Raw genomic sequence first — 57671 nt, 5'->3', positions numbered from 1 at the left:
GAGGAGGTCGTCCGATCCGCGTACGTCGCGTCAAAGGGGTCGCCGCGCTCACGCTGGCGGCCGGACTGGGGACGCTCGTATTGACCGCCGCGCCGGGGGAGGCGCATGCGGACAATACGTATTCGGCCAAAGTGCATACCGATTCGCTGAAAGTGCGCAGTCAGGCGGGGGAGAATACGAAGGTCATCGGTTCGCTGCGCAGCGGGGACGTCGTGACGGTCAAAGACGAGAAGCTGGGTTGGCTGAAAGTCGAGAACGCGAATCTGTCCGGTTGGGTCGCGGGTTATTACTTGAAAAGAGAAGACGGAAGCGCGGCTTCCGCGACCGTGACGACTTCTTCGTCCGGCATCAGAACCGTGTCCGCCGCCCCTTCTTCTTCGTCCCGAGGTTCTTCCGTATCGGCCGGCGGCAAAGCGCTGGTAACGGCCAACGCCGTGATCATTCGCAGCGGACCCGGCAAAAGTTACGAACTGCTCGGCTCCGCGAACCGTAACGATGCCGTGACCGTGTTGGACCATCAGAGCGGCTGGTCGCGCATTCAGACGTCTTACGGCGCTTACGGCTGGGTCTCGGCCAAATATCTGCAAGGCGGCGCGGCCGCGCAGACCAAAAGCGCGGTTCAGAAGCAAAAAGCGGTGAATGTCAGCACGGCCGCGGCGCAAAGTCCAAAAGCCAAAACCGCGGATATTCAGTCGGGCAGCCTGCAAGGCAAGCTGATCGTGATCGATCCGGGTCACGGCGGCAACGACCCCGGCACCATCGGAACCACTTACGGTCTCGTCGAGCAAGAACTGAATCTCAAGACGGCTATGTACGTACGCGATTACCTCGTTTCCCGGGGAGCAAGAGTCGAGATGACGCGGACTTCCAACAGTCAGCGGCCTTCGCTGGCTTCGCGCGCGCAGCTCTCGTCTTCCGTGGGAGCGGACGCTTTCGTGAGCATCCATTATAATTCGGCGCTCAGCGCGTCCGCGAACGGCACGATGGTCTGCTTCTACTCCGAATCCAAAGACCTCGGACTGGCCCGCGCCATCGAAGCTCCGCTGAAAGGCGGAATCGGGATTCGCAATAACGGACTGGCTTTCGGCAATTTCAAAGTGATCCGAGAGAACAGCGTGCCTTCCGTGCTGTTGGAGATGGGTTTCCTGTCCAACGCTTCGGACGAAGGCAAAATCTCCGGCGACGATTACCACCGCAGCGCGGCCAAAGCGATCGCGGACGGACTTCAATTGTATTTCTCGAAATAGACGCGTATGCGGCGGCTCGATCGAGTACGTACTCGCCGAGCCGCTTCGTTCGCGAATTGCCGAACAGCCCTTTCCGAAAAGGAGAGGGCTGTTTCGCGCGCTTAAGATCCTATCGGGCGAGTCGACCGAATGGCCGGTCAGCGTACTCGTCTTGCGGGAACCGTCGAAAAAATCGGAAAAGATCGAATGAGGCAGCAGGCGGCCCGGATGGAAGAAAAGCGCGGCGGTTCGGGTTTGCGGTCGCCAAACGGCCGAGCTTCGTCCGGCCGGCGACCGGCTTACGATTTGATCGCGGACAACGCGCTGTAGAGCTGAAGCCGACGCAGCGGCTTAAACACGGTGAAGCGAACATCGGACATGTTCGACAGCTGCGGGGCGGTGCCTAACGGAGCCAGAAGCGCGATAGGAGGCGCGCCGGTCGAATCGGAGATGGTTTCGGCCAAATCGAGGAAATGCATGTCGAGCAGAACCAGATCGAAAGTCTCCCGGTCGAGCAGAGACCGAGCTTCTTCGGCCGTACTCGCTCCGGAAGGGCAGGCTTCCCAAGCGGACAGCAGTCGTTCCAACACGGCGAGCGCCGTCGGATTGTCGTCTACCACGAGTACGCGCAGATCGTTGAGTTTGAGCGGAGCCATCGTGGTACTGTCGAACTCGGCATACGGCGCGAAAGGCAGGCTCACCTGAAAGTCCGTTCCGACTCCGGGCGCGCTGAACACCGAGATTCGGCCGCCCATCAGTTCGATCAGGTTGCGGGTAATGGCGAGGCCCAGACCCGTGCCGCCGTAATGCGATCGACCTTCGGAATCGTGTACCTGTTGATAGGTCTGGAACAATCCGGCCAGCTTATCCGCCGCGATCCCGATTCCGGTATCCCGAACCGAGACCTCGAGGCGAATCTCGCCTTCCGACTCGGGCGGAGCTTGATGCACCTTGACCAAGATCTCGCCTTGATGCGTGAACTTCACGGCATTGCCCAATAAATTCAGCAGAATCTGGCGCAGCTTCCCCGCGTCTCCTTGCACGAACATCGGCAGCCGATCTTCGACGTCCAGAATCAGTTCGACCCGCTTCTCGATCGCTCGCGGCGCCATCAACGAAGCCACGTCCTCGATGGTCGAAGCCGGATCGAGCAGCGAAACGTCCAGACTTTGCTTGCCCGCTTCCAGTTTGCTGTAATCGAGAATATTGTTGGCCAACGTCATCAAGAACTGATTGCTGGATCGGATCATCTCCAGATATTCCTGCTGCTGCGGCTCGAGTTCCGTCGAAGCGAGCAGATCGCTCATCGCGATGCTGCCGTTAAGCGAATTGCGAATCTCGTGCGTCATAAAAGCAAGAAAATCCGCTTTCTGCTGCGTCGACTGTCTGGCAGCCTGCGCTTCTCCCCGATAGGCTTCGGCCGCCGCTTCCATGTTCTGCTTGTCCGCGTTCAATCGATCGATCCGCTCCCGGTCTTCTTGCTGCCGCCCTTCCGATTCCGCTGCGTAAGACAGAAACAAGACCATCGAAGCCGCCAATTCCAGATCTCCCTTTTCAAAAAAGCCTTCGGCGCCGAGCATGATCAATCCGCCGAACTTGCGGCCGTCGGAATAAGAAAGCGGGAATCCGATCAGCGAACGTTCTTCCGCTCCTTCAGCCGGGTATTGCGCGCGGGTCAAGGAATGCTTCGACGTCTGCGGGATCACGACCGGCAGATCCCGACGCGCGTCCGCCAGACTTGCGAAGAACTCGGAACCGAACGGAATCTCTTGGCCTTCGCGCGCCAGCGGAAGCTCGCGATTGAAGACTTCGACGACGGTACCGATCGGCCCTTCGCCGGAGACGACCATCACGGTATCGGCTTCCAGACGCCGCCCGAGCAGGTTTACGACATGGGCAGACGCTTCCGCAAAATTTCTAAGAAAAATCCGATTTCCGCCTAACATCCCGCACCTCCCTGACGAATGTTACCAAGCCGTGTGTTTCTCTAACTATAGCTGAAAAGTTTGCAAAAAACATGCTTTTGAAGAGCCGATTTCAATTATTGTTTCACGCCATCCGGAAGGGTCCTCGAACGCTTCCGTCGATTACGTTTTCGACGATCGGAAAACGATTCGCGTCTTCTTCTTCGTTCGAAATTTCGGATTCGGCCGCGATCGCCGACAGATGCCGCCGAACATTTGAACGAAACGGGCCTGTTTAAATTCAAGATTCTATGCTAGACTTGTAAGTTGCATCACTCTGCGTTTTTACAGAGAATTTACTTTGCCCATAGACGAATTCGAACCCGCCAGAGACGGCGGTTATTCATAGATTTCTCTCAACCGATAAAGGAGCTACCATGACATTTAACGACTTGAACTTGATTCCTTCGATCCTCAAAGCCCTGCAAAAAGAAAATTATACGAACCCGACGCCGATTCAACAGCAGGCGATTCCTGTCGCTCTCGAAGGACGCGACGTATTGGGTTGCGCCCAAACGGGTACCGGCAAGACCGCGGCTTTCTCGCTGCCGATCATTCAGCGCCTCGCGGCGCAGCCGGCCGCGGGCGGCAAACGTCCGATCCGCTCGCTCATCTTGACGCCGACGCGCGAATTGGCGATCCAGATCTACGACAATATCCAAGCGTACAGCCGTTATACGGATCTGCGCAGCCAAGTCATCGTAGGCGGCGTCTCGCAGACTCCGCAAGAACGCGAATTGCAGCGCGGCACCGATATTCTGATCGCTACGCCGGGACGGCTGCTCGATCTGATGAATCAGAAGCACGTCAGCCTGAACGCGGTCGAAGTGCTCGTTCTGGACGAAGCCGACCGCATGTTGGACATGGGCTTCATTCGCGACGTGCAGAAGATCATCGCCAAGACGCCTGCCAAGAAGCAGACGCTGTTCTTCTCCGCGACCATGCCGAAAGAAATCACCGAGCTTGTCGATTCGCTGCTGGTGAATCCGGCGAAAGTCGAGATCACGCCGGTGTCTTCCACCGTAGAAGTCATTCAGCAGTCCGTATATCTGGTCGACAAACCGAACAAACAGAAGCTGCTGACCGATCTGCTGCAAGACAAGTCGATCGAATCGGCGCTCGTGTTCACGCGTACCAAACACGGCGCCAACCGCGTCGCGCGCCTGCTCGAACGTTCGGGCATCTCGGCGCAGGCCATTCACGGCGACAAGTCGCAGAACGCGCGTCAGACGGCGCTGAACAACTTCAAGAACGGCGCGACGCGCGTGCTCGTCGCGACCGATATCGCCGCGCGCGGCATCGACATCGACGAACTGTCGCACGTCATCAACTTCAACCTGCCGAACATTCCGGAGACTTACGTGCACCGCATCGGCCGTACGGGCCGCGCCGGTCGCGCGGGCGTCTCCATCTCGTTCTGCGAGACGGAAGAACTGCCGTATCTCAAAGACATCCAGAAGCTGATCGGCAAGACGATCCCGGAAATCAAAGATCATGCGTACCCGATGACCGGCGAGACTCCGGCCGCTTCGACCGATTCGTCCGCGCAAAGCGGGCGCGGACAAGGCGGACGCGCCCGCACGAACGGCGCGCCTAAGAGCGAAGCCCCGGCCGCCGCTTCCAAGCGCGGCGACGCTAAAGCGGGCAAAGCCAAGAGCGACGCGCGTCCGAACGGCGCGCCTAAAAGCGAAGCTCCGGCCGCCGCTTCCAAGCGCGGCGACGCCAAAGCCGGCAAAGCCAAGAGCGACGCGCGTCCGAGCGGCGCGCCTAAAAGCGAAGCTCCGGCCGCCGCTTCCAAGCGCGGCGATGCCAAAGCGGGCAAAGCCAAGAGCGACGCGCGTCCAAGCGGCGCGCCTAAAAGCGAAGCTCCGGCCGGCGGCGCGGCAGCCGGCAAAAGCCGCTCCGCGCAGAAGCCGCAAAGCGGCTCCCGCGCAGGCGCGGACGCCAAACGCGGCCGCGGTCTGGGCGGCCGTCCTCAGCCGGGAACGGCGGCGTCGGCACGCGCCAACGCGAACCGCACCTGGAAAGACGGCCAGTGGGCCGCCGATACGTTGTATCGCTCCAGTCACGGTTTGTCCGGCGACAAAGCTTAACCGAAGCACGGACGCCCGAACGGAAAAAGCCGGACTTTGCGCATAATGACCCTGCGCGCAAAGCCCGGCTCGCCGGCTAATTCTCTTTTTTTAAAAAGCGCGACGAACCGCCGCGCTTTTTGTCATGCCCGGATTTAACGATTCGCAAGCCGAAAGCCTGCTCTGGCGTCACGCTCGCCGCCGTTCGATCTGCCTTCTCTTTTTCGGCTTGTCCCGTCTTGCAGCCGATTTTTCTATCCGCATGGATCGCTGATCCGCTCGCGAAGCTCAGCGGTTCCTCAGGCTTTCGCCCGCCGCTTCATCGCTTCGATCGTACGGCGCACGCCTTCTTCGTAGGGCGTAGCCGGAATCGGTCCGATCAACGCTTCGTATTTCGCTCCGCTTAGCAGCAGCGGTTCCTCGGTCAAATACAGCATTTCCACGATCTCTTTCATCACCGGCGCGAACACGCCCATAAGCGACAAAGCTTTTCGTCCGAGAGGAAATACCGGGCTTTTGCGGCCGGCGGTTTGCTGCGCGAGCTCTACCAGTCTCCGTCCGCTTGCAGGCCCGACCGACGGGATATGCCAGTTCTGCCCGTAAGCTTCTTCGCGCGACGCCAATTCGACGATCATGACCGCGGCGTCCGGCAGATACACGAATTCCCTCGGCACGCTCAGGTTTCCGATAAAGACCGTGGGCCGTCCGGCCGCGATATCTTCGAACGTCTGCCCGAGATAAGACGCTTTGTTCATCGACGGACCGTAATAATCCGGCAAACGCACGATCATCTTCGGCATGCCGTCGTAGCGAGGTTCGAACAACAATTGTTCGAAAGCCAGTTTGGTTCGGCCTTTGCGCGTATGCGGCTGCTTCGGATGATCTTCGCCGATCGGCTCGACCGACGCTCTTCTGCCGTACGGGTAGATGCCGTCGACCGCTACCAGTCTCGCTCCTGCCCGTCCGGCGCCTTCCAGTACCGCGCGCGCCATCGGCAGCAGCTTCTCCTCCATCTCGTGGTACGGAATCGAGGCCGCGTGGAAGATCGTATCGACGCCTTCGGCCGCGGCCGCGACGTCATCCGCTTCGAAGACGTCGCCTTCGCGAACTTGCAACGACGCCGCACCGCCAAGCTCCTGCTTCAGACGTTCCAATTTGTTTTTTGATCGTCCGAACAGCACTACGGGAATCCCTCTGTTCGTCAGTTCCTGCGCGATCGCCTTCCCCGTTCCGCCTGTCGCTCCCAATACCAATGCTTTTCTCATTTTGTTCGTCTCCTTTGTTATTGATTGATCAATTACTAATCTTGTTAAAAAAAGAGTCCGTCTTCAGACGTTCTCTTCTTCCATCAATTCGGGCAGATCGAGCGACATCGAGATATTGCACAACATGCCCCGAGCCAGAAAAACCAACGTCCGCTGTTTGGGATTCGCAAGTCCCGCACGGGCAAACGCGCTTTCGATAAGATCTCTTCCTTCGCGGAAACCGTCCCGCATGATCCGCGCAATCCGTTCTTCCCGAATCGTCTGAGCCTGCATCTGCAGCAGAATCTCGCTTCGGTGGCTCTCCATCACGCCCACGTAGGCGCCGACCAATTCTTCCTCGAGCGTATCCGCGCCGGCCCGCTCGATCACGCTGCCGAACGCTTCGAACATCCGCCGCCAAGATACCTGCAGCGCCTCCGCCAACAATTCTTCTTTGGTGGCAAAAAAGCGAAACACGTACGGCTGCGAGATTCCGGCTTTCGCCGCCACCATCGCCGTCGTCGCGCGATAATAGCCGACCTCCGCGAACACTTCCACCGCCGCCGATACCAGGTCTTCTTTGCGGTTGGCCGAGGCTGCTTTTCTCGCCATGCTCATGCCTCCTTCGTGTTTTGTATGATTATTGATTGATCAATTACAAATTATTATACTCAAGAATTTTTATCGCGCAACCCCCGAAATCCAAAAAGCTCCGTCATGTCGACGAAGCTTGGTCGGTTCCGGCGGAAAATAAGAGGCAGTCCGCTTTCGCGCTTACATATACAGCATCGAAAAATGCAGTTCGTGTCCGAGCTGTTTCAGATAGTTGTACAACTGGGAACGGTGATGGAACAGATGCGTCAGCGTCTCGATCTGCCATTGGATCTGTTTGTGTCCTTCTTCGGCATAGAAAGCCTTGGTGACGCGGTTCAGCAGATCGTCGGCGCTCAACGAAACGATGTACGCTTTGTACAGATCGAAACTCTCGCGCAGCGCGGCGGCCAGCTTCTCCGGATCGCGCTCCGAGGCGAGAGCGCTCTCGATCGCGCCGACTTCTTCGGCGGAAGCTTCCCGCATGATCGCCAGATCGCTGCGAGGCACCATGGCGAAATGATGCACCAGCTCCGGCAGCGAACGCATATTGTCCTGCGGGCGATAATTCCAATCTTCCGGACGGATCAGGCGGATCAGAGCTTCGCCGGTGCGCACCCCCGTCTCCAATTCGTTCAGCAGATGATCTCTGATTTGCAGCGCTTCGCTCATCTTGTCGTCTCCTTCATTATGTATGGAATGGACTTCGTCCTCTTCATCATAAACCGAAAACGAAAAGCGAACAAGTGTTTGTTTTCGGCGCAAAGAAAAAAAGCCGACGACCGCTTCTGCGCATGCCTTGCGCAGCATCGCTATTCTTCGGCTTCAGCCGACTTTGCGAAAGATGCCGTCTATACGATCCGCCGTTCGACCGCTTCCGCCGGACGCAGCATCTCCCGAATGCCGACCGTATCGCCTACAAGCAGCATCGCCGGGTTGCCGATCCGCATAGCGGCGGCCCGTTGAACGATATCGCCCAGCGTGCCGGTGACGACCCGCTCCGCCGACGTCGTCGCGTTCTCGATCAGCGCGGCCGGCGTCGAAGCCGCCCGGCCGTGGCGGATCAGTTCGCCGCAGATCTCGCCCAGCTTGGCGACGCCCATGTAGACCGCCAGCGTATCGACGCTCTGCGCCAGCAGATCCCAGCGGACCGGCGCGTTTTCGCCGCCGCATCGGCTGCCGGTCACGACGGCGAACGAAGCGGCCGTTCCCCGATGCGTCAGCGGGATTCCGGCCGAAGCGGAAGCGCCGGCGGCCGACGTTACGCCGGGAATCACTTCGAACGGAATGCCCGCTCTCGCGGCGGCCAGCGCTTCTTCCCCGCCGCGTCCGAAAACGAACGGGTCGCCGCCTTTGAGACGCACGACATGATGGCCGACCGTCGCGTAATCCACGATCAGGCGTTCGATCTCGCTCTGGGTCAGCGCATGACGACCGGGCGCTTTGCCGCAGTAAATCTTCAGCGTCCCTGTCCGGCAATAATTCAATAACTCGTCGCTCACCAGCCGGTCGTACAAGACAACGTCCGCCTCCTCCAACCGGCGCAGCGCTTTGACCGTAATCAACTCGGGATCGCCCGGGCCTGCGCCGACGATCGAGATCCGCCCCCGGCTCATACGCTTTTCTCCAAAGCGGACGAGCGGGCGGCCGATACGGTTTGGGCGGAAGAAGACGCGTCGGTCGCGGCAAGCACCGCCCCGGATGCCGCATTCTGCGGCGCGGACGATATGCCGCCCTTTTTTTGCCCCCAATAGAGCAGCAATCCCGTGAGCAGCGCGCCGCCGACGAAATTGCCCAGCAGCACCGGAATGCCGCTCCACAGCAGCCAGTCCGCGCCGCTTACGTTCGCGCCGAGCAGCATGCCTGCCGGAATGACGAATAGATTGACGACGGTATGTTCGAATCCCTGCCCGAAGAAGATCAGGATCGGCAGCCACATCGCCAGAATCTTGCCTGCCGTCGATTTCGAAGTCATCGCCATCACCGCGCCCAGCGTCACCATCCAGTTGCAGAGCACCGCTTTGACGAACACGAGCAGCCACCCTTCGCCGCCCAGAGCTTTGTAGGCGATCGTCTTCGCTTCGCTGGTACCGACCAGAGCCGCGATCAACGGATTGGACGCATCGCTGCCGGCTTTGGTGACGATCAGCACGTAAGCCAGCGCGTACAGACCGCAGCCGATCAGATGGCCGACGATCACCCAGAAATAATTGCGGATCATCGCGCCGATCGTCGCTTTTTTCTCCAGCACGGCCAGCGGGATCAGCGCGAAGCTGCCCGTGACCAATTCCAGTCCCAGCAGCACGATGATCACGAAGCCGACGGGAAACAAGATCGCTCCGGCGATCGGCATGCCCGTCTGCCCGGATGCGGTCATGGCGAGCGTGGTCGCGCAGGCGAGGATCGCTCCGGCCAATCCGCCTCGGATCAACAGTTGGCGAGCGTTCAGCTCCGCTTTGCCCTGTCCGGCGTCGATCATATTTTGCAGTACTTCCGCGGGTTTGACGTAATCCATGAGAGTTCCTCGCTTTCGGAATAGGGATGGGCGGGTCGAAAACCGGCGAAACGAATTTCTTTCGGAGCAGGCTCGGTTCCTTCGCCTAGGAGGCGTCGGCTCCGAGCAAGGCTCCGGTCAAAGTCAAATAGATGCTGCCGTCGGCGGAGACTTCGGTCTCGAACGTCTCGATGCAGCCTTTGTCGGGATCGAGGGCTTCGCCGCTGCGCAGGTCGATGCGCCAGTCGTGCAGCGGACAGTGGACCACGGGACCGCAGACCATGCCTTCGGAGAGTACCCCGCCTTTGTGCGGGCAGCGGTTCTCCACGGCCAGGATGTCTCCGTCCGACAAGCGAAACAGCGCGATCTCCAAGCCGTTCACGTTCAAGCGGCGCGAACCCCGAGGGTCGATATCGTCGACGCGTCCTACGCGTACTTTTGCGGTTTCCCGGTTCATGCGGATTCCTCCTCTTGGTCGGCCGAACGGCGTTCTTCCGGCGCGGATACGGCTGCCGCGGCAGGCAGGCGTTCGAAATTTTTGCGCAGTTCCGGCTCGCTTACGATCTGCTTCCACGGATCGACGGTGCGGTCCAGCGTATCGCGCAGTCTGGCGTGCAGCGCTTTGCGTTCTTGTTCGTTATCCAACACAGCTTTGATATGCTCCAGCCCGACGCGTTCGACCCACGGCGCGGTGCGTTCGTTCCACGTCGCATTCTCCCGATAGTACTGCAAAAAGGCGCTTGCCCATTCTTCCACTTCGTCGTCGGTCTTCACCACGCCGAGCAGCTCGGTCGCCCGGACGTGGACGCCGGCATTCCCGCCGACATGCAGCTCCCAACCGCCGTCGATCGCCACGACGCCGAAGTCTTTGACCGTCGCTTCGGCGCAGTTGCGCGGACAGCCGGAGACGGCGAGTTTGACTTTGGCCGGCGCGTTCATCCGCTCGAACGCTTTTTCCAATCGCACGCCCATGCCCATCGCGTCCTGCGTGCCGAAGCGGCAGAAGGTCGAGCCGACGCAGGTTTTGACCGTACGGAGCGCTTTGCCGTAACCGTGGCCGGAAGGCATGTCCAGCGCTTCCCAGACGCCCGGCAGGTCTTCTTTCTTCACGCCGAGCAGATCGAGCCGCTGTCCGCCGGTGAACTTGACCAGCGGAACGTCGAACTTCTCCGCGACCTCGGCGATTTTTTTCAGCTCGCTCGGGGAGGTCACGCCGCCGTAGATGCGCGGAATGACGGAATACGTGCCGTCTTTCTGAATGTTCGCGTGGTAGCGTTCGTTGGCGAAACGGGATTCTTTCTCGTCTTTGTATTCCGCCGGGAACAGCATTCCCAGATAATAGTTGAGCGACGGACGGCATTTGGAGCAGCCTTCCGGGTTGTTCCATTCCAGCACGTTCATGGCTTCTTTGACCGTCTTGAGGCCCATCCGCTTGATCTCGGCGACGATCTCGTCGCGGCTGAGGCTCGTGCACCCGCAGATGCCTTCCTTGACCGTCACGACGTCGTCTCCGGCGTAGATTTGAAGCAGTCCTTCCACCAGCGGTTTGCAGCCGCCGCAGGAAGCGGAAGCTTTGGTGCAGCCTTTGATCTGTCCCAGACTCGTGCAGCCGCCTTCGATCGCCGATACGATATCGCCTTTGGAGACGCCGTTGCAGCCGCAGACGATCTCGCCTTCCGGCATCGCTTCGAGCCGCGCCGACGCGCCGCCTCCTCCGCCTGACGATAAAGCATCCGCGGGCAGACCCAGCAGCAGTTCTTTTTCCCGACCGGCGATGTTCTCTCCGCTCTTGATCATCGCGAACAGCGAAGCGCCTTCGCCCGTCTCGCCGAACAGCACCGCGCCGATCAGCTTGTCGTTCAAGACGACGAGCTTCTTGTAGACGCCTTCGATCTCGTCTTGATACCGCAGCGCCCGCGCGCCTTCCGGTTCGACGAACACGCCGCCGGAGAACACGTCGACGCCGGAGACTTTGAGTTTGGTCGAGGTGACGGAGCCTTCGTAGCCGCCGGTCTCGACGCCGGCCAGACGTTTGGCCAGCACCGCTCCCTGCTCGTACAGCGGAGCGACCAGGCCGTACGCGATGCCCCGATGCTGCGCGCATTCGCCGACCGCGTGGATGCCGGGAACGTTCGTCCGCATGTAGTCGTCGACCACGATCCCGCGTTCGACGGCGATCCCGCTGCGCTGCGCCAGAGCGACGTTCGGCCGGATCCCGACCGCCATCACGACCAGATCGGCTTCGAGCATGCTGCCGTCTTTGAACAGCAGGCCTTTCGCGCGTTTCTGGCCCAATACCGCTTCCGTCTGTTTGTTCAGCAGGAACTTCATGCCTTGACGTTCCAATTCCTGCTGGAGCATCAAGGAAGCGGGACGGTCGAGCTGGCGTTCCATGAGGTACTCGTTGATGTGAATAACGGTAACATCCATCCCCAAGTTCAGCAGGCCGCGCGCCGCTTCGAGTCCGAGCAGACCCCCGCCGATCACTGCCGCTTTCTTGTGTTTGCGGGAAGATTCCTGCATCGCCCGACAGTCTTTGATATCGCGGAATCCGATGACGCCTTCTTTGTCTGCGCCGGGAATCGGCAGAATGAACGCGTTGGAGCCGGTCGCGAGGATCAGCTCGTCGTAGTCGGCTTCGATGCCGCCTTCGGCATAGACGCGGCGCTGATTCCGGTCGATCTTCGATACTTCCTGCCCCATATGCAGCGTGATGCCGTTGTCGCGATACCAGTCCAGATCGTTGATCACGATCTCGTCGAGATTCGCGCCGCCCGCCAGCACCGAAGAGAGCATGATGCGGTTATAATTGGGATGGGGTTCCGCCCCGAAGATCGTGATATCGTACAAATCGGGGTTCAGCTTGAGCAGATGTTCAAGGGTACGGACACCGGCCATTCCGTTGCCGACCAGCACTAACTTTTTACGCGTCGTCTTCATTGCGGGATCGCTCCTTTCGTCTCGAAAACACAAACAGCCCGCCCCCACTCCGGCTGCGGAAAACATACGTTTTCCTTTGCCGTTCGAGTGAGAGCAGGCGCCATTGCCGCTTCGGTCGAATACACCATTGTATCCGCGTCAAATCTTGAGACCGACTATACCCGAATTTATTTCATGCGTCAACAATTTTGACATATAATTTTTAAGATTTTAAAATCATCGACAAAAATTCATTTTTCATGTTATATAAAATAACACAAAGAATGGATGCAGGAGTGTCGGCTGATTCTTTTTGCACCTGCATCGCAGCGCATCATAGATCCGACCGAAATCAACCGGAGTCAACGAACGGATTCTACAGCAGAAGGAGCGTCGTTCATGCACAGCTTACTGATCGTGCACCATTCTTCCGAACCGCCTTCCGGCTTGGCGGCGAACGGAAGCGATCCTGTCCGATTGCTTGGCGAATGCGGCTATATCATCGAATCGGCATGCACTCGCGAAGAAGCCTTCGAGCGCGTCGGCGAAACGGATGCTGCCGTGCTCGCGCTTCCCATTACCGAGATGAACGAATGGGCAGACGTGCTCATGTCGCGCAAAATCGTCCCTGTCCTCTGGTGGTGTACATCCGAGACCGCTACCCTATCGGTATCCGCATGCGAAGACGACGTGCGGATCGACGGCGTGCTGTCCCCTCATATGAAGCCGGCCGAGATCCACTGGATCCTGCACTTCAGTTCCAGGCGATGCTACGAGCGGGCGCAATGGAACAAAGAACGGGAGAAGCTGCTCGCCAGACTCGAAGAACGCAAATGGATCGACATGGCGAAAGGCATTTTGTCCAAAACGAAAAACATTTCCGAATCCGAAGCCTACGATCTGCTGCGCAAGCAGGCCATGAACGAACGCAAACGCATGGTGGACGTCGCCACGTCCATCGTCAAAGTCTATCAACTTCTGCACGAACCATCCTGAGGAGGCCCAGCCATGATCGATCTGTTAAAAGAAGTCGCACGCGGCAAACGCGGCGCGCGGGATTTGAACTACGGCGAATCGTTGGAAGCCGCGGAAGCGATTCTCGGCGGACGCTCCACTCCGGCTCAGACCGGAGCTTTTCTGATCGCGGAGCGGTTGAAGCTGGAGAGCGCCGAGGAATTGGAAGCGTTCGTGTCCGTATGTCGGAGACAAGCTTATCGGGAATGCCGGAAGCCGGGCATCGATTTCGCGGGACCGTACGACGGCAGGCAAAAGACCTTTTGGGCTTCGCTGCCGACGGCCTTCGCCGTAGCGGCAGCCGGAGTTCCCGTTACGCTGCACGGTTCCGCGCCGCTGCCGCCGAAATACGGCGTCGTCCTGCACGACATTCTGCGCGCGGCCGGCATCGATCCGGTCGCGTTAAGCCGAGCGGCCGCGATCTCGGCGGCGGATAGGAGCGCGGCGGCGGGAACGGGCGGACAAGGCGGGGTCCTGTTCGCCGACTCGGCCAAATGGTGTCCGCCGCTCGGCGGATTGCACGGCATCCGCGAAGAATTGGGCATGCGCACCTTGTTGAATACCGCGGAAAAGTTGATCGATTATTCCTGCTCGCCTTATCTGGTGCTGAGCGTGTTCCATAATACCGTGATCGATCGGTTGGCGCGGCTGGTCGCAAGACTCGGCTATCGCAAAACGTTGATCGTGCAGGGCGCGGAAGGTTCGGAAGATGCATTCGTTCACCGCCCGACCCGGATTCATACGGTCGAAGACGGCCGATGCGAGCTCGATCTGCTCGATCCCGAAATGTACGGTCTGGATACGGAATTGCCCGAAGAGGACTCCGCCTGGACTGCTCGGCAGCAGCTCGACATGCTCGAAGCCGTTCTGCAAGGCGGCGGACATATGGCTTATTATAATCAGACGCTGCTCAATGCGGCGGTACGTCTGCATTTGGCCGGCACTGTAGATTCGGTCGAAGAAGGCATTTATACGGCCAAGCCTTTGCTGGACGACGGAGCGGCATGGAACGTGTATCTGACATGGAAAAAGGCTTTGCAGGATGCGGCTCCGATCGGCGTTCAGACCGAACGGGAAGCGGCGGCGCGCAAACCGTGAACCGAAAAGCCGCGTTCGGCTCCGTGCTGCCCGCACGAGGATCGGCGCGGCTTTTTTTTCGCCGAATCCGATCCATGCTCCGTCTCGTTTGACATATCGGGAAATCTCGATATACAATAACGCTATGAAAAATATCGATATTTTCAAAGCGTTATCCAATGAGACCCGATTGAACATGCTGCTTTGGTTGAAAGAACCGGACAAGAATTTTCCCGCGCAGGGCGCGCATATTCCGAAGGGCGTGAATTTCGAAGGCGGCGTATGCGTCGGAGATATTCAGGAAAAAGCCGGTTTGTCGCAATCCACGGTATCCAGTTATCTGAACATGATGCAAAAAGCAGGCTTGTTGGAGTCTTTCCGCTATGGGCAATGGACGTATTACCGTCGCAACGAAGCCGCGATTCAGGCCTTGGCCGAAGAGATTCGAACCCAGATCTGACAGATGTGCCGTCCGCGCCGCAGATTCGGACGGCCGGCTGCCGTGCGCACGAACGAAAATCGGGTTCGCGCGATTTGTATATCGATTATTTTAGATATTCCATTATACAGAAAAGAGGAAACGACATGCGCCCCGTTTACTATCTGCTGGCTCTTTTGGCCGGCGCCGCTCTCAGCTTCGAAGGGGCCATTTATGCCGAACTCGGCAAATCGATCGGACAGGTCGAAACGAGCTTTTATAACTTTGCGGCGGGCAGTATCATCGTCGGCCTGCTATGGCTGTTTTTCGGAAAAGGAGAGATGTCCCAAATACGCCGCGCGCCCCGCTGGACGCTTCTCGGAGGTCTGCTCGGCGTCGTCTATCTCACTTCGATCGTGATCAGCGTGCCGTTCGTCGGCGTCGGCGTCACGATGGTCGCGGTCATTATCGGCCAAATGGTCATGAGCATGGTGATCGAACATTACGGCTGGCTCGGCAGCGAGCCGACTCCGGTCAACAAAGAAAAAATATTCGCGGTCGTCGCCATGACTGCCGCGCTGCTGCTCATCCACTAAAACCTTATCCGCAATAGAAGGAGGCCCCTATGGGATCATTGATGATTTTGTTCACGCTGCTCGGCGGCATCACGCTGAGCGCGCAGTCTTCGATCAACGGAACGCTGGGCCGCAAAGCGGGTTCGCTCGAAACGACGCTGCTGACGTTCGTGACCGGCACGCTGTTTCTGGCGCTTTACCTGTTATTTTTCGGAAACGGGAATTTGGGCGCTTTGTTCGCCGCGCCGAAGTGGCAGCTCGGCGCGGCTTTTCTGGGCACGGTGTATTTGCTGTTGACCGTGATCGCCGTACCGAAAATCGGCGTGATCGCGGCCAATATTTCCGGAATCGCGGGACAGCTGGTCGCCGGCATGCTGATCGATCATTTCGGTTGGTTCAACAGCTTGGAAATTCGGCTCGACGGCAAACGAATGCTGGCGCTCGGATTCATGGCGTTGGCCTTGTACTTGATTTACAGAGGAAACAAGCGCTCCGCGGCAGCTGCCCGAGCCAAAGCGGCGGCATAAGACACTATCGCATAATCCGTATAAAAAGGACTGTTCCGTCGCCGGGTCGCGGCTTTCGAACAGTCCTTTTTCTCTGAGGTCAAGTGTTCGAAACCTCTTCTCCGCCGAGCAGAATCGCTTTCATATCCTCGAAAGAATCGGCGATTTGCCTGACATGCGGTTCGACTTTCTCGCGCATCGATACCCCGTCCTCGCCGAGATCGAACAGATCGTCGTGCAGGATCCAGATCACCGGGCAATCTCCGTCGGCGCTCCGCTGCTTCAAGTCGAAGCAGATCGGTCCTTGCCCGTCTTCGCCGATCGCGAACGGCAGATATCCGGCCGCGATCATACCGCCCCAGTCCTCGGCCGCGTTGCGCTCCAACTCGGACAGCCGATTCTCCGTCGTCAAAGCCGGCAGCGCGAACGACATGCAGCCTCCGACATAACCGCCCTGCCCGTCGCTCATTCCCGCCGACGTCCAACTTACCAGATGGTACGCTTCGAGCATCGCCCGGAACGACGGAGGAAAAGCCGCGCCCAGCCTCGCTTCCAGCGCATCGATTTCGTCTTTCGAGATCGTCGAAGCGACCGGCTTCCAGAACGCCCACTCCCCGTCGTCTTCGCCTTGCAGCTCTTCCGGAACCTCGCGCTCCGCGTCCCGCATATCCGCCGGAATATTGTCCGCCACGTCGTAGAACAGCATCCGGAAACGTTCGTTTCCGTAACGCTCGTCGATTCTTCGGCGAATGTCTTCGATCTCCGCGCCGAATCCCGTGTCCTTTTCGTTCATCTTTACCGCTCCCCTTCCTGCCCGGACCGCGGCCTTGCCGACCTTCGCGCCCGCAGTCTTTCGGTTCTATGTTCAAACTTTAGCAGACAAGCGGCTTCGGGAAAAGACGGACGGTGCCGCTTGCCGCTTCCGCACCACCGAATCCGCTTTTTCGCGGCAGGCAGCGAATTTATTTTCCGAAATTTTTTGTGGCCTTTCGTTCCGTACGAACATCTAAATAAGCGCTCGGATCTTCCTGTCCGCCGAACCGGGCGTTCGGGCGAAATTTCGCGAATGCGATACAAATTTCGAAGATGCCGCGTCTTCTGGATACCCGGGACACGAATCGAATACAACAAGGAGCTGATTCCTCATGATCGTCTATGTTCTGTACGGAGGCCAATCGCCGGAACACGAAGTATCGTTGAAAACGGCGGCTACGGTGCTGAAGGCGCTGAATACGCAAAAACACGAGATCTACCCGATTTATATTTCCCGCGAAGGACTGTGGACCGGCCTCGGCCGGATGCCGGAAGCCGGATTGAACGCGGAACGCCTGACGCCGGCTCCGCGCCGATCGGACGCGGCGTCTTCGCTCGGCGACGTCCTGACGACGGAATTCGCTCTGCCGGGCGAAAAAGTCGCCCTGCCGCTGCTGCACGGCGCGAACGGCGAAGACGGCACGGTGCAGGGACTGCTGGAACTGCTCGGCATTCCTTACGTCGGCAACGGCGTGCTGTCCGCCGCCATGACGCTGGACAAAGACGTGACGCACCGGCTCGCCGGGCTGGCCGGCATCCGGCAGACGGCGTACGAGATCGTCACCCGCCGCCTCTGGACAGAAGATCGCGCGGGCGTGCTGAGCCGCCTGAAGAAACGCGGCCTGCTGCCGGGCTACGTCAAGCCGGCGACGCTCGGCTCCTCGATCGGCATCAGCCGCTGCGAAGACGCGGACGCGCTGGAAGCCGGCATCGAAGAAGCGCTGCGCTACGACGCCAAACTCGTCGTCGAGCGGGAAGTTCCCGGCCGCGAGATCCAAGTCGCGGTCATGGGCAACGACCGCCCGCTGGCTTCGCTGCCGGGCGAATTCCTGCACGGCGTGAAGTTCTTCGACTTCCGCGCCAAATACGCCGATCCGACGCTGCGCATGTCGATCCCGGCCGAGATTCCGCCAGCGGCCGCCGAAGAGATTCGCGAATCGGCGATCCGCGCTTATGAAGCGCTCTGCTGTTCGGGACTGGCCCGCGTCGACTTTTTCCTCGGCGAAGACGGGTTGATCTACCTGAACGAGATCAACGCGCTGCCGGGCTTCACCGGCACCAGCATGTATCCCGTCATGTGGGAACGGACGGACGGCACGAGCTACGCGGCCCTGATCGAAAAGCTGATGGGTTACGCGCTGGAACGCGGCCGCACCCGAACGTCCGTCGGAGGCGTACGATGAGCGCCTCGTACCGCGACACCCGGGCGGACGTCGACACGGCGGCCGTTCGGCGCAACCTGTCGAAGATCCGCCGCCGCTTCCCCGCTTCGGTCCGGCTGATGGCGGTCGTCAAAGCGAACGGTTACGGGCACGGCGCGATCGAGAGCGCCGAAGCGGCTCTTGCGGCCGGCGCCGACATGCTCGGCGTCGCGCTGCTCGAAGAAGCCGTCGAGCTGCGCGAGCACGGCATCCGCCTGCCGATCCTCGTGCTGGCGCCGGTGCCGCCGCGTTACGCGGAGCTCGCGGCGGCGCTGGATATTCGGCTCACCGTAACGGAAGCCGACTGGTTCGAGCAGCGCGAAGAACTGCGGCGGAAACCGGGCGCGCCGAACGGCCTGCGCGGCGGCATGCACAGCGGCGGAACGCAGCAGCGCGGCTTCGACGACAGCGGGGCGGGCGTCCGCGGAGCAGGTTCCGAGAAAGCCTTCGATCGCGACGGAGCCGACTCTTCCACGGAGGATGGTTCTTGCAGTCCTCCGCTGCGCGTGCACGTGAAGTTCGATACCGGCCTCGGCCGGATCGGACTCAGAAGCCGGGAAGAATGGGATCGCCTCGTCCCTTGGCTGAAGCGGGAAGACGTCGTCGCCGAAGGGATATTCACCCATTTCGCCACGGCGGGCTGGGCGGATCCGTCGTTCGTGCGGCTGCAATACGAACGTTTCCTGACCATGGCGGAATGGGCGCCCCGTTCGGGGATTCATTCTACCCTTTTACATTGCTGCGGGAGCGCGTCGGCGCTGCGCTTTCCCGAGATGGCGCTCGACATGGTCCGGATCGGCGCGGCCGCTTACGGCTTCTATCCGTCGGCGCTCGCTCCCCAATGGGAGCTGGAACCGGCGCTGACGCTGCGCAGCGCGCTGATCCAAGCCAAACAGGTCTCCGCCGGAGACACGATCGGCTACGATCGCGCCTACACGGCGCGGGGCGAGGAATGGATCGGCACCGTGCCGATCGGCTACGCCGACGGCTGGTCGCAGATCATGCAGGGCGGCGAAGTGCTCGTCGGAGGCAGACGCGCGCCGATCGTCGGCCGGATCGGCATGGATCAATTGACGGTCCGGCTGCCGGGTCCCTGCCGGGCCGGCGATCCGGTCGTACTGATCGGCAGTCAGGGCGGGGAAACCGTCTCCTGCGCGGAAGCCGCTTCGCGCGCAGGCGTCGTCCCGCAGGAAATCACGGCTTCTCTGACAAGCCGCGTACCGAGAAACTACGGACCGGATTCGGACAGCGAATCTCCGGCGAAGGAGGACTACGCATGGAAATCGAAACAACGCGTCTTGCGCGGATAAACCGGGACGTAAACGCGTCGACGGGACGGACGAAACCGAACGCGCAAAACGCGCCGATTCTGATCAACCGCGACCATCCCGTATCCGAAAGCGCCGCGGTTACGGAAAGCCGGCTTGTTCCGGCGAATTCGCGCCCGGGCATCCGGGTGCTGGACGCCGGCATCCGTCTCGACCGGACCTGTCTGGAACAGTTGGACGCGCTGCTGGAAGCGGTAAACGGCAAAGACGACATCGTCGTCGTCAGCGGCTACCGCGATCTCGCCGAGCAGACGGAGATCTATTCGTCTTCGCTGCAAAGCAACGGCCCGGAATACACGGCCAAATACGTGGCGCTGCCCGGATGCAGCGAGCATCATACGGGGCTGGCCGTGGATGTCGGCTCGGCGGCCGGCGGACTGGACTTTATCGCGCCGGAATTTCCGGACGAAGGCGTCTGCGGCGCGTTCAAAGCGAAAGCGGCCGAGTTCGGTTTCGTTCAGCGTTACAAAGCGCACAAAGAGCATCTGACCGGCATCTCCTGCGAACCGTGGCATTTCCGCTACGTCGGCGCGGATCATGCCGTGATCATGGAAGAGCGCGACTTGTGTCTGGAGGAATACGTGGGAAGCGCGGGATACGGCGAGGCGTCGCATGGGAACTAATCTTGCGCCGGGCCGTTCTTCCCAAAATATCGGCGGTACGGACTGGCTGAAATTCGCCGCCGCGCTGCTCGTCGTCGCCAACCATACGTCTCCGCTGGCCAGCGTCAGCCCGCAGGCCGACTTTTGGGTCGCGGGGCTGATCTCGAGAGTCGCCGTGCCGATCTTCTTTATCGGGGCCGGCTTCTTCCTGTTCCGCAAATTCGGGGACGACGCTTCGGCGAACCGCTCCGCCGCTTTGCGCTACACGAACAAGATCGCGCTGCTGTACGGCTTGTCGATCCTGATCTATCTGCCGCTTAATATGTACAAAGGCGATTTCGCGAACGGCTTCGATCTTTTGGCCGCCGCGCGCGATATCGCGCTGGACGGCACTTTTTATCATCTCTGGTTTTTCCCCGCGCTCTGGATCGGCACTTGGCTGATCTACGGTCTGACGCGCCTGCCTTCGCTCGTCTGGGCTTGGGCGGCCGCGATCGCTTTGTACGCGTTCGGCCTGCTGGGCGACAGCTACTATGGATTCGCCGTCGACGTCCTTCATCTTAAGCCGGTATTCGACGCGCTGTATCAAGGGATGGATTACACGCGCAACGGATTGTTCTTCGCGCCGCTGCCGATTCTGGCCGGAGCGGCGCTCGCCCGGCGGAAGCTGCCGACATCGCCGCTGCCTCGCTCCGCGAACTTCCGGCTCGGAGCGGCGGCGATTCTCGCGCTGGCGCTGCTGATTGCCGAAGGCTTATGGATTCATCGTCTCGACCTGCCCCGTCACGACAGCATGTACCTGTTCTCGATTCCGGCCGCGTTCCTGCTGTTCGTATGGTCGACGACTTGGAACGTGCGCGGGTCCGAGCGGCTGCGCGCATGGCGAACTTGGATCTATATCCTGCATCCTTTGGCGATCGTTCTGGTGCGCGGCGCCGCCGAAGCCGTCAACGGCGAACGGCTGCTGATCGCGAACAGCCCGGTGCATTACGCCGCCGTCTGTCTGCTCTCCGTCGCGCTCTCCGCGTTCGCGGCCGCCGTCATGAACCGGGCGGGAACGCGCCGCCGGGCCGCGCACGACGAAAAGCGCGGAGAAGATCTTTCTTCCTCCGCGCCTTCGCGCCGCTTTTCCCGATGATTCGTGCCGGATTCGGCTTACCGCTCTACCGCCTTCTCGCGCTTCCGTCGGCTTCGCGGATCGGCGCCGCCTCTTCCGCTCCGGAAGAGGCTTTCACTTTGCTGGCGTCCCGGCGGTCCGTATAGCGGAAGATGAGCCGCATCAGCGGCGGGATCGCGAAGAAGATGAAGAACGTCCGGAACAACTGGTACCCCGATACGATCGACAGATCCGCGCCGATCGTATGGGCGATGATCCCCATCTGATCCATCCCGCCGGGGGCGAGGCTGAGCAGCGCCGTCGGCGGGGCGACGGGCTGCAAGCGGGTCAACAGCAGAGTCAATCCGATCGATCCCGCGATCAGCAGCACGCCGTTCAGCAGCGACAGCGATAACGTGCGCACTTTGTGTTCGATCTGCCCCGGCTTTAGCAGCGTGCCGACGTAAGTGCCCATCGCGAGCTGCGCCGCGGCCGTCGCGCCGTGCGGCAGCTGCGGCGCATGGAATCCGGTCGCTTGCAACAGCGCCGTGCCGAAAGCCGGACACAACAAGAACGCCGTCGGAAAACGAAACCTGCGGCCCAACAGCGCAAGTCCGACGCATAACGGCCCGTACAGCAGCATATTCGGGAACAGTCCTGTCCACGAAGCCTGCCGGGTCGCGACCGTCTGCGCCGCTTCCGCGGCATGCTGCGCGAATAACGGGCTGTACAGAATCAGCGGCACACCCACGATGATCAACAGCAGCCGAATGACCTGATTGAACGTGACCAGCGTCAGATCGGCGCCTTTGGTTTCTTCCGCCAAGATCACGATCTGCGACAGTCCGCCCGGCACGCTGCCGAGCAGCGACGTCTTGAAGTCCGTGCCGGACAGCTTGCCGATCACGAACGACAGTCCCGCGCACAGCAGAAGCAGCAGGAACGTCATCAGAATCATATAAGGAATCTGGGTTCCCATACGCCGCAGCGCTTCGCCGGTCAGCGCCAAGCCGATCGTGTAACCGATCACGATCAAGGCTCCGTCGCGGATCGACGAAGGCCAAGCGTAATGCTTGGGCAGCAGGTTCGAACCGAGCAGCGCCGCCGACATCGGCCCCAGCAGCCAAGGCAAAGGCAGGCCGAGCAGCAGGAAAATGCCCGCGCCCGCGAGCGATAAGAGCAGAGCGACGAAGATTCGCGGCCCCGGCGAGATTTTTACCGATTGTGCAGTCGTCATGATGATCCCTCATTTCCGTTTAACCACCCTTCATTATACCCTTTAGGATGTCGCGGGAAAAATCACGAATTTGAATGATCGCGATACAAAACGGTTTACGCGGGGCGGGGATACGGCGACAATGACGAAAACCCCGGCCGAAGGCCGAGGCTTGCTACGTTTTTTTGCTGTTGTTCGTTCAAAAACCGAAATCCAGCGTCTTGCCCGTCTCGCACCACGTTTTGATCGAGCTGAGAATCATCGGCCATGCGCTTTTCGAATTCTCGAACGAAGGATGATTGTCGCTCCACTGGTCATTGATCAGCGTAAGCTTCGTCGTCGTGCCTGCTTCGGACAGATCGAACGCGACCCGGCTCGTCAGCTCGGCGTGATTCTGGTGATAAGTAGGCCCCGGATGTTCGATATAGACCAACTTCCGGTTCGGCTCGTACGTTTCGACCGTTCCGTACACGTGTACGATCTTCTCGCCGTCGCTGCCTGTTCCCGCATATTCGATCGACGATCCTTCTTCGAAAGAAGTCGTCAACTCCGACCCGAAAAAGCAAGCTCGCGTGCCTTCCGGCGATACCAGCGCTTCCCAGACTTTCTCCGGCTCGGCGTCGACGTAAATCGTATACTCCAGCTTCATGATTCGTTCCTCCTGTATTCGGGATTGACGGCGGCGAACGCGGCGATCGACTTCTCGCACTCGGCTGCCGTCCGTGTTACAATCATCCTATAAGAAGAACACACATTCGTATAGTAAAAACGCGACAATCCGAATATTCCGCGCAGCCGCGCCGTTTCCTTGATGTCCGTCCCGTCAGCGTACGAGTACCTCGTCAACACGAAAGGTTACGATCGAGAGGAGCTTTCCGAACATGCCCGAACGCCTTTCCGCCGCTTCGCCTTCCCTGCCGCACCAAGCCGTCTCGCCTTTCTTCGATTCGTCCGAACCTTCGCTCGGCGTGCTGAATCCGGACGAAGGCCGCCGTCATTTCCGACTGCTGCGTTATGCGCCCGCTCCGGAATTGGCCGATTTCGTCCGCCATTATTGGGTCGTCGAATGGGATCTGACCGATTCCGAACCTTATCTTCAGGAAGTCGTGCCGAATCCCTGCGTCAATCTGGTCATCGAACCGGGCCGGACGTTCTTCTATCCGCCTTCCGCGTCGCGTTTCGCTTACCTTCAGCAGAGCCGGGGCAAAGTGTTCGGCGTCAAGTTCCATCCGGGCGGATTCTATCCGTTTCTGGGCGAATCGCTGTCGGAACTGAACGGCCGGCCTCTGCCCGTCGAGTCGGTCATCGAAGCTTCAAGCTCCGAACTGGAACAAGCGCTGCTGACGTCGGACAACGAAGAACTGATCGCGCGGGTCGACCTTCTGCTTGCGCAGGCTCTGCCCGCGGCGGACGAAGAATCGCTTCTGCTGCGGCAGATCGCCGAACGGATCGCGGAAGATCGGGAACTCACCAAGGTCGACGACGTCTGCCGGCTGTTCCATATCGAGAAGCGCACGCTTCAGCGATTGTTCAGCCGCCGGGTCGGACTCAGTCCCAAATGGACCATCCGGCTGTATCGTCTTCAACAGGCGGCCGAAGCGCTGGATCGCGGCGGCGCGGACGGCATCCGGCCGAAGCTTCAGCATTTGTCGAGCGAATTGGGTTATCACGATCAGACGCATTTTATCAAAGACTTCAAAGCGGTGGTCGGCGTCACGCCCGAAGCTTACATCCACGGTTCGAGAACGTAGTACGCTGACAGCTTAAGAGGTTAGGTTTCGCCCTCCGAGATTTCGTACCTAACCCGTGTACAAAGTCTCCGACGAGAAACCCGCTTAAACCGTGCGTGTTTCCGAAGGACTCAAACCTTAGATTCTATGCGGTCAACTCACTAGACGCGAACGGGCGGCGAACCTTCGCATCCGCTTCTCGTCTTCGCCGGACGGACGACCTTCGCTTAAGCGATCGGCGTTCCGTTCGGCAGCTCGATATCCGGCTTGAGCAGCACCACGTCTCCTTCGCCCGGCACTCCGCCGAGCACCAACACTTCGGAATCGAATCCCGCAATGCGGCGCGGCGGGAAGTTGACGATCGCGATGACCTGCTTGCCGATCAAATCTTTCGCTTCGTACCGCTTCGTGATCTGCGCGCTGGAAGCTTTCAGGCCGATCTCTTCTCCGAAGTCGATCTTCAGCTTGATAGCCGGCACTCTGGCTTTGGCGAAAAACTCCGCTTCCGTAATCGTGCCCACCCGCAAATCCAATTTTAGAAAATCGTCAAACACGGCCACTTCCGATCCTCTCCTTTTCTCGACGCTGTCTTTTTCATCTGTACGATCGATATAATAATATCATCGGATCGAAGACGCAGGTGCAACTAAATGGCTTATTCGTATCGATATATCGTCATAGAAAAGAGGCGCTCCGCCATGAAACCTTTGCACGAAACGATCGCTTTTCCCGACGATTCGTTTCCGTACATCATGTATACCCATACCCGCTACGCCAGCACCCCCGAAGGTCGAGGCTTCAACGATCTGCATTGGCACGAAGAACTTCAGATCACGCTGGCGACGAAGGGTTCGCTCGTCATCCAGATCAACGGGATCGATTACGAACTCCATGCCGGACAAGCGATCCTGATCAACAAAGCCGTGCTGCATATCGTGACGAAGCTGGCGGAGAACGGCGAATACGTCAGTTTCAATTTTCCCGAGAAGCTGTTGGCTTTTCACTCGGGCAGCGCGATGGAAGAACGGTACGTGCTTCCGTACACCCGCTCCTCTTTCTCCGCGGCCGTCATTTCCGGGGAAGAGCCGTGGGCGCGCCTTGCGCTGGATCAGCTGCTCGATATGAAAAAGAAGTTCGACGCCGCGAAAGATTGGGGCTGGGAATACGAAATCGCGATTCAGACGGTCCGATTATGGCTGCTGCTGATCGCCAATCTCCCGTTTCCGCGCGAAGAGATGCCCCGACGCGAGAAACGGCAGCAGGAACGGCTTCAATTGATGCTGAGCTTTATTCATCGACATTACGTGGACCCCGTCACCCTGCAGGAGATCGCCGGCGCCGCCCATCTGAGCGTCTCGGAATGCACGCGCAGCTTCAAGAAGACGGTCCGCATGACCCCTTACGATTACCTGATCGGATACCGGATCAAGAAAAGCGCCGAACTGCTGCTCGAGACCGACGACACCGTCACCGAGATCGCGCGCAAAGCCGGTTTCAATCACGTCAATCATTTTATTCAATCGTTCAAAAAAGAGCAGGGGCAGACGCCGGGCGAGTTTCGCAAACGCTCGGGCGAATCCGGTTCGGTATGACGCGCTTCCCGAGACCGAAAGCCTTTCTTCGCGCCGCAAGCGATACGGCCGGAAGAAAGGCTCTGCATTTTGCCCGCATCAAAATATCATCGGCCCTTGAACTCCACCGGTCCCACGTTCATCTCGAACCGACCGTCCGCGTAGAGCAGCGGCGAGTTCTCGACTCCGCTTTTGGAATACGTCTCGACTTGGCTGACTTCCATGCGGTCTTCGCCGGTGAAATCGATCTTCGCGATCGCGACCCAATACGAGAACATGTTTTTTTTCTGAAGCCACGATTCGACGCGTTGGCCTTCTCCGTTGTCGACGACGGCGCGCGCCTTCATCCCTTTGAAGCTGCCGAAGCCGTTCGAGACCGCGCTGTACGCGCAGAACAACACGTATTTCAGCTCGTCGGTGCGGTAGAGACGGATCGTCTCCTGCCCCGCGCCCCGGCTGTCTCGATCCAATTCGATATAAGGCGGCCGCTGACCGGAACCCCGATTCTTATAATACACTTTGCCGCATTCCCCGCTCTTGGTCACGTAGAAGCAGTAGAGATCGAGGTCTTTGCTCGGATTCTCCCAGACGAGCATCGCCATCGCCGAATCGGATTTGCGGATCGAGACGCTGCCGGGCTTCGACAGTTGGATCTTCTCCAGCACGACGGGCGAACCGGTCGGCTTGGATAGTTCGACGCGGCGAACCGGCGGAGCGGGAACGTCCGCGGACGCTCCGGCCGAATCCGGCTCGCTGCCCGCTTTTTCCGACGGCGCCGCGGTTTGCGAAGATTGCGGCGGAGCGTCGTTCGAAGCGGTCGCGTCCTCCGCATCCGTTCCGGTTTCGGCCGCGGAAGCGGCTTTTTCCTGTTCGATATCCTCGTCTTCGCTGTCGTCCGCCACGTCCAGCCCGTAGCTCTCGCAGAGCGCCTCCAACCCGCCATTGTACCCGCTGCCGACCGCGGCGAATTTCCACTCTTCCTTGTGCCGGTACAGCTCGGCGGTCACGATCGCCGTCTCGCGCTCCAGTTCTTCGCCGAATTCGAACTTCAGCAGCTCTCTGCCGTTCTCGGCATTCAGGCAGCGAATATGAATGTCATGGACGTCGCGGAAAAAATGTCCGTTTTCTTCGCCGTCATGAATGGTCAGCGTCAGCGCGATCTTGTGTACCGTTTCCGGCATGAGCGAAGGAGCGAACGTCAGCACTTCGCGGCGCTCGCCGACTTTGCCGCCGTGCCGAACCGCTCCGCTGGCGTGCGTCGGCTGTCCGTAGAACACGAAATCTCCGTCTTCTTCGCAGATATCCCGATCCGACAGCAGAAACGCCGCGCCGTCGATCTCGATCTCCGCGTTATCGGTCGTCCAGCCCAGTTCCAGCGTGATTTCGTTCAAATGCTGCCCTTTGGTGAGGTCCGTTCTCTGGCCTTTCATCACGTTCATCCCGTCAGTTCCTCCTCCGGCTTGCGAGACTTATTCTTCCTTATCATAGCAAAGAACTTCGACATCTTCGACGCCGCGCCTGCCGGAACGTAAGAATTCGCCGGGCGAATTTTTGCTTCTTTATTCCATATGCCTTATGGTTGGAGGATAAGCAAGCTCTTAATGAAGGAGTTCAGATAAATATGATCATTCTCAAAAGCAAACAGGAAATCGAAGCGATCCGCAAATCCTGCCAGGTCGTTGCCGAATGTCATCGGACGATCGCCCCGCTGATCCAGCCGGGCATCACGACGAACGAGATCGATCGCATCTTCGAAGAATTGATGGCGAAATACGGCGCGACCCCTTACCAGAAAGGGTATCGCGGTTATCGGTACGCGACCTGCGCTTCGCCCAACGACGTGATCGCGCACGGATTCCCGAGCGATACGCCGCTGAAAGAAGGCGATATCGTCACGATCGATACGGTCGCGGAGCTGGACGGATGGCTCGGCGATTCCGCTTGGAGCTATGCGGTCGGACAGATCTCGCCGACGGCAGAGAAGCTGATGCGCGTCACCAAAGAATGTCTCGATCTCGGCATCGAACAGGCGCGGCCCGGCAATCGGCTGGGCGACGTGACCAACGCGATCCAGCAGCACGCGGAGCGGCAAGGGTTCGGCGTCGTGCGCGACCTGCTCGCTCACGGCATCGGACGCGATCTGCACGAAGCGCCCACTTATATGCATGTCGGCAAACCCGGCAAAGGCGTGCTGCTCAAAGAAGGCATGGTATTCACCATCGAACCGATGATCACCGAAGGCACCTACGAGCTGGTCATCGATTCCGACGGCTGGACCGCCCGGACGCTGGACGGCAAGCTGTCCGCCCAGTACGAGCACACGATCGCGATCACCGCGGAAGGTCCTCAGATCTTGACCGCGCAGTAACGAAGATTGGCGTTATGAGAATCTCGTTTACCGACGATCCCGACGCCGAAAAAGCATAAGGCAAGCGAATTGCTGGACATCAGTACCTTGACCGCATTGAATTTAAGGTTTAAGTTCATTGGAAACACGCACGGTTCAAGCGGGTTTTTAATGAACTTAAACTAACCTCTTAAGCGGTCAAGATACTAGGAGGTTACGTTGATAATTCGGCAACGTAGAGTACGCGATCGACTGCCTTTCTAGAGTTACATTGACAAAAGAGCAACGTAGACGCCGAAACTGAGCCTAATCGGGCGTTTTAGCGCTTCTACGTTGCTTTTTAAGCAATGTAAGATCGCCGGTAAGCAAAAAACGGGCTCTACATTGACGAAAAGGCAATGTAGGACACGCCGTCTACTGTCGTTCGAGCGTTACATTGACAAAAGAGCAGCCTAACAACCGAAATCAAAGGCGATTTCGGCCAAAAGCGTCGTGTTGCATGATCGAACTTCTCTTCGACGTAAAAAAGCCTTCCGTATAAGGAAGGCTTTGCTATGGAATATTTGCCGACAACCCGATCCTCTTCCCTACGAGGGAGCGAGTTGTCTTGTTGGCAGTCGGCGGTCAGCCCCGGCGGGCTTCCCATTCTTTGCGCAGCAGCGCATACAGCAGCGTATTCTCGTATTTCGGCGTCCCGTCTTCGTTCTTGGTAAACGAGACGAATTCCTTCATGCAGCCTTCCTGCCGCATGCCCAGCTTCTCGCACAATTTCTGCGACCGGAAGTTGTCGTCTTCCGCGTAAGCGTACACTCTTCTCGCTCCTTGCTCCGCGAACAAGTGCTCCAGCAGCGCCTCCGCGCTTTCTCTCGCCAGTCCTTGCCCTTCGTAGCGCGCGTTGAAATGCCAACCGACGCTGAACGTGTCCGGTTCTTCTTTCATCATGAACAGTTCCCCGATCAGCTCGTCGCTTTCTTTGAGCGCGACCGCGATCTGGGAATCGTCGGCGCTGCGTTTGCGAACTTCGGCCAGCGCGTCTTGCTCGGTGTCCAGCTTGTTTTCGAGAAAACAGTTCACTCTCGGAGACGCCGTATATTCCAGCAGCCCCGCCGCGTCTTTTTCCGCAAAATTCCGGAGCACGACGCGATCCGTTACGATCGATTGCATGTTATCGCCTTCTTCCTTCGAAAATGTCGATCCGCCGCGGCCGCTTGAGCCGATCGCCCGCAGCCCGCCGGTTCGAAGTCCTGCTTGAAGTTTATCTTCCGCTTGTGTTTTTCGTATGTCTTCCAAGCTTAAGATAAGCACGCCGCGAGTAAAAGGGCAACAATCAGGAGCGCTCTTCGTGTTATAAAAAAGACAGGCGGCCGCCGACATTCGATTCGCGAAAGGGTGTTAGATCATGTCTGATTCCATCAACCGAAAATTGAACGGAAAGACCGCTCTGGTCACGGGCGCCAGCCGCGGCATCGGACGCGCGATTGCGCTGCGCCTGGCCTCGGAAGGTTCTCTGGTCGCCGTCCATTACGGACGTCGGGCGCAAGAAGCCGAAGAAACGGTCGAAACGATACGCCGCGAAGGCGGCGAAGCGTTCGCGATCGGGGCCGACTTGAGTCATATGGGCGAGATCCATAAGCTGTACGCCCTGCTGGATAAAGAACTGCAAACGCGTACCGGCAGCCGTCAGTTCGATATTCTGGTCAACAACGCCGGCATCGGCCGTCCGCTGTCGTTCGAAGAAACGTCGGAAGAAGCGTTCGACGAATTCATGTCCGTCAACGTGAAGTCGCTGTTCTTCGTCACGCAGGCCGCGCTGGATCGGCTGCAAGATGGCGGCCGGATCATCAACGTGTCGTCGTTCGTCACCCGCGTCGCTTCCCCTGCCGTCATGGCTTACAGCCTGTCCAAAGGCGCGGTCAACACGTTCACCGTCGCGCTGGCCCAGCAGCTCGGCGCGCGCGGAATCACGGTCAACGCGATCATGCCGGGCTACACGAACACGGAAATGAACGCTTCGGCCGTGAACGATCCTGCCATAAGCGCCGCCGTCGCCGCGATCTCCGCGCTCGGCCGCTGGGGCGAACCCGGCGACATCGCGGATATCGCCGCTTTCCTCGCGTCTTCGGACAGCCGCTGGATCACCGGGCAGCTTCTGGACGCGAGCGGCGGTTCGAGGTTGTAAAAGAAACCCCGACCGTTTCGAGCATCAGATCCAAACGTCGTTGACCGCCGTGCGGTCAGACTCCGTATCGCCGGTATTCAGCACGCCTCTCGGCTCTACCAGCATGACGTGGCATTCGCGTTCGGCAAACGGCTTGTGCTCGACGCCTTTCGGTACCACGAACAAATCGCCTTGGGCCAGTTTGACCTGCCCGTCCCGGAAATCGATGACCATCTCACCTTGAACCACCATAAACACTTCGTCCGTATCTTGATGCACGTGCCAAACGAAATGTCCTTCGATCTTGACGATCTTGAATTGGTAATCGTTCATTTCGCTGACGACTCTCGGAGACCACTGTTCATTCAGCAGAGCTAATTTTTCGTTCAGGTTGACCGCTTGGTAATCCATGTTATCCCGCCTTTTGATTGAATTCGATGACTTGGTTTCCTCAAGTTTACACATCCTCTTGCATCGCGTAAAATCATTAAATCAGAGGTTTATCATCACTCAATGAGATGCAAAGGGGATTGTAAGCATTTGGACATCAAATCGTTGGAGATCTTCAAAGCGGTTGCGACCGAGCAAAACATCACCAAAGCGGCGGAAAAACTGAATTACGTTCAGTCCAACGTGACCGCGCGCATTCAACGTCTGGAAAAGGAATTGGGCGTCGCCCTGCTCTACCGTTCGCATAAAAAAGTATCGCTGACGCCTGCCGGACGCGAATTTTTGCAGCATGCCACCAAACTGCTGAACGATTTCGAAGAAGCCGTCGAATCGGTCAATCCTTCCTCGACGCCGCGCGGATCGCTGCGGATCGGCGCGATGGAATCGACGGCGTCCACGCATTTGCCGCTTATTTTCGCGCGCTACCATGAACGGTTTCCGCAGGTGGAGTTAAGCATGTACATGGCGCCTACCGTGGATCAGATCGAAGATATCCTCAAATACAAATCGGACGGCGCATTCGTGGACGGACCGGTTCTGCATCCCGAGATCATCGAACACCCGGTGCTGGAAGAATCGCTTGCTTTGATTACCGGTCATTCCGCGGAACCGTTCGTATTGACGTCGATCTTGGACAAACCGCTGCTTTCTTCGTTCGAACACTGCATCTATTTGGGACGTTGGCAGCGCTGGTTGGAAGACAACGGGCATCCGCCGATGAAGGTGATGGAGTACGGTACGCTCGAAGGCGTGCTAAAATGCGTGGAGCACGGACTGGGCGTGACGGTTCTGCCGATGTCGATGGTCGAATCCCGCGCGGAAAGCCGATTGAACACTTACCCTCTCGAAGACCCTTACCGGATCGTGCCTACGGTGTTTATAAGGCGCCGCGATACGTACAGAACCGCGGCGCTTTCTCGGTTTATGGAGACGGCGGGGATTGTGGTTTCTTGATCGATCGGGTCGGGAGTTTGGGCTTGCTTCAACTAGGCATAAAAAAATAACCCGGCGCATTCGGCCGGGTTATTTCGTCGTTCGGGAAACTTAAATCGAAACCTTTTGATGATCGGAACGAATTACCGCCCTTTTGCAGTCTCCGCCGCTTCCCGCGCTTTCAGCTCTTCCAACAGCTTATCGCCTTCCACGTCGAGGTTCGGCAGGATGCGGTCCAGCCATTTCGGCAGCGCCCAAGCGCGATCGCCGAACAGCGACATGACGGCCGGAACGAGCGTCATGCGGATCACGAGCGCGTCGATCAGGATGCCGATCGCCAGCGCGAAACCGATCTGTTTGATCATGATATCGTGCGTGAAGATGAAGCCCGCGAATACGGCGACCATGATGATCGCGGCCGCCAATACGACGCGGCTCGCCAGACCGTAACCGTGGATCACGCTGTCGTCTCCGCGGTGGCCGTGCACGTAGGATTCGCGCATCGACGAGACGAGGAACACCTGATAATCCATCGCCAGACCGTACAGGATGCCCGTGACCATGATCGGCATGAAGCTGAGGATCGGCCCCGCCGTATCGAACGCGAACAGGTCATGCGCCCAGCCCCATTGGAATACGGCCGTCGTGATGCCGAACGTCGCCAAGATGCTGAGCAGGAAGCCGACCGTGGCTTTGATCGGCACGACGATCGAGCGGAACACGAGCAGCAGAATGATCAGCGACAGCACCACGATGATGCCGACGTAGATCGGGAAGACCTGACCCAGCTTGGCCGACATGTCGATATTGACCGCCGTCATGCCGGTCACGCCGAGTTTCACGCCGCTTTCCGGCGCGTAATCGGCATCCCGCAGCGTCGTGACCAGATCGCGGGTCTCTTCCGCGTTCGGGCCGGTCTTCGGAATGACGCTGAACATCGCCAGCTTGCCGTTCTCGCTGATGCCGAGCGGCGACACGACGGAGACGTTATCCTGCTGCTGCATCTGCGCGGTCAATTCGCCGAGCAGAGCCGGCGTCATGTCTTGGCCCGTCTCCGATTCCGCGACGATCAGCAGCGTGCCGTTGAAGCCTTCGCCGAAGTTGTCGGCGATCGCGTCGTAGCTCTGGCGCTTCGCCGTATCCAGATCGGCCGACGCGGCCGACGGGATCGCCAGATCCATCTTCGCGGCCGGAATCGCCGCGATGCCGAGCACGACGACGATCAGCAGAATCACCGGCCAGCGGAATTTGATCACGCCGTGAATCCAGCGCGCTCTCGCCTGCTTCTGCGCGCGGGACGCCTGAGAAGCGGCGTTTTTCTCGCGGGCTTTGCGGGAGCAGATACGCTCGCCGATCAGACCGAGCAGCGCCGGCAGCAGCGTGAGCGCGATCAGGACGTTAAGCAGTACCGTGACCGAAGCGACCAGCGCCATCGTGCTGAGGAACGTGATGCCGATGACCAGCAGACCGCACAGCGCGATAATGACGGTCAGACCGGCGAAGAACACCGCGCTGCCCGCGGTGCCGATCGAACGACTGGCCGCTTCCTTCGCGCTCAAGCCTTGATCGAAGATCAGGCGGCGCTGGCGGTTGATGATGAACAGCGCGTAGTCGATGCCGACCGCAAGACCGACCATCAGGGCCAATACCGGCGTGATCGAACTCATCGTCAGATACGACGAGAGCGCGTAAGCGCCGCCGACCCCGATGCCGACGCCGAACAGCGCTACCACGAGCGGAAGACCTGCGGCCACGACCGAACCGAGCGTCACGACCAACACGATCGCCGCGACGACCAGCCCGTAAATCTCGTTGCTGCCGATCGGAATATCCAGCGGGAGCAGCGATTCGCTCGGCAGCGCTTGGATGCCCGTCTTGTCGGCAACCGATTCGACCGTGTTCACCACGGATTCTTTGATCTCGTCGCTGACGGCCGACTGCTGCACCGTGAATTGGAACTGGAACAGCGCCGCTTGGCCGTCTTTGGAGATCGTCACGCCGATGACCGGCGCGCCGTCGACCACCAGCGGCGTATACGGCAGATCGGCTGCCGCTGCTGCCGCTGCCTGCTGCTGGGCGGCTGCGGCTTGTTGAGCCTGAGCCGCCGCGTCGGCTCCCGCGGCCGCATCGCCGCCGCTGGCGCCTTCCTGCGCCATCCCCGCGCCCTGCTGGGCGTCGGATTCGCCGGCCGCCGCGCCATCGCCGCCGGCCGCGCCTTGAGCCGCTTCCGCCTGCATCTTCGCGATCGCTTCGGCCTGCGCTTGCGCGGCTTTGGCGGCAAGTTCCGGCGCGTTCAGCACTTGGTCGAGTCCGTAGACGTCGTCGACCGCTTCTTGGATCGCCGCCAACCGTTCCGGCGTGTTCAAGCTCTCGCCGTCCGGCGCGACGAAGACGACGCTGCCTTGTCCGCCCGACGCTTCCGGCTGCACTTCCGCGAGCTGATCCAATACTTTCTGCGATTCCGTGCCTTCGAGCTTCATGTCCGTGCTGACGCTGACGCCGTTCGTGGCGAGCAGCGCGATCACGAGCGCCAGAATCACGACCCATCCCCCGATAAACAACCACGGTTTGCTGTATGCCGACTTGCCTAGTTTGTAGAGAAACTTGGACACTTATGCTCGCTCCTTAAAATCCGTTTTGTAAATATCCGTACGTCATCCGCAAAAACTGTTCGAAATCCGCCGTCTCCTCCGCTTCGCGCGCAGGATCGTCGGGAATCGCGATGTCCACGTCTCCTTCGAGGATCGACATGACGGCTCCGAAGACCGCCCCGGCCAAAATGCGCGTGTAGCCTTGAGGGTAACGATCGCCGCAGAAACGGTCCAATTCTTCTTTGGCGGCCGTCTGCAAACGATGCAGCATATTCAGCACGTAAGGCTCGAGCGTGGGGTACGTCTTGGACAATTCGAGCAGACTTCGCAGCTTGCGCAGCAGATTGGCCGTGAATCGCATGCGCAGCCAGCGCATCAGCGCTTCGACCGGCGTCATATCCGCGGCCGACTCTACTTCCCTCAGCAGATCTTCGCGAAGCGTTTCCTGCGGACCGCCGTTCAGAGCGAGCACCGCCATCGCGATCGCTTCCTCTTTGCAGGAGAAATGATTGGCGAACGTCCGCCTCGAATACCCGGCCCGCTGCGCCACGTCCTCGATCGTGAATCCGTCCAGCCCTTTTTCCAGCGCCAGGGCGAACGTCGTTTCCGCAAGGATATGCCAGGTCGCTTCTTTTTTCATATCGCGCAGACTTTGTTTCTTGATCTCCATCTCTTCTTCACCTCCGCTCCCGCCTACTTCGATTCATGACTGTGATCAATATAGCATTTCGTTTCCCATTGTGCAATTTTGCCCAAAGAGCAATTAACTTAACTGTCCAAAAAGCAAACAAAAAAACGGAACGCCCCGATCGGCATTCCGTTTTCGCGCATGTTTCTTCTATTAGTATCCGTCTCTTATCCGATCGGCGAATATTCGGACTACGGATCTCGCCGCGTCGGAACTGATTCAGTCTCCCGCCGATGTACCGTTGTCCGTCTTCGACGAAGTTTGAACCGGTCGAGGCGACGTCTTCGGTTCGGAAGCAGGCACGCTTTTGCGGCCGCCGAACTTCGCGACGATCGCTCCGCCGAAGCCGCCGACGATCGCCGGAAGCAGCCAGCCCAACCCGACTCCGTAGAACGGAAGAATCTCGCCGAAGATTTTCTCCACAGCGGCGATCTCGACTCCCGCGGCTTTGAGTCCGTCGAACAGGCTCACGAGGAAGATCAGCAGCATCGCGCCTTGATAGACTTCGCTTCTGCCTTTGAACAGCGGATGCAGGAACGTCAGCAGCACCAGCGCGATCACCAGCGGATAGAGCATCATCAAGACCGGCACGGAGACTTTGATCAGACCGGTCAAGCCGATATTCGCCACGAGCGCGCTGAACGCGGCCAGGATCACGGCCAACTTTTTATACGACAAGCGCGGGAACAACCCGTGGAAAAAGGCCGCGCACGACGTGATCAAGCCGACGCAGGTCGTCATGCAGGCTACCGTGATCATCAGACCGAGCAGCACCGAACCGTAAGCGCCGAAATAGTGCGAAGACACGGCCGCGAGCACGTCGGCTCCGTTGCCGAGCACGCCCAGCTTGCCGACGCTCGAAGCGCCCATATAGGCCAGCGACGTGTAGATGAACGCCAGCAGCACGGCCGCGATCGCGATCGCTTTGGCGCAGGCGCTCATCAGCGCGGAACGTCCGGTAACGCCGCGGTCTTTGAGCGCGCCCACGATGATGATGCCGAAGATGACCGCCGCGAGCGCGTCGAGCGTCAGATACCCTTCTTGGAAGCCTTTGAAAAAGGCGTGCGCCGCGTACGAAGGGTCCGGGGCTTCGAATTTGGCGATCGGATAGATCAATGCGGCCGCGACGAGCACGCCGATAAACGTCAGTTTGAGCGGAGTCAGCACCCGGCCGACGATATCGATGATCTTCGTCGGATTCAGCGACAGCAGGCAGGCGATGCTGAAGAACAATACGGTAAAGATCGCCAGCGCCAGATGATGCGAGTCGGCCTGCGGCAGCAGCGGCTTCACGCCGATCTCGAACGAGACGCTGCCCGTACGCGGCATGGCGAAGAACGGGCCGATCGCCAAGTACAGCACGACCGTGAAGATCAGGCCGAAAGTCGGGTTGACCCGGTTCGCCAATCCGCGCAGATCGCGTTCGCCCGAGAACACGAACGAAGCGACGGCGATCAGCGGCAGGCCGACGCCCGTGACGAGGAAGCCGGCGTTGGCGGACCAGACGTTGGAGCCCGCCATCTGGCCGAGCATCGGCGGAAAGATCAGATTGCCCGCTCCGAAGAACAAGGCGAACAGCATGGCACCGAGAACGATAATGAACGACAAAGGCGCTTTTTTGGACATGTTGGCAAATCCTCCAATTGAAGATCCGGGGCGCAGGCGGCAGAATCGCGCGCAGCGCCGAGGTGTCTGATGTGTTAGTGTGACGCGCTAAAGGATCAAGCTCCAACGAAAAAGCTGGACGCCGACCGGCAATAAGGCGAGGTTGCGTTCGCCGAAAATCGGCTTAAACCGCGCGTGTTTCCGGCGAGCGCGAACCGTAGATTCGATTCGGTCGGCTCACTCGATGCTTTTTCGTTTCGCGGCATAGATATCGATCGCGCGCAGCCAGTTGATCCGCGCCAGCCGCGCCGCTTCTTCCCCGCTGCGTTCTTCCAACATTCCGATCAGCGCTTCGTGGTCTTCGACCGAATCGCGGGTAAGAATGATGGAGTTATGAAAAAACAACCGACGGACATGAGCTTGATAGGTCGAGATGGTATTCGCGAGGTACGAGTTGTCCGCCGATTCGACGATCGCCCCGTGGAACTCTTCGTCCAGCTTGAGCGCGTAAGCCGTATCGCCTTTGCCGAGCGCTTCCGCGAATTCGGCGTTCAGCCGGCGCAGTTCCTCGATGCCTTCCGGCGCGATCCGCGCCGCGGACAATTCGGCGGCGAGGGATTGAAGCGCGGCGAGCGGCGGCAGAATCTTCGCGATGTCTTCGCCGTCGACTTCCGTCACCTGCGTCGACACCCCCGGATTCATCTCGACGAATCCTTCGACGTTCAAGAGCTGAAGCGCTTCGCGAACGGGAGTCCGACTGACGCCCAGCGCGTTCGCCAGCTCGGCGTCGTTGAGTTTCTCGCCCGGTCTCAGCGTCCCGTCGATGATCCATTCTTGAAGCTGCTGGAAGGCGCGCTGTTTGGCCGATAATCGATGCGGAGTTGCAAAACCTGTTGGAATCGGCATGACGCCCTCCTTCTTTTTCGTTGAAAATAGCTAACACGCATGGTCAAGATTCGTTCATTATAGTCGTTCATAATCCGTCATGCAATATATTGCATACGTTTTCGGAAAAATTTTATATCCGCGCTGCGCGTACATGACATTTTGATGGCGATTTCTTTTGACGGATTTCTTGGCGGCGATGGAAGGTTTTTAGGCAGGAGGGAAGCGCTTTTACGGAAAAAGGCTTGCTTCGACAAGTTTCCGGCGATAATCCGCCGAGACGGACAGGGTACAGACGTTCGGTTAAGCATGTTATAATAGGCGGATGGCGAAAAACAGAGCGACACGCATCGATGCGAACTTGCCGTCGCGTTCGGCGATCGGGCAGCAAACGCAGGAGAACACGACAGGAGGACGATGAAAGAATGAACGAAAACGCGGCGTTCACCGACGAACAATGGAACACGCTGGTCGACGGCGTAGCCGACTCCTATGACGATCTGACGCTCAAACGCGGATTTCAATACGAACGAATGGGCAGCGTGCAGCAGCTTGCGCTGTCGGACGACCGCAAGCTGGAAGCGGAAGTCGCGGAAGGACAACAGCTCTGCCGGGTAAGCGTGGATCTGGACGCTCCCGCAGGCGGCCTCTGCGACTGCAAAGACCGCAAGCCCTGCCGTCATCAGGCGGCGGCGCTGATGAAACTGGCGCGACTGCGCGGCCGACCGGTATCGGCGCTCGCGAACGCGAGTCTGGGACGGGCGAAACAAACGGCAGCGGAAAGCGAAACGCAGACGCGAGGTTCGGAACGCGAAGAATCGGCGCGCGTCCCGAATCCCGTCCAAGACGAAACGCGTCGAAACGGCCTTCGGAGCACGGAGACGAAAACGGACGGCGAAGCCGGCGGACCTGCGCCGAACGCACGGCCGAACAAAAGCGAGATTCGTTCGGGCGAAGAGGCAAGCCGAGCTTCGCGAACGCCTGCTTCGGCCGACGATTTCCCCGGCTCGGACGAACGAACGGCTCCCGGCGGATCCCACGGCGAAGAACAAGCGGCCCTGCTGGCCGCTTCCGGCCTCTCCGCTTGGCTGCGCGGCTTCGAAGAGACCGCTTCGGCGCTGGAAGGCCGAACGCGCAATCCGCGCTTCGCGGAATTGACGCTGGCCGGCATCTTCTCCGCGATGCCGCCGCTGCGGCCGGGCATCGAAGATGTGTACCGCCTGAGCGCGCATCTCTTCGTCCTGCGCATCTTGACGGCTTCGTCCAGCGGGTACTACGCGCATCTGGCCGTCTCCGAGACGGCATCCGGCATGGAAGCCCTGCTGTCGCGGCCGCTTCCGCAGCGGGAAGATCCTCAGGTCCAAGAACGCCTTGCGGAAACGCTGCGCCTGCTTCGGAAGCAGATGCTGACGGAACCGCGCGAACAGGACGCGTTCTCGCGCGGTTATTACGGCCTGCTCAACGCTTGGGTCGCGCCGATTGACGGAGACGAGCAAGAACGGATCGAACGCTACGAATCGGAACTCCAATTCCTGATGGACGAAGAACGCGAACTCGGCCGTTCGCTGAACCGCCTCGCTTGGCTGGGCGCGAACGCTTGGAGCCGTTTCTGTCTGGGACAAGACGAGCGGGCTTGGACGCTCTTGAACGAAGCGGCGGACAAGCCGTATTTCTCGCCCGCCAAGCTGCCGGATTTCTTCGCTCCGCTTGCCCGTTCCGGCCAATGGGAACGGCTGGCCGGTTGGCTGGAGCGGTTCGGTCCGCTGCTCGAACGGGCGCGTTCCGGCTTGGCCGAATACGGCCGGGTCTGGGACGAGACGCTCGCGCATCTGCCGGAAGCCGAACCGGGAATGTGGAAGACGCTTAGCGGGATGCTTCCTTACGCCTCCGACTTCTACTCGGCCAAACTGCTCGAACGCGAGCGCTGGGACGAATGGATGGATTACCAACTGTCGAGCGGCGCCGAACCTTCGAGTTTCAAAGTCTCCGAGCTGGCTCCGCTGGAGAAGAACGCGCCGGAACTGCTGCTTCCGTTCTATCATCAGGCCGTCGAGCGGCTGGTGGAACATCGCAACCGGGACGGCTACAAGCGGGCGGCGAAGCTGATCAAGCGATTGGAGAAGCTGTATAAGAAAATGAAGCGCGAAGAGCGCTGGGACGCTTTCATGGAATCGTTCAACGCCAAATACGGGCGCCTGCGCGCTCTTCAAGAAGAATTGAAGAAAGGAAAACTGATGCCATGAACGCAGTAATGGAAACCGTGACGGTGCATGCCGTGTTGAGCGAATACGGCGACGCTCTGCTGTACGGAACGAAGCCGACTTACGGCACGATGCCGGGCTTGTATTTCAAGCAGCTCTTGTTCGCGCGGCACGAAGAATCGTTCTACGGCACGGAGCTCGAGATGCAGAGCAGCGGCGACGTCGAACTGGTCCTGCTGCCGGCCGAAATGGTGCTGGATTTCTTCGCGGCGCGGCCGCTGCTGCGGCACGTCGAATGGAGCTTCGAAGGCGACGCGGAACTGCTCGCGCGCTGCGCGCCCGCTCTGGCCGCGAGCATCGCGGCGCGGGCTTACAAACCGGATTTCGCCGCGTATCGCGGAGGCAAGCTTCAATGGAAATGGGATCGCCACGCGCTCAAGGCACGCGAGCACGCGTCCGTCTTGGCTTCGCTGGACCGGGGCAAGCTCCGGGGGGCGAATGCCCAAGCGGCCGCCGAGCGCAGCGGCGGCACAGAACGGCTCGGCGACGAGGAAGCTTACGAGGAAGCGCTGTTCGGCGGCCGCAGCGAGGAAGACGACGTGGAGGAGACTTTCTTGGCCGGGCTGCGCGCGGCGTATACGGCGGCGGTGTTCCGGCTGCGCTACGGCAGCGAGCAGGCGGCTCTGGACCTGCGCCGCGAGTATCCGCGGCTGTTCGACCGCGGAGCGTCGGCGGCGGGCCTCGACGAGGACGCCTGGCTGGTCGCGGTCGGTTGGCGCGAAGATGCCGCGCCGTTCCGTCCGGTCGTCCGGTTCCTCGAACCGGACGAAGAGAGCGCGGACTGGCGGCTGCAGTTGGCTCTTCAGGACAAGAAAGACGAGGCTTCGCTCGTTCCGATCACCCTCTCGGACGCCGGCGTCGCGGCGGGAAGCTGGCCGAAGGCATGGGACAAGCATGTGCGCGAACGCAGCGCGGAATGGCTCAAGAGCCTGCGGACCGGTCTGCCGACGCCCCGCGTGGCAGCCGGTCCGGACATTCTGGCCCGCGGCATGGGCGGGCCGGCGGCTTGGCAGTTCCTGACGAAGGACAGCCCGCGGCTGCTGGACGCCGGATGGCGGGTCCTGCTGCCGGCTTGGTGGCAGGCGGCGAGCAAGAAGAAACCGAAGCTTAAGGCGCGGATCAAGGAAGAAGAAAGCGGCGACGGCAAAAAAGGCGGCCGCTCCGTGTTCGGTCTCGATTCCGTGCTGAACTTCGATTGGCGCATCGCGATCGGCGACGCCGAATTCAGCGAAGAAGAGTATCTGGAACTGGCCGCGAAGAACGAGCGGCTCGTGCAGTTCCGCGGCGAATGGGTCGCGCTCGACCCTGCCCTGCTGACCCAGATCAGCCGCATGATGAACGGGCTGGACAAGAAGAACGGCTTGTCGTTCCAAGATATTCTTCAGCTGCATCTGATGAAGAAAGAAGCGGAGAACGGCGAAGAAGACGAACGTGCCCGCGCCGAAGAGAACGCGCGCTTGGAACTCGAAGTGCAGCTCAGCGGCCATCTGGCTTCGCTGATCGACCAGCTCGGCCAGAAAGAAGCTTGGCCAGCGATCGATATCCCTCAAGGCCTGCGCGCCGAGCTGCGCAACTACCAGCGCGAAGGCTTCGGTTGGCTGGCCTTTCTTCGCCGGCTGGGGCTGGGCGCCTGCCTCGCCGACGATATGGGTCTCGGCAAGACCGTGCAGCTTATCTCGTATCTGCTGCACGTCAAAGAAAGCCGCGCCGAAGGGCTTCCGCGCGGCTCGGAAGCCTACGCGGATGCCGCTCCGCGACGGGCCGCTTCGAAGCGCGGCCCGTCTCTTCGCTCCGGCGGCGCGGCTTCGGGCGCAGGCGGCTCCGCGCCCGCTTGGCTTCCGCCGGACGACGGCATCATCCGGCCCGGTTCCTATCCGCTGGAAGCTTCTCTCATCATCTGCCCGACGTCCCTGCTGGGCAACTGGCAGAAGGAGATCGCGCGCTTCGCGCCGGATCTTCGCGTCATGCTGCACTACGGCAGCGGCCGCCGCACCGGCGAAGCTTTTGCCGCGGCGGCTTCGGACGTCGACGTCGTGCTGACGTCTTACGCGACTGCGGCGCTCGATCAAGAGCTGCTGCGCGGCTTCAATTGGCTGACCATCTGCCTCGACGAAGCGCAGACGATCAAGAACGCGCAGACCAAGCAGTCGACCGCGATCCGCAGCTTCAAAGCGCTGCACAAGATCGCGCTGACCGGCACGCCGATCGAGAACCGGCTGTCCGAACTGTGGTCGATCTACGACTTTATGGTGCCCGGTTATCTGGGCGGTCCGAAGTCGTTCCAAGAACGTTTCGCGAATCCGATCGAAAAAGAACAAGACGAAGACAAGATCGGCGAACTTCAGCGGCTGGTCAAACCGTTCATGCTTCGCCGCAAGAAGAAAGACCCGAATATCCAGCTCGACCTGCCGGAGAAAAACGAGATGAAGACTTATATCCATCTCACGCCGGAACAAAGCGTGCTGTACGAGCAGGTCGTCAAGCAGCTGCTCAAAGAAATGCCGCAGCTCGAAGGCATGAAGCGCAAAGGCGCGATCTTGTCCGCGCTGACCAAACTCAAACGGCTGTGCGATCATCCGGCTCTGGCCTCGGACGAGTCGCCCGCGATCGATCCGGACGAGGCTCCGGATCTGGACACGCTGATCGAACAGTCCGCCAAGCTGTCCCGGCTCGTCGCGATGGTCAAAGAACTGCGCGCCGAAGGCGAACGCTGCTTGATCTTCACCCAATACATCGGCATGGGCGAGATGATGCAGCGCGTGCTCGGCGAAGAACTGGGCGAGCAGGTGCTGTACCTCAACGGCAGCACGCCGCGCACGGTGCGCGAGCGCATGATCGAGCAGTTCCAAGCGAAGGAACAGCCGCCGGGCGAGACGACCGCCGTGTTCATCCTGTCGCTCAAAGCGGGCGGCGTCGGACTCAACCTGACGGCGGCCAACCACGTCTTCCACGTCGACCGCTGGTGGAACCCGGCCGTCGAGAATCAGGCGACCGATCGGGCGTACCGCATGGGCCAGACCAAAGACGTGCAGGTCCACAAATTCATCTCGATCGGCACGCTGGAAGAACGGATCGACGACATGTTGGAGAGCAAACAGCAGCTCAGCGACAGCGTCATCGCCGGTTCCGAAGGCTGGATTACCGAATTGTCCGACAACGCGCTGCGCGAGCTGTTCACGCTGCGGCGCGGATAACCTGTTAAGGAGGCTCTGCCCTGATCATGACTTCATCCGATCTTCAATCCGATATCGTATTGGCTTACGAAATCCCGCAGCCCGAAGAATTTATGGCGCTGCGCGTCGCCGGCGGCATGAGCGCAAGAACGCTTGAAGCCGCGCGGCAAGGACTTCCCAACTCGCTGTTCTCCGTCACGCTGCGGCAGTCCGGCCGGCTCGTCGGCATGGGCCGCGTCGTCGGCGACGGCGGCTGCGCTTATATCGTATCCGACATCGTCGTCCATCCTTCCGCGCAGCGGCGCGGGCTCGGCCGACGCATCATGACCGAAATCGAGCGGTATTTGGAAGAAAACGTTCCGTCCGGCTCGTTCGTGAGCCTGATCGCCGACACCCCGGCGGACGAGCTGTATCGGCACTTCGGCTTTATCGAGACCGCGCCCGCTTCGATCGGGATGTATCGGCCGAGCCGGAAACGTTCGGAATAAGACCGGTTTCGTCTTATCCGAATCTCAGCCTGCTTCCGTATTCCTGCGAGACTTTCGTTAACGGAACGTCGATTCGTTATACGGCCGATCGTCCTCTTTTTCGGCTGAAATCCTGCCTTTTTTCACGCTAAGCGTTATCTCGTTCCGTTAGAATTGCAAAACGGCTTCGAATGTCCGCTAAGCGCCTTCTCGTTCCGTTAGCCCGCGAAGAAAGGTCAAGTTCGATGGTCGATGCGCAAGAGATCGCAGCGGCTATTCAAGCGACGAAGCGCCCTCCGCATAGGAAGTGCCTAACCCAAAAAAAGAGACGAAGCGGCTTCCCCGCTTCGTCTCTTTTCTTTTTCGCTTGATACTTTTCAGAGGCTTTTTTCCTGTTGAAAAAGCCGCCCCGCTCACGCTTCCGCCGCCACTCCGAAATGATCCGAGACCACCGGGCCGTTACGGCCGTCCAGCACGACTTCGGACTTCTTGGCCTCGATCGTCTCGCTGCACAGAATGTAGTCGATCCGCAGCGGGCGTTCGTTGTCGGACCAGCCGGCGATCGCTTTGAGCACAGTCGAACCTTCGTCTTTTTCCGCCGCTGCCGTATACAGGTCGCACCAGCCGCGTTCCATGACGTAGTCGTACCCTTCGCCGCGGATCTGCGCCACGTTGTTCAGGTCGCCTAGCATGAAAATCCGTTCGCCCGCATCGCGCAGCGGCTTCAGCAGGTCTTCCGCACGGTCCCATTGTCCGCGGAACGGTTCTTCTTCGTCGTGCCACCAGCCGCAGTGGGCGCTGAACAGCCAGAACGAGTCGGACTCGCCCGTCGGCTCTTTTGCCGTCGCGTCGAGAACCCGATCTTCTCCGGTCTCTTCGCCGCCCGCCGGCGCGAGCGACGTCTTGACCCCCAGCATCCGCCGGGTCTTGTAGTTCATGTAATCCCGGATGCCCGATACGTAGCCGTACCGCGCATCGGTAATCGGTTCGCGCGTCAGCACGGCCACGCCTTCGTCGTAACGGCCTTGATACGCGCTGTGCGTCGACAGCCAAGACCAATGATAAGGCGCGTCCAGCAGCTCGATCAGCAGCAGCGCGTAATTGTCGGCGCGGATCGTCGTTCCCGGTTCCGCTTCGTAGTATCTCGCCAATTGTTCCACGCTTGCTTCCGCCGCCGCAGGAGACTGATTGACCTCTTGAAGCGCGATCAGATCGAATCCGCGTTCGTTGATAAAGTCGGCCAACTGCCGAATTTTGTGCTCCTGTTCGTCTTCGTGCCAGGCGTGGGTATTCAACGTCAGCAATTTCATTTTATCACCTTTTTTTCGCAATTTTGGACCTTAAGGACCTTGAATCCTCCGGAACTGCTCAGCTTCCACAGTGTACCATAATCGACATCGTAAGCGCAGGACGCGCTCGTTCAGGCTCCGAGTCGGCACTGACGGTAAAGATGCTCGGACGCAAAAAAGCCGACGTTCCCGCTTAAAAAAGCGGCAGCGTCGGCTCAAACGGTCGCGATGCGTTGTTTTTCGATTATGTGAATGTCTTTCTCGACTGTTTTGAATCGCCTTTCACAAGGCAGCTTGTCGAACAAGGCCGAAGCAACCCTGCACGTCGGCGATTTGTTCGTTCGCGGAGAAGGGAACGCCCTCCGAATCGCAAGCCCGTTCCTTCTCCTCTCCGGACCTTCTTAATTCGCCGCCAAGCCGGGCGGCAGGATCGGCCGGTTCGCTACCGGCGTCGCCAGAACGACGGACGTCTGCACGGTGCCGAAATCCATCAAGTGATTCACCAGTTCGCGCAAGCCCGGCGTTCCGGCCACGGTCGCTTGCAGGAAATAACCCGCGTGACCCGTCACCCGATGGCATTCCACGATATCCGGCTGACTCTGCACCCATTGTTCGAAATGCTGCGGGCTGACCCGCAGATCCGTCATTTGCACGACGAGGCGCGTATCCCGGCCGACGGCCGGAGGCGATATGCGGGCGGTATACCCTTCGATGACGCCGCGCTCTTCGAGCCGATGCAGACGTTCGGCCACGCTCGGACGGCTTAGCGACAATTCGCTGGATAAGGCGGTGACATTCATCCGTCCGTTCTCTTGCAGCAACCTCAGAATCTTCACATCCAAATCGTCCAACCTTAGTCCCCCTAAACTACGTTGTATAACGTAAATTTATTTTGCTTTCGGCAAGCAGAACTTGCACGCATGATTGCCGCAGGCTCTCCCCAATGCGAGCCGGAAGCGCGTACCCGATCTTATGTCTTCGACATTTTGCCGGTTGCAGTTTCGAACCCCTCCTCCTTATTATATCACTCTTGAATGATGAAACGGTATCCGACTCCGGGTTCGGTTACGATTAATCGCGGCTGGGACGGATCTTCTTCCAGCTTCTTGCGCAGATGCCCGATATAGATCCGCAAATAGTGGCTGTCCCCTTCGTCGTGCTGACTGCCCCACACTTTCTGAAGGAGCTGACGCTGCGTCACCACCTTGCCCGCATGGGAAGCCAGCGTCTTGAGCAAATCGTATTCCGTAGGCGTCAATTTTACCCGCTCGCCCTGCCGTTCGACGGCGCGCTGAGCGAGATCGATGCTTAAGTTCCCGCTGCGGATGACCGGTTCTTCGGCCGATTTGACCGTATGGCGAAGCGCGACCCGGATCCGCGCGACCAATTCGCCCATACCGAAAGGCTTGGTCACGTAATCGTCCGCGCCCGCGTCGAGCGCGGCGATCTTGTCCCGCTCTTGGTCTTTGGCCGTGAGCACGATAACCGGGACCGTCGACCATTCCCGAATCCGCTCCAAGACCTGCATGCCCGTGAGGTCCGGCAGTCCCAGATCCAGTACGATCAGATCATGCGGAGACAGCGAAGCCTGCATGACGCCTTCTTCTCCCGTCTCTGCTTCCTGTACGGCATAACCGTGCGCGGCCAACGTCACCCGGAGCAGCTTGCGGATCTGGGGTTCGTCGTCCACGACCAGAATGCGGGCGCCCGCCGCCGTTTCATTCGTCATCTCGCTCGCCTCTTTCTTCGTCGTTTTCTTCCAAGGATGCTTGGCGCCGCTCGGCTTGCGCCGAAGATTCTTCGGGCAGCGGCAGCGAGACGGTGACGATCGTACCGGTCCGTCCGTCCCGTCTCGACTCGGCCGCGATATCGCCGCCGTGCAGATCGACCACGCCTTTGCAGATCGCAAGTCCCAAACCGGTGCCGGACACGTGCTGCGCGGCACCCGAACGATAGAACTTTTCGAAAATGCGCCCTTCTTCGCCCGGCGTCAGTCCCGGCCCTTCGTCCGAGATCTTCAGCGTCAGCCTGCCTTCGTCCGCCTCCGCCGCGATTCCGATCTCGCTGTCTTCCGGACCGTATTTGATCGCGTTGCCGAGGATATTGCCGATCATCTGCTCCAGCAGCACTTCGTCGCCTCGCAGCATGGGCAGATCGTCGGGAATCGAGATGTTCAGCTTGCGGCGGCCGAGCAGATCGCGGATCTGGGCGATCGAGACGCCGACCAGATCCTGCACGTCGCACCATTCGCGGCGCAGCGTGAGCATGCCGCTCTCCAGCCGCACCATGCCCAGCAGGTTCTGGACCAGCCGATTCATTCGCATCGCTCCGCCCCGGATCGTCTCCAGCAGCTCCATCCGGTCTGTCGGAGAGAACAGTTCGTCGTTCTCGATCAATCCCGTCGCCGAACCGATGATGGTCGCAAGCGGCGTGCGCAGCTCGTGCGAGACCGAATCGAGAATCGCCGTGCGCAGCCGTTCCGATTCGGCCGTCAGATGGGCGAGCTTGGCTTCTTCCGCCAATTTGAATCGCGCGATCGCGGCGGCGGCCAGGTCGCATAACGCTTGAAGCAGGCGTCTCTGCTCGCGGCTCAATCGGCCGTCGCTTCCGTCTTCCCGCTTCGGAAGACGCACGGCCAGCACGCCGTAAATCCGGTCTTCCGTCCGCAGCGGCATATACAGCCCCGGCAGTTCGCGCAGCGTCTTCGAACCTCGTCCCGCTTCTTCCCCGTCCTCGTATACCATGCGCACCACGACTTCTTCTTCGCGCGCCCGTTCGCCTTCTTCCGCCGTCTGCGCCGAAGCATGCACGCGGCGCAGCGCGCCGGATTCGTCAGGCATATAGACCGAAGTCTCCGCTCCGATCGTCTGGGTCAATTGACGCGTTACCCCGTTCAGCAGCGAAGAGACGTCCGCCACGTTCCCGATCTGACGGCTGAACGCGTACAGCGAAGCCGTATGCGCTTCGCGCTGGTGCGCCTCGCGCGCCCGCTGTTTGAGCCGACCGGCCAGCGTGGCGGTCAATCCGGCGACGCACAGATAGACGGCGAACGAGATCAGATAACGCAGATCGGCGACCGTGAAGCTGAGCTGCGGCTCGATGAAGAAGAAATCGAACGTCAGCATGCCGAGCACCGCCGCATAAAGCGACGGTCCGAGTCCTCCGTATACCGCGCTCAACAAGACGGGGAAAAGGTAGATCAGCGCGACGTTGACGATCTCCAGCACGGCGGCGTACCGGTGCAGAATCAGTGTCAGCGCCGCGGTGAGCAGCGTGATCGACGCATAGACGAACCCTCGCTGAAACCCTGCTTGGTACGGAGCCTCTGTCCGTTCTTTGCGCTCCGATCGGACGATCGCCGTTCCCGCTTCGCTCGGCACCACGCGGATATGAATCCCTCGGCTGCCGCGGATCAGTTTCTCGGCCAGCGTTTCGCGCAGTCTTGCGCCGAAGCGCGAACGCAGCGTCTCGCCGACGATGATCTGCCGAATGTTCTGCCGCTCCGCGAAGCGGAGCAGTTCTTCTTCCGCCCGGCGGCCGTCCAGCATGAACGTCTCGGCGCCCAGTTCTTGAGCCAGCCGCAGATGGCGCTCGGCGTCGTTTTGCTTGCGCGCGCCGGCATTCAATGCCTTTTCTGGCGTACGCACATGCACCGCGATCCAGCCGGTTTTCAGCGCGGCGGCCGTCCGTCTGCCGATTCGCAGCAGCTCTTCCGTGGACGGTCCGGAACCGACCGCGACCATGACTTTCTCCGCCACCGGCCACGGACCAACGCTCCCTCCTCCGGAAGAATCGCCGCGGCGGTTGTTCAGATACTCGTCAAGCCGGCTGTCCATCCGTTCGGCCGCGAAGCGAAACAGCATCTCCCGCAGCGCGGACAAAGCGCCTTCGTCGACCGTACGGCTCCCGCTTCGGCGCAGGATCTCGTCGGGCGGCGCGTCCGCGATCCGCAGCACGTCCGCCTGTTCGACGAAAGCGTCGGGAACGGTCTCGCGCAGCTCGCGTCCCATGATGCGTCCCGCCAACGCGTTCAGACTCTCCACATGGCCGATGTTGAGCGCCGCGTACACGTCGATGCCGTTGTGCAGCAGCGTCTCGACGTCCATATACCGTTTGGCGCGTACCGAACGAACCGAATTGCGCGCTTCCAGCCGGTCCACGATCACGAGCCGCGGATTCGACTCCAACAGTCTTTCCGTATCCAGATCCCCGCCGATCTCCGGCGCCGCGGGCAGCGACGCTTCTTGCAGCAGCGCCAGCGTATCCGGGTAATGCGCTTCCGCGCCGGACACCGAGCAGCGTACCGAAATGCCCGACTCCGCTTCGCGAATCGCCGCTCGGAGCATCGCCTGCGTCTTGCCGGAGCCCGGCGCGGCCCCCATAAACAAAGTCAATCTGCCTCTGCGCATTCCGCTTTCTTCCGCCTGTCTCATGTCAGCTCTCCCGTCGGCCGCAGCCCGCTTGTGTTCCTCTGCTTCAATTATAGATCACGCAGCGAATCAATAGCCAAACCAAGCGGCGAAAAAGGCATAAAAAACGCATAAAGATCGCGTAAAAAGGCGTAAAAATACCGTAAAAATGAACGTAAAACGGAGAATTAAAGAGTAAATAAGAGCAAACGAAAGATTGAGCTTCTCGGCATTCCGCAGCCGCCCCAGACGTCGGCAGGCCGCTTCCTACCGCTTGCGGGAGGTTTTACAGGTCGGCGGCACAGGACTAAGATACGGAACGTGAACCAAGCGCCGGGCGGCCTGAAAATCAGGCTGGGCGGTTCCGAAGTGAGAACGGAACCGCCGAGCCGCAAAAGACCGCTTCCGCATCGTAAGTGCGTTTCTCACCGCACCCACGATGCCGGTCACTTCTCAACAAGATCAGGAGCCCGATATGAAAGACGAAAACGAAAGTTACGCTCTGCTGACCGTCCCTTGCGCAAGCGCCGCCGCCCGAAATTTCCGCGCGGAATTGGAACGTCACGGAATCCCGGTAGCCGTACTGACCGACGACCTCATCGAAAAGGAACGCTGGGCGAAACAAGGCGTTCATACGCTTCTGTGTCCCGGCATCGCATCCGACGAGTCGGAGCTTCCCCCGTTCCCGGTTCAGGCGGTGTATTTGTTCGAAGATACGCTTCGTCACACCTGCAGTTACCTTCAGTTCGCGACCGATCGAATCTGCGCGCCGGTGTACGTCATCGCGCAAAGTTCCGTTTCCGCCGGACTGTACAAGCGATTGGGAGCTTCTTACGTTCTATGCACGCATGCCGACGACGTAGGCTTCCTGATCCCGACAAACTTTGAACCAAAGGAAGGTTGAACATGACCGACATTCTGATGATCGCCTTGATGGCGCTGCTGACTCTGATCGCGCTCGGCTTGTCCGTCTGGTCCGGCAAAGTCGCTTCGGAAGGAAGTGACGGCCGATGATCTGGCTGCTCGCAAGCCTCGTTACCCTGCTGTTCCTGTATCTCTGCTACGCGCTGATTCATCCCGAGAAGTTCTAATTTGGAGGAGATTTCGTGACTACACTCAGCATCATCGCCATACTCGTTACGCTGTTGATCGTCGTGGCGCTCGCCAAGCCGGTCGGCTTATATCTGGCGGCGGCGTTCGATTACGGTTCCGGCAGCCGACTGAACCGCGTCTTCGGACCGGTCGAACGGCTTATCTATCGCATCGGCGGCATCCGCGAAGAGAATCAGAGCTGGAAGACTTACGCCGCCTCGCTGATTTGCAGCAATGCCGTCATGATCTTCCTGATCTATCTGGTCCTTCGCTTCCAAGGCATGCTGCCGCTCAATCCGGCGGGCATCCCGAATATGGAACCGTCATTGGCTTTCAATACCGCGATCAGCTTCATGGCGAACACCGACCTTCAGCATTACAGCGGCGAGAGCGGCGCGTCGTATCTGTCGCAGGCCAGCGTACTGGTATTCGCCATGTTCGTCTCTCCGGCTACCGGCCTGGCGCTGGTCATGGCGTTCATTCGCGGATTGACCGGCAAAGGAGCGGGCAATTTCTTCGTCGACTTGATCCGCGCGTTGACCCGCGTGCTGCTGCCGGTCGCGTTCGTCTCGGCCCTGCTGTTCGTGTTCATGGGCGTGCCGCAGACGTTCGAACCCGCCGCGACGGTCACGACGCTCGAAGGGGCGCAGCAGACCATCGCCCGCGGACCGATCGCCTCGTTCCTCGCCATCAAAGAACTGGGCAACAACGGCGGCGGCTTCCTCGGCGTCAACTCGGCGCACCCGTTCGAGAATCCGAGCGGTCTGAGCAATCTGCTTCAGATTCTGCTCATGATGCTGGTGACGACCGCGCTGCCTTTCGCTTACGGCAAAATGGCCGGTTCGATCAAACAAGGACGCGTGCTGTTCGTGTCCATGCTGGTGATACTGATCGTGATGACCGGCATCTCGCTCACGGCCGAAAGCGCGGGCAATCCGGTGCTGAACGCCCTCGGCGTCCAACATGCGCAAGGTTCGATGGAAGGCAAAGAAGTCCGTTTCGGCGAAACGCAATCGGCGTTCTATTCCGTGATCACCACGGCTGCCGAGACCGGGGCCGTCAATACGATGCACGACACGCTGACCCCGATCGGCGGACTCGTTCCGCTGGCGAACATGATGCTGAATACCGTATTCGGCGGCATGGGCGTAGGCTTCGTCAACGTCTTGATGTACGCGATCATCGCCGTGTTCTTGTCCGGCCTGATGGTCGGACGCACGCCGGAGTTCCTCGGACGCAAGATCGAAGGCAAAGAGATGAAGCTGATCGCCGTCACGCTGCTGATTCAGCCGTTCCTGATTCTCGTTCCGACGGCGATCGCGCTGGCGACCCATCCGGAGACGATCTCCAATCCCGGCTTCCACGGGTTGACGCAGGCGCTGTACGAATACACGTCGTCCGCCGCCAACAACGGTTCCGGTTTCGAAGGACTGAGCGACGCCAACACGTTCTGGAACGTCTCGACCGGCATCGTCATGTTCCTCGGCCGTTATCTCTCGATGGTCACGCTGCTCGCCGTCGCCGGTTCGCTGGCGGCCAAGAAGCCGATCCCGGAATCGTCCGGGACGTTCCGCACGGATACGGCCATGTTCGGCGCGGTCTTCGTCGGCATCGTGCTGATCGTCGGCGCGTTGACCTTCTTCCCGGCCGTCGTGTTGGGACCGATCGCCGAACAGTTGACGCTGTGACGCCTCGCAGCCGCGGAATCCCTTATTCAACTTACGAAATGGAGACGCTGATTTATGGATAAGAAAAAAAGCATGTTGAGCGGCGAGATCGCAAGCAGCGCCTTGAAGCAGTCGTTCGTCAAACTCGATCCGCGCATCATGGCCCGCAATCCGGTCATGTTCGTCGTGGAGATCGGCTTCCTGATCACGCTGCTGCTGTGCTTCGCGCCGGGCGCGTTCGGCGGGACCGTACCTCGCTGGTTCAATATCGTTACGGCGGTCATCCTGCTGCTGACGCTGCTGTTCGCGAATTTCGCCGAAGCGCTGGCGGAAGGCCGGGGCAAAGCGCAGGCCGATTCGCTCAAAAAAACCAAAAAAGATATCAGCGCCAATAAACTCGGCAGCGGCGGCGCGATCAAGGTCGTGCCGGCTTCCGAACTGCGCAAAGGCGATTTCGTCGTCGTCGCGGCCGGCGAACTGATCCCGGGCGACGGCGAAGTGGTCGAAGGGCTCGCTTCCGTCGACGAATCGGCGATTACCGGCGAATCCGCTCCCGTCATCAAGGAAGCGGGCGGCGATTTCAGCTCCGTAACGGGCGGCACGAAGGTCGTCAGCGACCGGATCAAAGTCCGCATCACCGCCGATCCCGGCGAGTCGTTCCTCGACCGGATGATCTCGCTGGTCGAAGGCGCCAAGCGCCAGAAAACGCCGAACGAGATCGCGCTGAATACCGTACTGGTCAGCCTGACCCTGATCTTCATGATCGTCGTCGTCACGCTGCCGTTCCTATCGGACTTCTTGAACATCCGAATGGAGATTCCGATCCTGATCGCCCTGCTCGTCTGCCTGATCCCGACCACGATCGGCGGGCTGCTGTCCGCGATCGGCATCGCGGGCATGGACCGGGTCACGCAGTTCAACGTCCTCGCCATGTCCGGCAAAGCGGTCGAAGCTTCCGGCGATATCAATACGATCATTCTCGACAAGACCGGTACCATCACCTTCGGCAACCGGATGGCGAGCGAATTCGTGCCGGTCCGAGGCATCCGCGAAGAAGAGACCGCCTACTGGGCGGCGATCAGTTCGCTGAAGGACGAGACGCCGGAAGGCCGTTCCGTGCTGGAACTGATGAAAAAGAACGGATTCTCCTATGACGAAAACTTGGGCGACGGCGGCGAATTCGTCGAATTCAAAGCCGAGACCCGGATGAGCGGCATCGATCTCGAAGACGGCCGCATCGTGCGCAAAGGCGCGGTCGACGCCGTCAAACAATGGGTTCGCTCGCGCGGCGGCAGCGTTCCCGACGATCTGGACGCCGCGAGCAACGCGATCGCGACGGCGGGCGGCACGCCGCTGGCCGTCGCGGTGGACAGCCGCATCTACGGCTTGATCTACCTCAAAGATACCGTGAAACCCGGCATGAAAGAACGCTTCGAACAGATGCGCCGCATGGGCATCAAGACCATCATGTGTACCGGCGACAATCCGCTGACGGCGGCGACCATCGCCCGCGAAGCGGGCGTGGACGACTTTATCGCCGAGAGCAAGCCGGAAGACAAGATCGCGGTCATCCGCCGCGAACAAGCGGAAGGCAAATTGGTCGCCATGACCGGCGACGGAACCAACGACGCGCCCGCTTTGGCGCAGGCCGACGTCGGCATCGCCATGAACAGCGGCACGGTCGCCGCCAAAGAAGCGGCCAACATGGTCGATCTGGACTCCGACCCGTCGAAGATCATCGAAGTGGTCGCGATCGGCAAGCAGCTCTTGATGACGCGCGGCGCGCTGACCACGTTCAGCATCGCCAACGACGTCGCCAAATATTTCGCCATCATTCCGGCCATGTTCATGATCGCCATCCCGCAGATGCAGACTTTGAACATCATGCGGCTGGACTCGCCGCTGTCGGCCATTCTGTCCGCGCTGATCTTCAACGCGATCATCATCCCGCTGCTGATCCCGCTGGCGATGCGCGGCGTCGCGTACAAACCGATGAGCACGAGCCGTCTGCTCGGCAAGAATCTGCTGATCTACGGGTTCGGCGGAATCGTCGCCCCGTTCGTCGGCATCAAGCTGATCGACCTTGCGGTGCAGCTCTTCATCTGACCGTCGGATCGATAACGGCGGCCCCGAATTACCGTTTGTCCTATCTCGGCACTCTGCCCGGCTCGCGGAATCTCCCGACCCCGGCAGCGTGCCTTCATTTAACGGAGGAGAATTTCTATGCGAATCATCTGGGTTACGCTGCGCACGACGTTGACCATAGCCGTCGTCTGCTGCATCGTCTATAACCTTGCCGTCTGGGCGGTGGCTCAAGCAGCCGCGCCGGACAAAGCCAACGGCAGTCTGATCAAGAACGCCGAAGGCCAAGTCGTCGGTTCCAAGCTGATCGGCCAGAGCTTTACCGAACCCGGTTATTTCCACGGCCGCGTATCGAGCATCGACTACGACGCGAACGGTTCGGGCAGCCCGAACTACGCGCCGTCGAATCCCGAGCTGCTGAAGCGCGCGGAAGAATCGCTGTCTGCGTGGAAAGCCGAAAATCCCGACGTGCCGGTATCCGAAGTCCCGATCGATCTGATCACCAACTCCGGCTCGGGTCTCGATCCGCAGATCAGTCCGCAGGCCGCCGAAGTTCAGGTCCCCCGCGTCAGCAAAGTCACCGGAATCTCCGAAGACGAGCTGCGCAAGATGATCGCCGACCATACCCAGGGCCGCTCGCTCGGCTTGTTCGGCGAACCGGCCGTCAACGTGCTGGAGCTGAATCTGGACGTGCAGGCGGCGCGGAAGTAAGCGCGGCGCGGGAAATACGAGCGGAATCGGAAGGAAGACGATCGATATGCCTGATTTCAAAAGAAAATCGCCGGAGGAAATACTGAAGTCGATCAATGCGCTGTACACCGGCCGGCTCAAGATCATCATCGGGGCCATCTCCGGCTCCGGCAAAACGTATCATATGCTTCGGGACGGTCAGACGCTCAAAAATCAAGGGGTCGACGTCGCCTTATGCGCCGTCTCGACCATGCAGCGGCCGGAAACGATGGAACAGCTCGAAGGGCTGGACCGGATTCCGAGCATCCATTGGCGGCATGCCGACGGCGGCGAACGCAAAGACCTCGATCTGGACGCGATCCTGAAGCGCAATCCCGAGGTGCTGCTGACCGACGGGCTCGCTCACCGCAACCGCCCCGGCGCGCCGAACAAGACGCGGTTGGACGATATTCGTTTGCTGCTGGAAAAAGGCATCAGCGTGATCGCGACCGTCAACGTCTACGAGCTTCAAGGCGTGACCGAGATGGCGCGCAAGCTGATCGGCATCGAAGTACAGGAGACGGTTCCTGCCGATACGCTGGAGCTGGCGGACGAAGTGCGGCTGATCGACGTCACGCCCGAAGCGCTGCTGGCGCGGATCGAAGACGGCCTGCTCAAGAAAGTGAAAGACAAAAACTTGTTCAACCGAGGAAATATCGGCGTGCTGCGCGAATTGACGCTGCGGCTGGTCGCCGAAGGCGTGAACGGAACGCTGCTCAAATACCGGGACGAACAAGGCTATATCGGAGCGTCCGGCACGGCGGAGCATATTCTGGTGTCCGCGCAGTACCATTGGAACGGGTCGATCCATATCCGCCGGGGCCAGCAGATCGCGCAGCGGCTCGGCGGCGAGCTGTCCGTCGTCACGTTCGTGAATCCCGGCGAGAAGCTGGGCCGCGAACGCGAAGAATTCCGGCGCTCGATCCGCAAGCTGTGCGAGAAGATCGGCGCGAAACTGCACGAGATCAAGATCCGTTCGCGCCGCGAAATTCCTTCGACGTTGGTGCGGCTGGCGCTGGAGCAGAATATCTCGCGCATCGTGATCGGCCATTCCAACCAAACGCGGGCGCAGGAGTTCTTGCGCGGTTCGATCGTCGCCGAAGTCGTCAAGCGCACCCGCAACGTCGACGTGTTCGTCGTGGCCGACAGCACCGCGGGCGGCGGCGAACGCATCCTGCCGACCAAACGCAAAGAACCGCTTCGCGACCCCGCCGGTCCTTACCGCCGCCTCAGCGAAGAACAGGCCGGACGCAAGATCGAAGAGATCAAGCGCGGACGTTTCAAGGTCTACATCGGAGCCGCGCCGGGCGTCGGCAAGACGTATACGATGCTGCGGGAAGGCAATATTTTGCTCAAAAAGAATATCGACGTCGTCATCGGACTGCTGGAAACGCACGGCCGCCAAGAAACGCAAGGGCAAGTCGGATGCCTCGAACTCGTGCCCCGCGCGGTGTTTCCGTACAAAGGCGCGCAGCTCGAAGAAATGGACACCGACGCGATCATCGCCCGCAACCCGGAAGTGGTGCTGGTCGACGAACTGGCACACACGAACGTCCCGGGCAGTCTGAACAAAAAGCGCTACGAAGACGTCATCCGCATCCTGAACGCGGGCATCTCCGTCATCTCCACCATGAACGTTCAGCATCTGGAAAGCCTCAACGACAACGTCGAGCAGTTGACCGGCGTGCGGGTACGGGAAACGGTACCGGATTCCATCCTCCGCCTCGCCGACGAGGTCGAGCTGATCGACGTCACGCCGAAAGCCCTTCAAGAACGCATGCGGGAAGGACGAATCTATGCGCGGGAAAAAGTGGATCAGGCGCTGGGGAACTTTTTCAAGACCGGCAATCTGATCGCGCTGCGCGAGCTTGCCCTGCGGGAGATCGCGGACGACGTGGACGAACGCTTGGAATCGTGGGAACGCAAAACGTCGCTGCGCGGACCGTGGCGGCGCGAAGAAGTGATCTTCGTCGCCGTGACGCTCAGCCCGAACGCCGAGCGGCTGATCCGGCGCGGTTTCCGGATCGCGTACCGGCTCAAAGCTCCGTGGTACGTCTGCTATATTCCGGACGGAAGCTGCCCGATCGACCAGACCGAAGAACGCATCGAGCAGCTTCGGCGGCTGACCCGGCGGCTCGGCGGAACGTTCGATCTGGGCGAACGCGTACCGACGCGCCGTCTGCACGAAGAACTGCTGACCCGGGCGGACGCCCGCCGCTGCACGCAGTTGATCCTCGGCCAGACCCGGCGTTCGGCCGCTTACCGGCTGCTGTTCGGTTCGCTGACCCGCCGGCTGCTGCGAACGGCGCGGCATATGGACCTGCTGATGGTCGCCCGTTTCGACCACGCCGCGCAGGTGAAGCAGGGCGAATGAAGCAAAAGGAGGAACTGAAGCAGGATGAGCGAAAGAAGGTTGTCCGGTATCGAAATGTTTGCGTTTGACGTTGTGATGGAACCGCGGGAAAACGAGCCGCGCAAAGCGATCCGCCGGTACGGCCTGCTGAAGCTGTCCTGCGGGGCCGCCGCCGGTTACGGCGTCTGCCTGATCTCCGAAGGCTTCGCGCCTGCGGACCTCGTGCGCTGGAGCGCCTGCTTCGCCCGGCTGCGAGGCTTGACGCCGGAAGAAGCGTCGGCCGCCGCCGCGGCCGAACGCGGGAGCGCGGCGGAACGCCACGCCGAGCAGCACGCGCTGCTGCGCCGCGCGCTGGCCGACCTCCGGGCGGCGCTCGAAGCGCGCCGGGCCGGGGCGCGCCTGCTGCTCGGCCTGGGCGCGGCCGGCCTGCTGGGCGGCTTGGCCGCCCGAGGCTCGGCGCACGGCGCCGAGCAGTGCGCCGCTGCTGCGTCGCCCCGCTGCCCGGCCGGCCGCCTCGCGCCGCATCCCCCCCCCCTCCCCTATCACCCGGACCCGTTACCGCGCGCCCTGCCCCGCGCATCGGAGCGCGCATGCGTCGGACGCCGACCCACGGCC

At 60.0% G+C, this 57671-nt stretch carries 49 protein-coding genes (1 of these 49 running past the window's edge); 26 read left to right on the top strand and 23 right to left on the bottom strand.

Annotated features, from left to right (window positions below):
- A protein-coding gene (locus CDO73_RS08145; RefSeq protein WP_088488028.1) for an N-acetylmuramoyl-L-alanine amidase family protein crosses the window boundary here: on the top strand, nucleotides 1-1247 show its 3' portion. 67 nt of this gene lie to the left of the window's left edge; 1247 of the gene's 1314 nt are visible here — the last part of the coding sequence; its start codon lies off the left edge, out of view; the stop codon is at nucleotides 1245-1247.
- A 278-nt stretch (nucleotides 1248-1525) separates the two neighbouring features.
- On the opposite strand, the gene CDO73_RS08135 is transcribed toward CDO73_RS08145, so the two are convergent.
- A complete protein-coding gene (locus CDO73_RS08135; RefSeq protein WP_088488026.1) occupies nucleotides 1526-3172 on the bottom strand; it encodes an ATP-binding response regulator in 1647 nt (548 codons plus the stop codon).
- A 395-nt stretch (nucleotides 3173-3567) separates the two neighbouring features.
- Between CDO73_RS08135 and CDO73_RS08130 the strand changes: the two genes are divergently transcribed.
- Complete coding sequence (locus tag CDO73_RS08130) at nucleotides 3568-5283, top strand: DEAD/DEAH box helicase (protein ID WP_088488025.1); 1716 nt, start codon at nucleotides 3568-3570, stop codon at nucleotides 5281-5283.
- A 278-nt stretch (nucleotides 5284-5561) separates the two neighbouring features.
- Here the strand turns inward: CDO73_RS08130 and CDO73_RS08125 are convergent, their stop codons facing one another.
- The 7 genes from CDO73_RS08125 to nirB form a co-directional block, all read right to left on the bottom strand.
- Nucleotides 5562-6527: an SDR family NAD(P)-dependent oxidoreductase gene (locus CDO73_RS08125; protein WP_088488024.1), complete on the bottom strand. Its 966-nt coding sequence runs from the start codon at nucleotides 6525-6527 to the stop codon at nucleotides 5562-5564.
- Between the two features lie 63 nt (nucleotides 6528-6590).
- Nucleotides 6591-7118, bottom strand: a complete 528-nt coding sequence (locus CDO73_RS08120) for a TetR/AcrR family transcriptional regulator (protein WP_088488023.1) — start codon at nucleotides 7116-7118, stop codon at nucleotides 6591-6593.
- Between the two features lie 162 nt (nucleotides 7119-7280).
- Nucleotides 7281-7769 carry a DinB family protein gene (locus CDO73_RS08115; protein WP_088488022.1) on the bottom strand — a complete coding sequence of 163 codons (489 nt, stop codon included), beginning with the start codon at nucleotides 7767-7769 and terminating at the stop codon, nucleotides 7281-7283.
- Between the two features lie 179 nt (nucleotides 7770-7948).
- On the bottom strand, nucleotides 7949-8713 hold the full coding sequence (gene cobA / locus CDO73_RS08110) for a uroporphyrinogen-III C-methyltransferase (protein WP_088488021.1): 765 nt from the start codon (nucleotides 8711-8713) through the stop codon (nucleotides 7949-7951).
- On the bottom strand, nucleotides 8710-9612 hold the full coding sequence (locus CDO73_RS08105) for a formate/nitrite transporter family protein (RefSeq protein ID WP_088488020.1): 903 nt from the start codon (nucleotides 9610-9612) through the stop codon (nucleotides 8710-8712). The genes cobA and CDO73_RS08105 overlap by 4 nt, the downstream gene beginning before the upstream one ends.
- Nucleotides 9613-9697: 85 nt before the next feature.
- Nucleotides 9698-10048 (bottom strand): nitrite reductase small subunit NirD, encoded by a 351-nt coding sequence (gene nirD / locus CDO73_RS08100; protein WP_088488019.1) that lies wholly within the window; start codon nucleotides 10046-10048, stop codon nucleotides 9698-9700.
- Nucleotides 10045-12531, bottom strand: a complete 2487-nt coding sequence (gene nirB / locus CDO73_RS08095; RefSeq protein ID WP_088488018.1) for a nitrite reductase large subunit NirB — start codon at nucleotides 12529-12531, stop codon at nucleotides 10045-10047. Before nirB ends, nirD begins: the two co-directional genes overlap by 4 nt.
- 378 nt (nucleotides 12532-12909) lie before the next feature.
- Between nirB and CDO73_RS08090 the strand changes: the two genes are divergently transcribed.
- The 5 genes from CDO73_RS08090 to CDO73_RS08070 all read left to right on the top strand — a co-directional run bounded on the left by CDO73_RS08090 (nucleotide 12910) and on the right by CDO73_RS08070 (nucleotide 16121).
- A complete protein-coding gene (locus tag CDO73_RS08090; protein ID WP_088488017.1) occupies nucleotides 12910-13506 on the top strand; it encodes an ANTAR domain-containing response regulator in 597 nt (198 codons plus the stop codon).
- 12 nt (nucleotides 13507-13518) lie between these two features.
- Nucleotides 13519-14622 (top strand): anthranilate phosphoribosyltransferase, encoded by a 1104-nt coding sequence (locus CDO73_RS08085; RefSeq protein WP_088488016.1) that lies wholly within the window; start codon nucleotides 13519-13521, stop codon nucleotides 14620-14622.
- Between the two features lie 124 nt (nucleotides 14623-14746).
- Nucleotides 14747-15061, top strand: coding sequence for an ArsR/SmtB family transcription factor (locus CDO73_RS08080; protein WP_088488015.1), 315 nt, complete (start codon nucleotides 14747-14749; stop codon nucleotides 15059-15061).
- Between the two features lie 125 nt (nucleotides 15062-15186).
- Nucleotides 15187-15615: a DMT family transporter gene (locus CDO73_RS08075; RefSeq protein ID WP_088488014.1), complete on the top strand. Its 429-nt coding sequence runs from the start codon at nucleotides 15187-15189 to the stop codon at nucleotides 15613-15615.
- A 29-nt stretch (nucleotides 15616-15644) separates the two neighbouring features.
- The gene (locus CDO73_RS08070) at nucleotides 15645-16121 is read left to right on the top strand and encodes a DMT family transporter (RefSeq protein ID WP_088488013.1); all 477 of its coding nucleotides are present in this window, start codon (nucleotides 15645-15647) and stop codon (nucleotides 16119-16121) included.
- 79 nt (nucleotides 16122-16200) lie between these two features.
- Here the strand turns inward: CDO73_RS08070 and CDO73_RS08065 are convergent, their stop codons facing one another.
- Entirely contained in the window at nucleotides 16201-16893 is a 693-nt protein-coding gene (locus tag CDO73_RS08065; RefSeq protein ID WP_088488012.1) for an SMI1/KNR4 family protein, read from the bottom strand.
- A 352-nt stretch (nucleotides 16894-17245) separates the two neighbouring features.
- Between CDO73_RS08065 and CDO73_RS08060 the strand changes: the two genes are divergently transcribed.
- The 4 genes from CDO73_RS08060 to CDO73_RS08045 are packed head-to-tail and all read left to right on the top strand — an operon-like array spanning nucleotide 17246 to nucleotide 21402.
- Complete coding sequence (locus CDO73_RS08060) at nucleotides 17246-18316, top strand: D-alanine--D-alanine ligase family protein (protein WP_088488011.1); 1071 nt, start codon at nucleotides 17246-17248, stop codon at nucleotides 18314-18316.
- A complete protein-coding gene (alr, locus tag CDO73_RS08055) occupies nucleotides 18313-19644 on the top strand; it encodes an alanine racemase (protein ID WP_088488010.1) in 1332 nt (443 codons plus the stop codon). Before CDO73_RS08060 ends, alr begins: the two co-directional genes overlap by 4 nt.
- Nucleotides 19611-20285 carry a D-alanyl-D-alanine carboxypeptidase family protein gene (locus tag CDO73_RS08050; protein ID WP_088488009.1) on the top strand — a complete coding sequence of 225 codons (675 nt, stop codon included), beginning with the start codon at nucleotides 19611-19613 and terminating at the stop codon, nucleotides 20283-20285. Before alr ends, CDO73_RS08050 begins: the two co-directional genes overlap by 34 nt.
- A complete protein-coding gene (locus tag CDO73_RS08045; protein WP_088488008.1) occupies nucleotides 20275-21402 on the top strand; it encodes an acyltransferase family protein in 1128 nt (375 codons plus the stop codon). Before CDO73_RS08050 ends, CDO73_RS08045 begins: the two co-directional genes overlap by 11 nt.
- A gap of 25 nt (nucleotides 21403-21427) precedes the next feature.
- Here CDO73_RS08045 and CDO73_RS08040 read toward each other — a convergent pair whose 3' ends face one another.
- Both CDO73_RS08040 and CDO73_RS08035 read right to left on the bottom strand, forming a co-directional pair.
- Entirely contained in the window at nucleotides 21428-22597 is a 1170-nt protein-coding gene (locus tag CDO73_RS08040) for an AbrB family transcriptional regulator (RefSeq protein ID WP_088488007.1), read from the bottom strand.
- Nucleotides 22598-22775: 178 nt separating this feature from the next.
- Nucleotides 22776-23225 (bottom strand): SRPBCC domain-containing protein, encoded by a 450-nt coding sequence (locus CDO73_RS08035; protein WP_088488006.1) that lies wholly within the window; start codon nucleotides 23223-23225, stop codon nucleotides 22776-22778.
- Between the two features lie 232 nt (nucleotides 23226-23457).
- Here CDO73_RS08035 and CDO73_RS08030 point away from each other — a divergent pair, with 232 nt between their 5' ends.
- On the top strand, nucleotides 23458-24327 hold the full coding sequence (locus CDO73_RS08030) for a helix-turn-helix domain-containing protein (RefSeq protein ID WP_088488005.1): 870 nt from the start codon (nucleotides 23458-23460) through the stop codon (nucleotides 24325-24327).
- A gap of 206 nt (nucleotides 24328-24533) precedes the next feature.
- Here CDO73_RS08030 and csaA read toward each other — a convergent pair whose 3' ends face one another.
- Complete coding sequence (csaA, locus tag CDO73_RS08025) at nucleotides 24534-24866, bottom strand: chaperone CsaA (protein ID WP_088488004.1); 333 nt, start codon at nucleotides 24864-24866, stop codon at nucleotides 24534-24536.
- 138 nt (nucleotides 24867-25004) lie between these two features.
- On the opposite strand from csaA, the gene CDO73_RS08020 reads away from it, so the two are divergent.
- Nucleotides 25005-25898, top strand: a complete 894-nt coding sequence (locus CDO73_RS08020) for an AraC family transcriptional regulator (protein WP_088488003.1) — start codon at nucleotides 25005-25007, stop codon at nucleotides 25896-25898.
- 86 nt (nucleotides 25899-25984) lie between these two features.
- On the opposite strand, the gene CDO73_RS08015 is transcribed toward CDO73_RS08020, so the two are convergent.
- Nucleotides 25985-27316 carry a TerD family protein gene (locus tag CDO73_RS08015; protein ID WP_088488002.1) on the bottom strand — a complete coding sequence of 444 codons (1332 nt, stop codon included), beginning with the start codon at nucleotides 27314-27316 and terminating at the stop codon, nucleotides 25985-25987.
- 182 nt (nucleotides 27317-27498) lie between these two features.
- On the opposite strand from CDO73_RS08015, the gene map reads away from it, so the two are divergent.
- On the top strand, nucleotides 27499-28245 hold the full coding sequence (map, locus tag CDO73_RS08010) for a type I methionyl aminopeptidase (RefSeq protein ID WP_088488001.1): 747 nt from the start codon (nucleotides 27499-27501) through the stop codon (nucleotides 28243-28245).
- Between the two features lie 603 nt (nucleotides 28246-28848).
- On the opposite strand, the gene CDO73_RS08005 is transcribed toward map, so the two are convergent.
- Nucleotides 28849-29388 (bottom strand): GNAT family N-acetyltransferase, encoded by a 540-nt coding sequence (locus CDO73_RS08005; RefSeq protein WP_088488137.1) that lies wholly within the window; start codon nucleotides 29386-29388, stop codon nucleotides 28849-28851.
- Nucleotides 29389-29623: 235 nt separating this feature from the next.
- Here CDO73_RS08005 and CDO73_RS08000 point away from each other — a divergent pair, with 235 nt between their 5' ends.
- Complete coding sequence (locus tag CDO73_RS08000; RefSeq protein ID WP_088488000.1) at nucleotides 29624-30403, top strand: SDR family oxidoreductase; 780 nt, start codon at nucleotides 29624-29626, stop codon at nucleotides 30401-30403.
- Between the two features lie 24 nt (nucleotides 30404-30427).
- On the opposite strand, the gene CDO73_RS07995 is transcribed toward CDO73_RS08000, so the two are convergent.
- A complete protein-coding gene (locus CDO73_RS07995; RefSeq protein ID WP_088487999.1) occupies nucleotides 30428-30793 on the bottom strand; it encodes a cupin domain-containing protein in 366 nt (121 codons plus the stop codon).
- A gap of 129 nt (nucleotides 30794-30922) precedes the next feature.
- Here CDO73_RS07995 and CDO73_RS07990 point away from each other — a divergent pair, with 129 nt between their 5' ends.
- A complete protein-coding gene (locus tag CDO73_RS07990) occupies nucleotides 30923-31786 on the top strand; it encodes a LysR family transcriptional regulator (RefSeq protein ID WP_088487998.1) in 864 nt (287 codons plus the stop codon).
- Between the two features lie 122 nt (nucleotides 31787-31908).
- Here CDO73_RS07990 and CDO73_RS07985 read toward each other — a convergent pair whose 3' ends face one another.
- From CDO73_RS07985 to CDO73_RS07970, 4 genes are all read right to left on the bottom strand, one after another.
- A complete protein-coding gene (locus tag CDO73_RS07985; protein ID WP_088487997.1) occupies nucleotides 31909-34377 on the bottom strand; it encodes an MMPL family transporter in 2469 nt (822 codons plus the stop codon).
- A 13-nt stretch (nucleotides 34378-34390) separates the two neighbouring features.
- A complete protein-coding gene (locus CDO73_RS07980) occupies nucleotides 34391-35026 on the bottom strand; it encodes a TetR/AcrR family transcriptional regulator (protein WP_256972614.1) in 636 nt (211 codons plus the stop codon).
- 237 nt (nucleotides 35027-35263) lie between these two features.
- Nucleotides 35264-36670 (bottom strand): branched-chain amino acid transport system II carrier protein, encoded by a 1407-nt coding sequence (gene brnQ / locus CDO73_RS07975; protein WP_088487996.1) that lies wholly within the window; start codon nucleotides 36668-36670, stop codon nucleotides 35264-35266.
- 216 nt (nucleotides 36671-36886) lie between these two features.
- Entirely contained in the window at nucleotides 36887-37555 is a 669-nt protein-coding gene (locus CDO73_RS07970; protein ID WP_088487995.1) for a GntR family transcriptional regulator, read from the bottom strand.
- Nucleotides 37556-37959: 404 nt separating this feature from the next.
- On the opposite strand from CDO73_RS07970, the gene CDO73_RS07965 reads away from it, so the two are divergent.
- From CDO73_RS07965 to CDO73_RS07955, 3 genes are read left to right on the top strand one after another with little or no spacing between them, the layout of a single operon-like run.
- Nucleotides 37960-39777 carry a hypothetical protein gene (locus CDO73_RS07965; protein ID WP_088487994.1) on the top strand — a complete coding sequence of 606 codons (1818 nt, stop codon included), beginning with the start codon at nucleotides 37960-37962 and terminating at the stop codon, nucleotides 39775-39777.
- Nucleotides 39774-42989 carry a DEAD/DEAH box helicase gene (locus CDO73_RS07960; RefSeq protein ID WP_088487993.1) on the top strand — a complete coding sequence of 1072 codons (3216 nt, stop codon included), beginning with the start codon at nucleotides 39774-39776 and terminating at the stop codon, nucleotides 42987-42989. The genes CDO73_RS07965 and CDO73_RS07960 overlap by 4 nt, the downstream gene beginning before the upstream one ends.
- A gap of 26 nt (nucleotides 42990-43015) precedes the next feature.
- Complete coding sequence (locus CDO73_RS07955; RefSeq protein ID WP_088487992.1) at nucleotides 43016-43456, top strand: GNAT family N-acetyltransferase; 441 nt, start codon at nucleotides 43016-43018, stop codon at nucleotides 43454-43456.
- Between the two features lie 392 nt (nucleotides 43457-43848).
- Here CDO73_RS07955 and CDO73_RS07950 read toward each other — a convergent pair whose 3' ends face one another.
- From CDO73_RS07950 to CDO73_RS07935, 4 genes are all read right to left on the bottom strand, one after another.
- Nucleotides 43849-44745 (bottom strand): endonuclease/exonuclease/phosphatase family protein, encoded by an 897-nt coding sequence (locus CDO73_RS07950; protein WP_088487991.1) that lies wholly within the window; start codon nucleotides 44743-44745, stop codon nucleotides 43849-43851.
- A gap of 380 nt (nucleotides 44746-45125) precedes the next feature.
- Entirely contained in the window at nucleotides 45126-45575 is a 450-nt protein-coding gene (locus CDO73_RS07945) for an Lrp/AsnC family transcriptional regulator (protein ID WP_088487990.1), read from the bottom strand.
- A gap of 173 nt (nucleotides 45576-45748) precedes the next feature.
- Complete coding sequence (locus CDO73_RS07940) at nucleotides 45749-46453, bottom strand: response regulator (RefSeq protein ID WP_088487989.1); 705 nt, start codon at nucleotides 46451-46453, stop codon at nucleotides 45749-45751.
- The gene (locus CDO73_RS07935; protein ID WP_088487988.1) at nucleotides 46443-49157 is read right to left on the bottom strand and encodes a DUF4118 domain-containing protein; all 2715 of its coding nucleotides are present in this window, start codon (nucleotides 49155-49157) and stop codon (nucleotides 46443-46445) included. Before CDO73_RS07935 ends, CDO73_RS07940 begins: the two co-directional genes overlap by 11 nt.
- Before the next feature lie 451 nt (nucleotides 49158-49608).
- Here CDO73_RS07935 and CDO73_RS07930 point away from each other — a divergent pair, with 451 nt between their 5' ends.
- From CDO73_RS07930 to CDO73_RS07900, 7 genes are all read left to right on the top strand, one after another.
- Entirely contained in the window at nucleotides 49609-50037 is a 429-nt protein-coding gene (locus tag CDO73_RS07930; RefSeq protein WP_088487987.1) for a hypothetical protein, read from the top strand.
- A gap of 106 nt (nucleotides 50038-50143) precedes the next feature.
- Nucleotides 50144-50224 (top strand): K(+)-transporting ATPase subunit F, encoded by an 81-nt coding sequence (kdpF, locus tag CDO73_RS27425; protein WP_088487986.1) that lies wholly within the window; start codon nucleotides 50144-50146, stop codon nucleotides 50222-50224.
- Between the two features lie 15 nt (nucleotides 50225-50239).
- The gene (kdpA, locus tag CDO73_RS07920) at nucleotides 50240-51913 is read left to right on the top strand and encodes a potassium-transporting ATPase subunit KdpA (RefSeq protein WP_088487985.1); all 1674 of its coding nucleotides are present in this window, start codon (nucleotides 50240-50242) and stop codon (nucleotides 51911-51913) included.
- A 54-nt stretch (nucleotides 51914-51967) separates the two neighbouring features.
- Nucleotides 51968-53998, top strand: coding sequence for a potassium-transporting ATPase subunit KdpB (gene kdpB, locus CDO73_RS07915; RefSeq protein ID WP_088487984.1), 2031 nt, complete (start codon nucleotides 51968-51970; stop codon nucleotides 53996-53998).
- Between the two features lie 117 nt (nucleotides 53999-54115).
- The gene (kdpC, locus tag CDO73_RS07910) at nucleotides 54116-54685 is read left to right on the top strand and encodes a potassium-transporting ATPase subunit KdpC (RefSeq protein WP_088487983.1); all 570 of its coding nucleotides are present in this window, start codon (nucleotides 54116-54118) and stop codon (nucleotides 54683-54685) included.
- 46 nt (nucleotides 54686-54731) lie between these two features.
- Nucleotides 54732-57077: a universal stress protein gene (locus CDO73_RS07905; protein ID WP_088487982.1), complete on the top strand. Its 2346-nt coding sequence runs from the start codon at nucleotides 54732-54734 to the stop codon at nucleotides 57075-57077.
- Between the two features lie 24 nt (nucleotides 57078-57101).
- Nucleotides 57102-57671: hypothetical protein (locus CDO73_RS07900; RefSeq protein ID WP_088487981.1), on the top strand; the 570-nt coding region annotated here is incomplete at its 3' end.

Origin of the sequence: Saccharibacillus sp. O23 (assembly GCF_002205895.1) — a bacterium.
Classification (GTDB): Bacteria; Bacillota; Bacilli; order Paenibacillales; family Paenibacillaceae; genus Saccharibacillus.
This window is presented reverse-complemented; position numbering and strand designations above follow the sequence as displayed.

Coding starts and splice junctions, on each gene's coding strand:
- CDO73_RS08050 (WP_088488009.1), top strand. CDS start 19,611: ATGGAAATCGAAACAACGCGTCTTGCGCGGATAAACCGGGACGTAAAC.
- CDO73_RS07965 (WP_088487994.1), top strand. CDS start 37,960: ATGAACGAAAACGCGGCGTTCACCGACGAACAATGGAACACGCTGGTC.
- CDO73_RS08030 (WP_088488005.1), top strand. CDS start 23,458: ATGCCCGAACGCCTTTCCGCCGCTTCGCCTTCCCTGCCGCACCAAGCC.
- CDO73_RS08040 (WP_088488007.1), bottom strand. CDS start 22,597: ATGACGACTGCACAATCGGTAAAAATCTCGCCGGGGCCGCGAATCTTC.
- kdpC (WP_088487983.1), top strand. CDS start 54,116: ATGCGAATCATCTGGGTTACGCTGCGCACGACGTTGACCATAGCCGTC.
- CDO73_RS07980 (WP_256972614.1), bottom strand. CDS start 35,026: ATGGAGATCAAGAAACAAAGTCTGCGCGATATGAAAAAAGAAGCGACC.
- CDO73_RS07950 (WP_088487991.1), bottom strand. CDS start 44,745: ATGAAATTGCTGACGTTGAATACCCACGCCTGGCACGAAGACGAACAG.
- CDO73_RS08120 (WP_088488023.1), bottom strand. CDS start 7,118: ATGGCGAGAAAAGCAGCCTCGGCCAACCGCAAAGAAGACCTGGTATCG.
- kdpB (WP_088487984.1), top strand. CDS start 51,968: ATGGATAAGAAAAAAAGCATGTTGAGCGGCGAGATCGCAAGCAGCGCC.
- nirD (WP_088488019.1), bottom strand. CDS start 10,048: ATGAACCGGGAAACCGCAAAAGTACGCGTAGGACGCGTCGACGATATC.
- brnQ (WP_088487996.1), bottom strand. CDS start 36,670: ATGTCCAAAAAAGCGCCTTTGTCGTTCATTATCGTTCTCGGTGCCATG.
- CDO73_RS08075 (WP_088488014.1), top strand. CDS start 15,187: ATGCGCCCCGTTTACTATCTGCTGGCTCTTTTGGCCGGCGCCGCTCTC.
- CDO73_RS08080 (WP_088488015.1), top strand. CDS start 14,747: ATGAAAAATATCGATATTTTCAAAGCGTTATCCAATGAGACCCGATTG.
- CDO73_RS07960 (WP_088487993.1), top strand. CDS start 39,774: ATGAACGCAGTAATGGAAACCGTGACGGTGCATGCCGTGTTGAGCGAA.
- CDO73_RS08020 (WP_088488003.1), top strand. CDS start 25,005: ATGAAACCTTTGCACGAAACGATCGCTTTTCCCGACGATTCGTTTCCG.
- CDO73_RS08015 (WP_088488002.1), bottom strand. CDS start 27,316: ATGAACGTGATGAAAGGCCAGAGAACGGACCTCACCAAAGGGCAGCAT.
- CDO73_RS07995 (WP_088487999.1), bottom strand. CDS start 30,793: ATGGATTACCAAGCGGTCAACCTGAACGAAAAATTAGCTCTGCTGAAT.
- CDO73_RS08065 (WP_088488012.1), bottom strand. CDS start 16,893: ATGAACGAAAAGGACACGGGATTCGGCGCGGAGATCGAAGACATTCGC.
- CDO73_RS08045 (WP_088488008.1), top strand. CDS start 20,275: ATGGGAACTAATCTTGCGCCGGGCCGTTCTTCCCAAAATATCGGCGGT.
- CDO73_RS08125 (WP_088488024.1), bottom strand. CDS start 6,527: ATGAGAAAAGCATTGGTATTGGGAGCGACAGGCGGAACGGGGAAGGCG.
- CDO73_RS07905 (WP_088487982.1), top strand. CDS start 54,732: ATGCCTGATTTCAAAAGAAAATCGCCGGAGGAAATACTGAAGTCGATC.
- CDO73_RS08060 (WP_088488011.1), top strand. CDS start 17,246: ATGATCGTCTATGTTCTGTACGGAGGCCAATCGCCGGAACACGAAGTA.
- CDO73_RS08005 (WP_088488137.1), bottom strand. CDS start 29,388: ATGCAATCGATCGTAACGGATCGCGTCGTGCTCCGGAATTTTGCGGAA.
- CDO73_RS08135 (WP_088488026.1), bottom strand. CDS start 3,172: ATGTTAGGCGGAAATCGGATTTTTCTTAGAAATTTTGCGGAAGCGTCT.
- cobA (WP_088488021.1), bottom strand. CDS start 8,713: ATGAGCCGGGGGCGGATCTCGATCGTCGGCGCAGGCCCGGGCGATCCC.
- nirB (WP_088488018.1), bottom strand. CDS start 12,531: ATGAAGACGACGCGTAAAAAGTTAGTGCTGGTCGGCAACGGAATGGCC.
- CDO73_RS08085 (WP_088488016.1), top strand. CDS start 13,519: ATGATCGATCTGTTAAAAGAAGTCGCACGCGGCAAACGCGGCGCGCGG.
- CDO73_RS08000 (WP_088488000.1), top strand. CDS start 29,624: ATGTCTGATTCCATCAACCGAAAATTGAACGGAAAGACCGCTCTGGTC.
- CDO73_RS07970 (WP_088487995.1), bottom strand. CDS start 37,555: ATGCCGATTCCAACAGGTTTTGCAACTCCGCATCGATTATCGGCCAAA.
- CDO73_RS07935 (WP_088487988.1), bottom strand. CDS start 49,157: ATGAGACAGGCGGAAGAAAGCGGAATGCGCAGAGGCAGATTGACTTTG.
- CDO73_RS07930 (WP_088487987.1), top strand. CDS start 49,609: ATGAAAGACGAAAACGAAAGTTACGCTCTGCTGACCGTCCCTTGCGCA.
- alr (WP_088488010.1), top strand. CDS start 18,313: ATGAGCGCCTCGTACCGCGACACCCGGGCGGACGTCGACACGGCGGCC.
- CDO73_RS08105 (WP_088488020.1), bottom strand. CDS start 9,612: ATGGATTACGTCAAACCCGCGGAAGTACTGCAAAATATGATCGACGCC.
- CDO73_RS08115 (WP_088488022.1), bottom strand. CDS start 7,769: ATGAGCGAAGCGCTGCAAATCAGAGATCATCTGCTGAACGAATTGGAG.
- CDO73_RS08035 (WP_088488006.1), bottom strand. CDS start 23,225: ATGAAGCTGGAGTATACGATTTACGTCGACGCCGAGCCGGAGAAAGTC.
- CDO73_RS08130 (WP_088488025.1), top strand. CDS start 3,568: ATGACATTTAACGACTTGAACTTGATTCCTTCGATCCTCAAAGCCCTG.
- CDO73_RS08070 (WP_088488013.1), top strand. CDS start 15,645: ATGGGATCATTGATGATTTTGTTCACGCTGCTCGGCGGCATCACGCTG.
- kdpF (WP_088487986.1), top strand. CDS start 50,144: ATGATCTGGCTGCTCGCAAGCCTCGTTACCCTGCTGTTCCTGTATCTC.
- CDO73_RS08090 (WP_088488017.1), top strand. CDS start 12,910: ATGCACAGCTTACTGATCGTGCACCATTCTTCCGAACCGCCTTCCGGC.
- CDO73_RS07955 (WP_088487992.1), top strand. CDS start 43,016: ATGACTTCATCCGATCTTCAATCCGATATCGTATTGGCTTACGAAATC.
- CDO73_RS07940 (WP_088487989.1), bottom strand. CDS start 46,453: ATGACGAATGAAACGGCGGCGGGCGCCCGCATTCTGGTCGTGGACGAC.
- map (WP_088488001.1), top strand. CDS start 27,499: ATGATCATTCTCAAAAGCAAACAGGAAATCGAAGCGATCCGCAAATCC.